General features: G+C 73.5%; 52 protein-coding genes and 2 pseudogenes (1 of these 54 only partly in view). 23 read left to right on the forward strand and 31 right to left on the reverse strand.

What is annotated here, in order from left to right; all coding sequences use genetic code 11:
- Positions 1-187: 187 nt before the first annotated feature.
- Together AB0F01_RS20895 and AB0F01_RS20900 are read right to left on the reverse strand one after the other, a co-directional pair.
- On the reverse strand, positions 188-1,729 hold the full coding sequence (locus AB0F01_RS20895; protein WP_362098189.1) for an MFS transporter: 1,542 nt from the start codon (positions 1,727-1,729) through the stop codon (positions 188-190).
- A 120-nt stretch (positions 1,730-1,849) separates the two neighbouring features.
- Positions 1,850-2,983: a glutathione-independent formaldehyde dehydrogenase gene (locus AB0F01_RS20900; RefSeq protein WP_362097698.1), complete on the reverse strand. Its 1,134-nt coding sequence runs from the start codon at positions 2,981-2,983 to the stop codon at positions 1,850-1,852.
- A 186-nt stretch (positions 2,984-3,169) separates the two neighbouring features.
- On the opposite strand from AB0F01_RS20900, the gene AB0F01_RS20905 reads away from it, so the two are divergent.
- On the forward strand, positions 3,170-3,361 hold the full coding sequence (locus AB0F01_RS20905) for a hypothetical protein (RefSeq protein WP_362097700.1): 192 nt from the start codon (positions 3,170-3,172) through the stop codon (positions 3,359-3,361).
- Between the two features lie 64 nt (positions 3,362-3,425).
- Here AB0F01_RS20905 and glpK read toward each other — a convergent pair whose 3' ends face one another.
- From glpK to AB0F01_RS20920, 3 genes and pseudogenes are all read right to left on the reverse strand, one after another.
- Positions 3,426-4,943 carry a glycerol kinase GlpK gene (glpK, locus tag AB0F01_RS20910; RefSeq protein WP_362097703.1) on the reverse strand — a complete coding sequence of 506 codons (1,518 nt, stop codon included), beginning with the start codon at positions 4,941-4,943 and terminating at the stop codon, positions 3,426-3,428.
- Between the two features lie 121 nt (positions 4,944-5,064).
- Positions 5,065-5,961, reverse strand: coding sequence for an MIP family channel protein (locus AB0F01_RS20915; RefSeq protein ID WP_362097705.1), 897 nt, complete (start codon positions 5,959-5,961; stop codon positions 5,065-5,067).
- 222 nt (positions 5,962-6,183) lie between these two features.
- Positions 6,184-6,903, reverse strand: a pseudogene (locus AB0F01_RS20920) (MerR family transcriptional regulator); the annotation flags it as partial.
- Between the two features lie 47 nt (positions 6,904-6,950).
- Between AB0F01_RS20920 and AB0F01_RS20925 the strand changes: the two are divergent.
- Positions 6,951-7,409 (forward strand): DUF6194 family protein, encoded by a 459-nt coding sequence (locus tag AB0F01_RS20925; protein ID WP_362098192.1) that lies wholly within the window; start codon positions 6,951-6,953, stop codon positions 7,407-7,409.
- A 293-nt stretch (positions 7,410-7,702) separates the two neighbouring features.
- On the opposite strand, the gene AB0F01_RS20930 is transcribed toward AB0F01_RS20925, so the two are convergent.
- Together AB0F01_RS20930 and AB0F01_RS20935 are read right to left on the reverse strand one after the other, a co-directional pair.
- Positions 7,703-8,431, reverse strand: coding sequence for an ABC transporter permease (locus AB0F01_RS20930; protein ID WP_362098195.1), 729 nt, complete (start codon positions 8,429-8,431; stop codon positions 7,703-7,705).
- An 88-nt stretch (positions 8,432-8,519) separates the two neighbouring features.
- Positions 8,520-9,545: an ATP-binding cassette domain-containing protein gene (locus AB0F01_RS20935; RefSeq protein WP_362097708.1), complete on the reverse strand. Its 1,026-nt coding sequence runs from the start codon at positions 9,543-9,545 to the stop codon at positions 8,520-8,522.
- A 139-nt stretch (positions 9,546-9,684) separates the two neighbouring features.
- Between AB0F01_RS20935 and AB0F01_RS20940 the strand changes: the two genes are divergently transcribed.
- Positions 9,685-10,476, forward strand: a complete 792-nt coding sequence (locus tag AB0F01_RS20940) for a TetR/AcrR family transcriptional regulator C-terminal domain-containing protein (protein ID WP_362097711.1) — start codon at positions 9,685-9,687, stop codon at positions 10,474-10,476.
- A gap of 28 nt (positions 10,477-10,504) precedes the next feature.
- Here the strand turns inward: AB0F01_RS20940 and AB0F01_RS20945 are convergent, their stop codons facing one another.
- The 6 genes from AB0F01_RS20945 to AB0F01_RS20970 all read right to left on the reverse strand — a co-directional run bounded on the left by AB0F01_RS20945 (position 10,505) and on the right by AB0F01_RS20970 (position 15,395).
- Complete coding sequence (locus tag AB0F01_RS20945) at positions 10,505-11,056, reverse strand: TetR family transcriptional regulator (RefSeq protein ID WP_362097714.1); 552 nt, start codon at positions 11,054-11,056, stop codon at positions 10,505-10,507.
- Positions 11,057-11,066: 10 nt separating this feature from the next.
- Positions 11,067-11,648 carry a sugar O-acetyltransferase gene (locus AB0F01_RS20950; RefSeq protein ID WP_362097717.1) on the reverse strand — a complete coding sequence of 194 codons (582 nt, stop codon included), beginning with the start codon at positions 11,646-11,648 and terminating at the stop codon, positions 11,067-11,069.
- A 107-nt stretch (positions 11,649-11,755) separates the two neighbouring features.
- Complete coding sequence (locus AB0F01_RS20955; protein ID WP_362097720.1) at positions 11,756-13,030, reverse strand: MFS transporter; 1,275 nt, start codon at positions 13,028-13,030, stop codon at positions 11,756-11,758.
- A gap of 83 nt (positions 13,031-13,113) precedes the next feature.
- A complete protein-coding gene (locus AB0F01_RS20960; protein WP_362097722.1) occupies positions 13,114-13,917 on the reverse strand; it encodes a VOC family protein in 804 nt (267 codons plus the stop codon).
- A gap of 140 nt (positions 13,918-14,057) precedes the next feature.
- Positions 14,058-14,954: a DMT family transporter gene (locus AB0F01_RS20965; RefSeq protein ID WP_362097724.1), complete on the reverse strand. Its 897-nt coding sequence runs from the start codon at positions 14,952-14,954 to the stop codon at positions 14,058-14,060.
- A 231-nt stretch (positions 14,955-15,185) separates the two neighbouring features.
- Positions 15,186-15,395 carry a DUF2191 domain-containing protein gene (locus tag AB0F01_RS20970; protein WP_362097727.1) on the reverse strand — a complete coding sequence of 70 codons (210 nt, stop codon included), beginning with the start codon at positions 15,393-15,395 and terminating at the stop codon, positions 15,186-15,188.
- A 172-nt stretch (positions 15,396-15,567) separates the two neighbouring features.
- Between AB0F01_RS20970 and AB0F01_RS20975 the strand changes: the two genes are divergently transcribed.
- The 3 genes from AB0F01_RS20975 (at position 15,568) to AB0F01_RS20985 (ending at position 20,150) form a co-directional block, all read left to right on the forward strand.
- Positions 15,568-17,046: a glutamate--cysteine ligase gene (locus AB0F01_RS20975; protein ID WP_362097730.1), complete on the forward strand. Its 1,479-nt coding sequence runs from the start codon at positions 15,568-15,570 to the stop codon at positions 17,044-17,046.
- An 80-nt stretch (positions 17,047-17,126) separates the two neighbouring features.
- Positions 17,127-18,266 (forward strand): amidinotransferase, encoded by a 1,140-nt coding sequence (locus AB0F01_RS20980; RefSeq protein ID WP_362097733.1) that lies wholly within the window; start codon positions 17,127-17,129, stop codon positions 18,264-18,266.
- Between the two features lie 777 nt (positions 18,267-19,043).
- Positions 19,044-20,150 carry an ABC transporter substrate-binding protein gene (locus AB0F01_RS20985; protein ID WP_362097736.1) on the forward strand — a complete coding sequence of 369 codons (1,107 nt, stop codon included), beginning with the start codon at positions 19,044-19,046 and terminating at the stop codon, positions 20,148-20,150.
- Positions 20,151-20,254: 104 nt separating this feature from the next.
- Here AB0F01_RS20985 and AB0F01_RS20990 read toward each other — a convergent pair whose 3' ends face one another.
- Positions 20,255-20,587 (reverse strand): cupin domain-containing protein, encoded by a 333-nt coding sequence (locus AB0F01_RS20990; protein ID WP_362097739.1) that lies wholly within the window; start codon positions 20,585-20,587, stop codon positions 20,255-20,257.
- Positions 20,588-20,682: 95 nt separating this feature from the next.
- On the opposite strand from AB0F01_RS20990, the gene AB0F01_RS20995 reads away from it, so the two are divergent.
- The 7 genes from AB0F01_RS20995 to AB0F01_RS21025 all read left to right on the forward strand — a co-directional run bounded on the left by AB0F01_RS20995 (position 20,683) and on the right by AB0F01_RS21025 (position 26,901).
- A complete protein-coding gene (locus tag AB0F01_RS20995; protein ID WP_362097741.1) occupies positions 20,683-21,438 on the forward strand; it encodes a DUF2071 domain-containing protein in 756 nt (251 codons plus the stop codon).
- A 248-nt stretch (positions 21,439-21,686) separates the two neighbouring features.
- Entirely contained in the window at positions 21,687-22,862 is a 1,176-nt protein-coding gene (locus tag AB0F01_RS21000; protein WP_362097744.1) for an ATP-binding protein, read from the forward strand.
- Positions 22,859-23,260, forward strand: coding sequence for a roadblock/LC7 domain-containing protein (locus AB0F01_RS21005; RefSeq protein ID WP_362097747.1), 402 nt, complete (start codon positions 22,859-22,861; stop codon positions 23,258-23,260). Before AB0F01_RS21000 ends, AB0F01_RS21005 begins: the two co-directional genes overlap by 4 nt.
- Positions 23,257-23,634, forward strand: coding sequence for a DUF742 domain-containing protein (locus AB0F01_RS21010; protein WP_362097749.1), 378 nt, complete (start codon positions 23,257-23,259; stop codon positions 23,632-23,634). Before AB0F01_RS21005 ends, AB0F01_RS21010 begins: the two co-directional genes overlap by 4 nt.
- Positions 23,609-24,229 (forward strand): ATP/GTP-binding protein, encoded by a 621-nt coding sequence (locus AB0F01_RS21015; RefSeq protein WP_362097752.1) that lies wholly within the window; start codon positions 23,609-23,611, stop codon positions 24,227-24,229. The genes AB0F01_RS21010 and AB0F01_RS21015 overlap by 26 nt, the downstream gene beginning before the upstream one ends.
- Positions 24,219-25,562, forward strand: a complete 1,344-nt coding sequence (locus AB0F01_RS21020) for a cytochrome P450 (RefSeq protein ID WP_362097755.1) — start codon at positions 24,219-24,221, stop codon at positions 25,560-25,562. The genes AB0F01_RS21015 and AB0F01_RS21020 overlap by 11 nt, the downstream gene beginning before the upstream one ends.
- A gap of 208 nt (positions 25,563-25,770) precedes the next feature.
- Entirely contained in the window at positions 25,771-26,901 is a 1,131-nt protein-coding gene (locus AB0F01_RS21025; protein ID WP_362097758.1) for a tryptophan dimethylallyltransferase family protein, read from the forward strand.
- Between the two features lie 93 nt (positions 26,902-26,994).
- On the opposite strand, the gene AB0F01_RS21030 is transcribed toward AB0F01_RS21025, so the two are convergent.
- The gene (locus AB0F01_RS21030) at positions 26,995-28,293 is read right to left on the reverse strand and encodes an NAD(P)-binding domain-containing protein (protein ID WP_362097760.1); all 1,299 of its coding nucleotides are present in this window, start codon (positions 28,291-28,293) and stop codon (positions 26,995-26,997) included.
- 641 nt (positions 28,294-28,934) lie between these two features.
- Here AB0F01_RS21030 and AB0F01_RS21035 point away from each other — a divergent pair.
- Positions 28,935-29,837: an aminoglycoside phosphotransferase family protein gene (locus AB0F01_RS21035; RefSeq protein WP_362097763.1), complete on the forward strand. Its 903-nt coding sequence runs from the start codon at positions 28,935-28,937 to the stop codon at positions 29,835-29,837.
- Positions 29,838-30,198: 361 nt separating this feature from the next.
- Here AB0F01_RS21035 and AB0F01_RS21040 read toward each other — a convergent pair whose 3' ends face one another.
- The 4 genes from AB0F01_RS21040 to AB0F01_RS21055 form a co-directional block, all read right to left on the reverse strand.
- Entirely contained in the window at positions 30,199-30,507 is a 309-nt protein-coding gene (locus tag AB0F01_RS21040; protein WP_362097765.1) for a hypothetical protein, read from the reverse strand.
- Between the two features lie 17 nt (positions 30,508-30,524).
- Positions 30,525-30,938, reverse strand: coding sequence for an SRPBCC family protein (locus AB0F01_RS21045; RefSeq protein WP_362097768.1), 414 nt, complete (start codon positions 30,936-30,938; stop codon positions 30,525-30,527).
- A gap of 93 nt (positions 30,939-31,031) precedes the next feature.
- Positions 31,032-31,889, reverse strand: a complete 858-nt coding sequence (locus AB0F01_RS21050) for an MBL fold metallo-hydrolase (RefSeq protein WP_362097771.1) — start codon at positions 31,887-31,889, stop codon at positions 31,032-31,034.
- Positions 31,890-32,351: 462 nt separating this feature from the next.
- On the reverse strand, positions 32,352-33,074 hold the full coding sequence (locus tag AB0F01_RS21055; protein WP_362097774.1) for an FAD binding domain-containing protein: 723 nt from the start codon (positions 33,072-33,074) through the stop codon (positions 32,352-32,354).
- A gap of 1,037 nt (positions 33,075-34,111) precedes the next feature.
- Here AB0F01_RS21055 and AB0F01_RS21060 point away from each other — a divergent pair.
- Complete coding sequence (locus AB0F01_RS21060) at positions 34,112-34,882, forward strand: beta-glucanase (protein ID WP_362097777.1); 771 nt, start codon at positions 34,112-34,114, stop codon at positions 34,880-34,882.
- Here AB0F01_RS21060 and AB0F01_RS21065 read toward each other — a convergent pair.
- Positions 34,859-35,449, reverse strand: coding sequence for a tellurite resistance TerB family protein (locus tag AB0F01_RS21065; RefSeq protein ID WP_362097780.1), 591 nt, complete (start codon positions 35,447-35,449; stop codon positions 34,859-34,861). The genes AB0F01_RS21060 and AB0F01_RS21065 overlap by 24 nt on opposite strands.
- Before the next feature lie 519 nt (positions 35,450-35,968).
- Here AB0F01_RS21065 and AB0F01_RS21070 point away from each other — a divergent pair.
- Positions 35,969-37,057, forward strand: a complete 1,089-nt coding sequence (locus AB0F01_RS21070; protein WP_362097783.1) for an acyltransferase family protein — start codon at positions 35,969-35,971, stop codon at positions 37,055-37,057.
- A 65-nt stretch (positions 37,058-37,122) separates the two neighbouring features.
- On the opposite strand, the pseudogene AB0F01_RS21075 reads toward AB0F01_RS21070, so the two are convergent.
- The 5 genes and pseudogenes from AB0F01_RS21075 to AB0F01_RS21095 form a co-directional block, all read right to left on the reverse strand.
- Positions 37,123-37,740, reverse strand: a pseudogene (locus AB0F01_RS21075) (DinB family protein).
- Complete coding sequence (locus AB0F01_RS21080) at positions 37,737-38,195, reverse strand: hypothetical protein (RefSeq protein ID WP_362097785.1); 459 nt, start codon at positions 38,193-38,195, stop codon at positions 37,737-37,739. The pseudogene AB0F01_RS21075 and the gene AB0F01_RS21080 overlap by 4 nt, the downstream one beginning before the upstream one ends.
- Positions 38,196-38,356: 161 nt before the next feature.
- Positions 38,357-38,713: a hypothetical protein gene (locus AB0F01_RS21085; RefSeq protein ID WP_362097788.1), complete on the reverse strand. Its 357-nt coding sequence runs from the start codon at positions 38,711-38,713 to the stop codon at positions 38,357-38,359.
- Positions 38,714-38,979: 266 nt separating this feature from the next.
- Entirely contained in the window at positions 38,980-39,429 is a 450-nt protein-coding gene (locus AB0F01_RS21090; RefSeq protein ID WP_362097791.1) for a hypothetical protein, read from the reverse strand.
- Between the two features lie 247 nt (positions 39,430-39,676).
- Positions 39,677-40,378 carry a helix-turn-helix domain-containing protein gene (locus AB0F01_RS21095; RefSeq protein WP_362098198.1) on the reverse strand — a complete coding sequence of 234 codons (702 nt, stop codon included), beginning with the start codon at positions 40,376-40,378 and terminating at the stop codon, positions 39,677-39,679.
- An 83-nt stretch (positions 40,379-40,461) separates the two neighbouring features.
- On the opposite strand from AB0F01_RS21095, the gene AB0F01_RS21100 reads away from it, so the two are divergent.
- Positions 40,462-40,893, forward strand: a complete 432-nt coding sequence (locus AB0F01_RS21100; protein ID WP_362097794.1) for a hypothetical protein — start codon at positions 40,462-40,464, stop codon at positions 40,891-40,893.
- A 149-nt stretch (positions 40,894-41,042) separates the two neighbouring features.
- Here the strand turns inward: AB0F01_RS21100 and AB0F01_RS21105 are convergent, their stop codons facing one another.
- Positions 41,043-41,924 carry a YegS/Rv2252/BmrU family lipid kinase gene (locus AB0F01_RS21105; RefSeq protein WP_362097797.1) on the reverse strand — a complete coding sequence of 294 codons (882 nt, stop codon included), beginning with the start codon at positions 41,922-41,924 and terminating at the stop codon, positions 41,043-41,045.
- Positions 41,925-41,985: 61 nt separating this feature from the next.
- Complete coding sequence (locus tag AB0F01_RS21110) at positions 41,986-43,581, reverse strand: FAD-binding oxidoreductase (protein ID WP_362097800.1); 1,596 nt, start codon at positions 43,579-43,581, stop codon at positions 41,986-41,988.
- Positions 43,582-43,665: 84 nt separating this feature from the next.
- Between AB0F01_RS21110 and AB0F01_RS21115 the strand changes: the two genes are divergently transcribed.
- On the forward strand, positions 43,666-44,265 hold the full coding sequence (locus AB0F01_RS21115) for a TetR/AcrR family transcriptional regulator (protein WP_362097803.1): 600 nt from the start codon (positions 43,666-43,668) through the stop codon (positions 44,263-44,265).
- Positions 44,262-45,839: a glycerol-3-phosphate dehydrogenase/oxidase gene (locus tag AB0F01_RS21120; RefSeq protein ID WP_362097806.1), complete on the forward strand. Its 1,578-nt coding sequence runs from the start codon at positions 44,262-44,264 to the stop codon at positions 45,837-45,839. Before AB0F01_RS21115 ends, AB0F01_RS21120 begins: the two co-directional genes overlap by 4 nt.
- 489 nt (positions 45,840-46,328) lie before the next feature.
- Here AB0F01_RS21120 and AB0F01_RS21125 read toward each other — a convergent pair whose 3' ends face one another.
- Together AB0F01_RS21125 and AB0F01_RS21130 are read right to left on the reverse strand one after the other, a co-directional pair.
- Positions 46,329-48,392 carry a discoidin domain-containing protein gene (locus AB0F01_RS21125; RefSeq protein ID WP_362097809.1) on the reverse strand — a complete coding sequence of 688 codons (2,064 nt, stop codon included), beginning with the start codon at positions 48,390-48,392 and terminating at the stop codon, positions 46,329-46,331.
- A gap of 273 nt (positions 48,393-48,665) precedes the next feature.
- On the reverse strand, positions 48,666-49,013 hold the full coding sequence (locus AB0F01_RS21130; protein ID WP_362097811.1) for a hypothetical protein: 348 nt from the start codon (positions 49,011-49,013) through the stop codon (positions 48,666-48,668).
- Between the two features lie 648 nt (positions 49,014-49,661).
- On the opposite strand from AB0F01_RS21130, the gene AB0F01_RS21135 reads away from it, so the two are divergent.
- The 3 genes from AB0F01_RS21135 to AB0F01_RS21145 all read left to right on the forward strand — a co-directional run bounded on the left by AB0F01_RS21135 (position 49,662) and on the right by AB0F01_RS21145 (position 52,875).
- Positions 49,662-50,501 carry a PP2C family protein-serine/threonine phosphatase gene (locus tag AB0F01_RS21135; RefSeq protein WP_362097814.1) on the forward strand — a complete coding sequence of 280 codons (840 nt, stop codon included), beginning with the start codon at positions 49,662-49,664 and terminating at the stop codon, positions 50,499-50,501.
- Positions 50,502-50,590: 89 nt separating this feature from the next.
- Positions 50,591-51,706, forward strand: a complete 1,116-nt coding sequence (locus tag AB0F01_RS21140) for an MASE1 domain-containing protein (protein WP_362097817.1) — start codon at positions 50,591-50,593, stop codon at positions 51,704-51,706.
- A gap of 92 nt (positions 51,707-51,798) precedes the next feature.
- Positions 51,799-52,875, forward strand: coding sequence for a hypothetical protein (locus AB0F01_RS21145; RefSeq protein ID WP_362097820.1), 1,077 nt, complete (start codon positions 51,799-51,801; stop codon positions 52,873-52,875).
- A 31-nt stretch (positions 52,876-52,906) separates the two neighbouring features.
- Here AB0F01_RS21145 and AB0F01_RS21150 read toward each other — a convergent pair whose 3' ends face one another.
- Both AB0F01_RS21150 and AB0F01_RS21155 read right to left on the reverse strand, forming a co-directional pair.
- Positions 52,907-53,605 (reverse strand): DUF1275 family protein, encoded by a 699-nt coding sequence (locus AB0F01_RS21150; protein ID WP_362097822.1) that lies wholly within the window; start codon positions 53,603-53,605, stop codon positions 52,907-52,909.
- A 322-nt stretch (positions 53,606-53,927) separates the two neighbouring features.
- Complete coding sequence (locus AB0F01_RS21155) at positions 53,928-54,794, reverse strand: L,D-transpeptidase family protein (RefSeq protein ID WP_362097825.1); 867 nt, start codon at positions 54,792-54,794, stop codon at positions 53,928-53,930.
- 207 nt (positions 54,795-55,001) lie between these two features.
- On the opposite strand from AB0F01_RS21155, the gene AB0F01_RS21160 reads away from it, so the two are divergent.
- Positions 55,002-55,734, forward strand: the 5' portion of a protein-coding gene (locus AB0F01_RS21160) for a hypothetical protein (protein WP_362097828.1). It continues 110 nt past the right edge of the window; the window shows 733 of its 843 coding nt (coding positions 1-733); its start codon is at positions 55,002-55,004; its stop codon lies off the right edge, out of view.

The following is a 55,734-nucleotide window of genomic DNA, read 5'->3' on the forward strand; positions in this document are numbered from 1 at the left end:
CCCGAGGACGTCGAACTCGCCGCATGACCCCCACAAGCCAAACCACCCCAAACCGAACCTGGGCGCCTTGACGGAAGACATAGAGGCACCCCCCCGTCACCCGGTCGTGCTCCGGTCCCCCACCCGGCACCCGCGTCCCCCGCCCACGCCCCCGCTCTCCTCCCCCGTCCCCGTCCCGGTGGGGGCGTCAGAACCTCGGCGTCGGGGCCTGCGACTCGACGATCTCCGCGGCCTCCTCCGGCGTCTGCACCGACGGCGGCGATCCCTCCAGCGGTTGCTGCGCCGTCTCCTTCATGCAGGCCACGGCGATGATGCCGACCAGCGCCGCCGCCATCGCGTAGTAGGCGGGCATCATGTCCGAGCCGGTCGCGCCGATCAGGGCGGTGATGACCAGGGGGGTGGTGCCGCCGAAGATCGAGGCGGACAGGTTGTAGCCGACGGACAGCGAGCCGTAGCGCACCGACGTCGGGAACATGGCCGGCAGCGCCGCCGACATGGTGCCGAGCAGGCAGACCAGGGACAGGCCGAGCATCAGCATGCCGGCCGAGACGGCGAGCAGACTGCCCTGCTTCACCAGCAGGAACGCCGGCACGGACAGGAAGAAGAAGCCCAGCATGCCGGTCATCAGCAGGGGCTTGCGGCCGTACCGGTCGGACAGCCGGCCCACCCGGTTGATGACCAGCATCAGCACCACCATGGTGGCGACCAGGATGAGCAGCCCGTGGCTCTCGCTGTAGTGCAGCTCGTCGGACAGGTACGTCGGCATGTACGACAGCAGCATGTAGTCGGTGATGTTGTAGGCGCCGACCAGGGCGATGCAGAGCACCAGCATGCGCCACTGCTCCCGGAAGACCCGGGCGAGTCCGCCCCGTGCCGTGGTCTCGACCCGGTCCGCGGCCTCGGAGACCCGGACGTTCTCCTGCTCCAGCTTCAGGTAGGCCGGGGTGTCGTCCAGCTTGAGCCGCAGGTAGATGCCGACGATGCCCAGCGGCCCGGCGATCAGGAACGGGATCCGCCAGCCCCAGGCGTCCATGGTCTCGCTGCCGAGCCACGCGGTCAGCGCCGTGACCAGGCCCGCCGCGCCGGTGTACCCCGCCAGCGTTCCGAGCTCCAGGAAGCTGCCGAAGTAGCCGCGCCGCTTGTCCGGGGCGTACTCGGCGATGAAGGTCGAGGCGCCGCCGTACTCACCGCCGGTGGAGAAGCCCTGGAGCAGGCGGAAGACGATCAGCAGCGCCGGGGACCAGAAGCCGACGGCCGCGTACGTGGGCAGCATGCCGATCGCGGCGGTGCCGATCGCCATGAAGATCATGGTCAGGGCCAGGACCTGCTTGCGGCCGATCTTGTCGCCCATGGGGCCGAAGACCATGCCGCCGAGCGGTCGCACCAGGAAGGCGACGGCGAACGTGGCGAACGACGACAGCAGCTGCACGGTCTCGTTGCCGGAGGGGAAGAAGACCCGGCCGATGGTGCCCGCCAGATAGGCGTAGATGCCGAAGTCGAACCACTCCATGGCGTTGCCGAGCGACGCGGCCTTCACCGCGCGCTTGACCGCCTGCTCGTCGGTGATCGTGATGTCGGACCGGCGCAGCCGCGGGTTCTGGCGGCGCTGGGCGGCACGGAAGAGCCTGGGGTGACGCCTGACCGCCGAGAAATCGGGCTCGGGCCCGTTGCCGTTGGGGGACGTGGCCGCGTTCCTTTCCGGGAGACGACGTTCCGTGACGGAACGTATCAGCGCTGGTCACCGGCTGTCCTGCCGACCGCGGGCGGCGGTTGCGGCAGTGGAGTGACGGCCGCCGGACACGCTCCGGCCCGCGGGTGTCACCCGCGGGCCGGACCGGAGTACCCCGGTTCAGGGATGCAACACGACCTTGGTGTAGCCGTCGACACGCTTGTCGAACTTGTCGTAGGCGGAGGCCGCCTCGTCGATGCCCAGTTCGTGCGAGACGACGAAGCTGGGCTTCGCCCGGCCCTCGATGATCATGTCGCGCAGCTGCCGGTTGTAGCGCTTGACGTTGCACTGCCCGGTGCCCACCCGCAGGCCCTTCTCGAAGAGCTTGCCGATCGCCACCAGGAGCATGCCCTGCTTGGCCTGCTCGTCGGGAGCACCCGGGTCGGCCGGGACGTAGAGCCCGGGCACGCCCAGCGCGCCGGTGGGCCGCACCGTGCCGACCAGCGAGTTCAGCACGATGGCGGGCTGCTCCTCGTCCGAGCCGCCGGTGGTCGCCTGGTAGCCGACGGCGTCCACGCCCTTGTCGGTGCCCACGCCGTCGGTCTGGTCCTTGATCTGTTCCACCGGGTCGCCCTGGGAGAAGTCGATCGGCGTCGCACCGATCTCCTCGGCCTTCCGCAGACGGTCCGCGACCCGGTCCACGACGAACACCTGCCTCGCGCCCCGCAGCAGGGCGGAGTAGGCGGCCATCAGGCCGACCGGGCCGGCTCCGTACACCGCGACGCTGTCGCCCGGGCGGACCTGGGCGAGTTCGCAGCCGTGGTAGCCGGTGGGGAAGATGTCGGCGAGCAGCACGAAGTCGGTCTCGTGCTCGGTGCCCTGAGGCAGTTTCAGGCAGTTGAAATCGGCGTACGGCACCCTCAGGTATTCCGCCTGGCCTCCCTGCCACGGCCCCATGGACACGTATCCGTAGGCGCCGCCCGCGAATCCGGGATTCACGGTCGTGCAGTATCCGGTGTATCCCTCGGCACAGTTCCGGCAGAAGCCGCAGGCGACGTTGAAGGGCATGACCACCCGGTCGCCCTCCTTGAGCGTGGTGACGCCCTCACCGACCTCCTCGACGATCCCCATGTTCTCGTGACCGAAGACGATGCCGGGTTCGGCCGCGGTGCGGCCTTCGTACATGTGCAGGTCGGAGCCGCATATCGCGGTGGAGGTGACCTTGACGAGCACATCGTTGGGGTGCTGGATCGCAGGTTTGTCGACCTCTTCGACCGAGACGCTGAAGGGGCCCTGGTACACGACGGCCTTCATGGCCGCTCCCTCCGCTCGAGAACGCATAGCGGTGTGCCACGCGCCCCCTTTCCACGCGGCCGCGGAAAGGCGCGTGACTCATATCTCAATGGTTCTCCGGGCCTCTTCGGGGGGCAAATCGGTAATGTCCCCGTGAACGCAACGTTCCGTGTGCCCGCGTGGGCACGGCATGAGGATGGCCCAGAAATGTCAGCTCAACGACTGGGGACCCTGCTGGTCCCGGTGCCGGGCCTGTCCGGCACCACCTACCCCCCGGGGACGACCGTGACCGTCCGTGGCCGGGGGGCGACGGTCGACGCCTTCGTGGGCGGCGACTGGCTCCCGCTGGCGTGGTGGGAGTTCTCCGACGGCCTGCGCGAGGACATCGCCGACCGGTGAGCCGGTCGCGCGTCGTCCGGGGCGGGCCGCCGGGGAACCCGTGCGGGTGGGCGGGGCCGTCCCGTCAGCTCACCTCGACCCAGTCCAGGGTGCGCTCGACGGCCTTCTTCCAGCCCGCGTAGCCCTCCTGGCGCTGTTCCTCGCTCAGCTGGGGCTCCCAGCGCTTGGACTCCTGCCAGTGCGAGCGCAGCTCGTCGGTGTCGCTCCAGAAGCCGGTGGCGAGCCCGGCCGCATAGGCGGCGCCCAGGGCGGTGGTCTCGGCCACCACGGGCCGGCTGACGGGGACGCCCAGGACGTCGGCCTGGATCTGCATGCACAGGTCGTTCGCGGTGACGCCGCCGTCGACCTTGAGGACGTCCAGGTGCACGCCGGAGTCCTGCTCCATGGCGTCGACCACGTCCCGGCTCTGGTAGCAGATCGCCTCCAAGGTCGCCCGGGCGATGTGCGCGCCCGTGTTGTAGCGGGCGAGCCCGACGATCGCGCCCCGGGCGTCGGAACGCCAGTAGGGGGCGAACAGACCGGAGAAGGCCGGCACGAAGTACATGCCGCCGTTGTCCTCGACCGACCGGGCCAGCTGCTCGCTGTCCGCGGCGGTCTGGATGATCTTCAGCTGGTCGCGCAGCCACTGCACGGCGGCCCCGGTGACGGCGATGGAGCCCTCCAGCGCGTAGACGGGCGGCGCGCCGTCGAACTGGTAGGCGACCGTGGTGAGCAGTCCGTTCTGTGAACGGACCAGCTCCGTACCGGTGTTGAGGACCAGGAAGTTGCCGGTGCCGTAGGTGTTCTTGGCCTCGCCGGGGGCGAAGCAGACCTGGCCGACGGTGGCGGCGTGCTGGTCGCCGAGGACACCGGTGATCGGCACGGCGGCGCCCAGCGGGCGGGACGTGCGCGCCTGCCCGAACGCCTCCGGGTGGGACGAGGGGTTGATCGTCGGCAGCATGGCGCGCGGTACGCCGAGGATCTCCAGGAGCTCGTCGTCCCAGTCGAGGGTCTCCAGGTTCATCAGCATGGTGCGGCTGGCGTTGGTCACGTCGGTGGCGTGGACGCCTCCGTTGGGGCCGCCGGTGAGGTTCCACAGCACCCAGGTGTCGGTGGTGCCGAACAGGGCGTGGCCCGCCTCTGCGGCTTCCCGGAGCCCCTCGACGTTCTCCAGCAGCCATTTGATCTTGCCGCCGGCGAAGTAGGTGGCCGGCGGCAGACCGGCCTTGTGGCGGATGGTGTCGCCGTGACCGTCGCGTTCCAGGGCCGCGGCGATGCGGTCGGTGCGGGTGTCCTGCCAGACGACGGCGTTGTAGTACGGGCGGCCCGTGCGCGGGTCCCAGATCACGGTGGTCTCGCGCTGGTTGGTGATGCCAATGGCCTGGAGGTCCGCCGCGGTGAGCCCGGCGGTGCGCAGGGCGTTCTGGATCACCGTGTTGGTGCGTTCCCAGATCTCCACCGGGTCGTGCTCGACCCAGCCGGACCGGGGCAGGATCTGGCGGTGCTCGAGCTGGTGCTTGCCCACCTCGTTCCCGGAGTGGTCGAAGATCATGAAGCGGGTGCTGGTGGTGCCCTGGTCCACCGCGCCGACGAAATCGGGCATGGTGTGCCACCTCTCCTCGTGGTGCGTTGTCTCGTGGTGGGTGCCCCGTTCCGGCGGCGTCGCCCCCCGCCCGGCGAACGGGACGCCGTTCGCCGCCGCGATGCCGGACGGGGGCGGGTGCCTACGGCTCGGGGGTGGCCGGGCCCTCCTCGCGCTCCTCGGCCTCGGCGGTGCGGGCCTTGACCAGCGGGCCGATGAGCCAGTCGTAGACCAGGACGCCGATGACGCCGCCGATGAGCGGTCCGAGGATCGGGATCCACCAGTAGCCGCTGAACCATTCGAAACTGCCCGGGAAGGCGATGTCCCCCCATCCCTCGAAGTAGGCCAGGAGGCGTGGGCCGAAGTCGCGGGCCGGGTTGATCGCGTAGCCGGCGTTCGTGCCGAAGGTCAGACCGATCGCGACGACGATGAGGCCGATGATGAAGGGCCCGAGGTTGGCCATCGGCGCCGTGTTGCGGGTGTCGATCACCGCGCAGATCAGCATCAGCAACATCGCGGTGCCGATGATCTGGTCGAGCAGTGGGCCCCACCAGGAATTGCCGAAGTACTCGGCGGGGAAGGTGGCGAAGATCGAATAGGTGGGGAGTGATTCGTCCCGTGCGAGCCCCGCCTCCGCGTTGGCGGCGTCGATGGCCCACCGGTAGCTCGCGTAGACGAGTGCCGCGGCGACGAAGGCTCCCGCGATCTGGGCCAGCCAGTAGGCCGGCACCTTGTTCCACGGGAAGTCCCGCCGTACGGCGAACCCGAGGGTCACCGCCGGATTGAGATGTGCGCCGCTGATGCCGCCGGCCACGTACACGCCGAAGACGACGGCCAGACCCCATCCCCAGGCGATGATGAGCCAGTTGGCGGGTCCGAAGTCCACCGCCTGCCGGCCGGAGCCGGGCAGACCGACCACGGCGACGGCGACGGATCCCAGACCGAACAGAAGCAGGACGAAGGTTCCGAGGAACTCAGCGATCATCTCGCCGCCGAGGCCCTCTTTGTAGCCCCGTCGACGTGCAGTGCGTTCCGCCATGGGTAGCTCCTTGGCTGGAAAGGGTCACAACTGACCCATCCGTACCCTGGACATGAAGGATGATAAGCACATTAAACGGGATCTTACGACTCTTCGCCCGGACGGCCCACCGTCGACGGGCACACCCTGCGGGGAGGGGCGGGCGACGGTAGTCTTCCGCGGCCCGTCCGGGGTCGGCAGCCGCCGGGGGCACGACCCCTGGACCGCGGCCCTCTCGGCCCTCAGCACCGCGGCCAGATCCGCGCCGGCCTCCAGCAGGGCCACGGTCCGCGCGGCGAGGTCGTCCAGGCGGTGCCGCAGGATGCGGTGCGCCTCCTCGGGGCCGCCGAACCCCTCCAGCGACCGCATGATCCCCCGCACGGCGGGGATGGAGTGGCCGCCGCCGCGCAGGGCCGCCACGATCCGGGCCTCCGCCACGGCGGCGGCGGTGTAGCGACGGGCGCGCTGGGACGTGACGCGTTCGGGAGCGAGGAGACCCTCCTGCTCCCAGAACCGCAGCGTCGAGGGCCGCACGCCGAGCGCCCCGGCGAGTTCGGTGATGGTCATGGAGTCGCCGTCCCCGCCGGCGCCCGTTCCCCGCGCCTCCTCCCGGATGAGCAGCAGCGCCCGCTGGGCCCGCATCACCTCCTCCCGCTCCCGGGCGAGACGTACGTGGACCGCGCCGACGGCGGCCGCCGCCTCGGGGAGCGGGGCCGCGCGGAGCCGGACCAGCAGGCCCCGGGCCTCCACCGGTCCGGCGGCCCGCGCGAGGCCGCGGTAGGCCCGCAGGGCCCGTACGTGCAGTGGCGTGTAACGGCGGTAGCCGTTGTCCGACCGGCCGGCCGCCGGGATCACGCCCAGCCGTTCGAGATCGCGCACCTGCTGCGGCGAGTACCCCGACTCCCGGGCGACGTCGGCCGTGCGGAGCACGCGGGCGCGGGCCGGGCCGGAGGGGCGGTCCATCGGCGAACCCCATAGAAGCACGTGAAGGTCATGGTTGAACCATGAGTATGGAGCAGATCATCACGGCCGTGCGCGGTTTCGAGGGGTCCCACGTGCTCGTCCCCGCACCGGGGGACGGCTCGCCGGAGGCGGCCTGGGGCGACGCCTTCTTCTTCTACGCCCCCGACGGCCGGCCGTCGCCCACCGCCCAGCCCTACGGCACGGTCGTCACCCGCGACCAGCCCGGCGACACCGCCTCCGGCCTCGACCGTCCGGGCCGCTGGCGGGTCAACTGCCGGGTGGCGAAGGCGGAGTTCCGCCGGCTGACCGGGGAGGAGCCGCGGTCCCTGGTCCTGCCCCGTGATTTCACGGCCCCCGACCTGGTGCTGCCGCACCCGGTGTACGGCGCACTGGGCTGGGTGGCCGTGGTCGATCCCGGTGAACGGACCCTGGACACCGTCCTGCGCCTGCTGCGCGACGCGCACCACGCCGCCCGCGCTCGGTACGAGCGGCGCCGCACGCGGTGACCGCCCCCGCCCTCGGTCGGCCGGGCGCCGGCCCTTCCGGGGCGTTCCGTTCCGACCGTGCCGATCGGGCGGGCCGGACGGGCGACCGGCCCGCCCGGCCGACGGGCCTCGGGCACGCGCGCGTGCGGTCGGGCGCGGCGGCCGTCGGCGAGGCCGTGGCACGGTACGGAACCGGCGCGTTCGCGGAGCCGGCCGGCCGGCCGCCGGACCGGCGGGGGCGTCGTCGCCCGGTGGGTGGAGGGGGCCGGCGGGTGAAGGGGTCGGCAGGGGGAGAGGGCCGGCATCCCTCCCGCTCACCCGCCGGTGCGTCGCCGGAAGAGGACGCCGGCCAGGGCGACCGACACGGCGGTGATGCCGGCGCACCAGGCCAGGGCCGTCCAGGGGGCGCTGCCCACCGGCTGGTCCAGGAGGAGGCCCCGCAGCGCCTCGATGACGGGGGTGGCGGGCTGGTGCTCGGCGAAACCGTGCAGCCAGGACGGCATCGTGTCGATCGGGACGAAGGCGCTGCTCGGGTAGGGCAGAAAGAGCACCAGGAAGGTGAAGCCGCTCGCCGCCTCCGGTGACGAGGCGAGCAGACCGACCGCGGCCGCCAGCCACGAGAAGGCCAGGACGAAGGCGAGCAGCACCCCGGCCGCGGCGAGGTGACCGGCGGGCCCGCCCTCCGGCCGGAAGCCGATCAGGAAGGCTGCCGCGAGGACCAGCACCGTGGACACGACGTTGCGCGCCACACTGGCCACCACGTGTCCGGTGAGGACGGCGGTGCCGCCGACGTCGAGCGAGCGGAAGCGGTCGACGATGCCGCCGGTCATGTCGGTGGAGACGCTGACGGCGGTCGCGGCGGACCCGTACCCGGCGCACAGCACCAGGACACCGGGGACGACATAGGTCACGTACCGGGTGCCGGTGTCGATGGCGCCGCCGAAGAGGTAGACGAAGACGAGCATCAGCAGGACGGGCAGCACCAGGGCGGTGATCAGCGCGTCGACGTTGCGGCTGCTCAGCCGCAACGCGCGGCCCGTCATGATGGCGGCGCCGCCGAGCGCGGGCCGCCCCCCGCGCGGTGGACGCGGGCCCGGATGCGTCCGGGATGCCGGGGTGGGCGCGAGGGTGTCAGACATCGCCGGTCTCCTTCCGCTCGTGCCCGGTCCCGGAGGCGTGGCCGCGGGCGGTCCAGTCACCGGTCAGGGCGAGGAACACGTCGTCGAGCGTGGCTCCGTGCACCGCGAACCGGTGCACGGCGACGCGCTCGGGGTCGACCTCGTCGAGCAGGGCCCGCACGTGCGAAGCACTGCCGTCGGTGGCGACGCCGATCTCCCGTCGGCCGGCGTTCCTGGTGACGGCGCGGGGGCCGAGCGCCCGCAGGACCGCGTCGTAGGCCCGCGCGTCGGCGAGGGTGAGGTCGAGCCGGTGGTCGGCCACCCGGCTCTTGAGTTCGGCGGCGGTGCCGTCGGCGACGATGCGGCCGCCGTCGATCACCGCGACGCGGTCGGCGAGCCGGTCGGCCTCCTCCAGGTACTGCGTGGTGAGCAGGACGGTGACGCCGGAGTCGGCCAGGGCGCCGACCACGTCCCACATCGCCTGCCGGCTGCGCGGGTCGAGACCGGTGGTGGGTTCGTCGAGGAAGACCACCGACGGGTCGCCGACCAGACCGGCGGCGATGTCGAGACGGCGGCGCATACCGCCGGAGTAGGTGGCCGCGCGGCGGTCGGCGGCGCCGGTGAGGTCGAACCGTTCCAGGAGGTCGCGGGCGCGGCTGCGGGCGGCGGCGCGGGAGAGCCCGCTGAGCCTGCCCATCATGCGGAGGTTCTCCTCGCCGGTCTGGGCCTCGTCCAGGGCCGCGTACTGGCCGGTGAGGCTGATGGCGCGGCGCACCGCGCGCCGCCCGGAGACGACGTCGTGCCCTGCGACGCGGGCCCGTCCGCCGTCCGGCGGGATCAGGGTCGCCAGGATGCGCACGGTCGTGGTCTTCCCGGCGCCGTTCGGTCCGAGCAGCGCGTACACGGTGCCCGGGGCGACCCGCAGGTCGACGCCGTCGAGCACCCTCGGTCCGCCGTAGGCCTTGACGAGTCCGCTCGCCTCGATGGCGGGCTCCCCGGTCCCGGAGCACTGCCGCGGGCCCGTCAGTCCGGTGGTCATGATCGGCGCCCCCTCTCTGCGTATGCCTTACACATCACTGCGTAGACCTTACACAGATGCGCGTAGGTCGTACACCCTTCTGTGTAGGGATTACGCAGACCTAGGATGAGGGTGATCGACGGCGGCGGAGGCGGAGACGATGACCGAACGGGACGAGCACGCCGGCACCGGCCTGCCCGCGAGCCTCGAAGCCGCCTGGGGCCTGCGGGAACGCCCCGGCAAGGGGCCCCGGCCCGGGCTGTCGCTGGAGCGGATCGTCGCCGCCGCCGTGGAGATCGCGGCGGCCGAAGGCATCGGGGCGGTGTCCATGGGTCGGGTCGCGAAGGCGCTCGGCTCCTCCCCCATGTCCCTCTACCGGTACGTCAGCGCCAAGAACGAGCTGCTGATCCTCATGGTGGACGCGGCCACCGGTCCGGCCCCCGCCGGACCGTCACCGGACGCCGGCTGGCGCCCGGCGCTCGCCCGCTGGGCCCGAGACCACCGGGCCGTGCTGCTGGCCCACCCCTGGATGCTGCGCGTACCGATCAGCGGCCCGCCGGTCACGCCCAACACCCTGTCCTGGATGGAGCGCGGTCTGGCGGCCCTGGGCGGCACCGCGCTGCCGCCCGGCGACCGGCTGTCGGTGCTGCTGCTGGTCACCGGCTTCGTCCGCAACGAGGCGACGCTCACCACGGACCTGCGGGAGCACGTCCGCGACGGCACCACGGGCCTGCCCGGCGGCGACCTGTCCGGCTACGGCACGCTGCTGCGCTCACTCGTCGACGCCCGCAGCCACCCGCATCTGCGCGAGGTGGTCGACGCGGGGGTCTTCGAGGACGACGACAACCCGGACTACGACTTCGAGTTCGGCCTGGAGCGGCTGCTCGACGGGGTCGAGACCCTGATCCGCGGCCGGCGGCACTCCTCGGCGGCGGCGCCGCCCTCCGGCTGACCGGCGCGCGCCACCGCGCGGGACGCCGTCAGGTCCGGCCGGTCTCGGTGATCCGGGTCACGGCCTCGCGGGTCAGGGCACGCCCGTGCGGTTCCCGGGCGAGGGCCCGGTGGAGGGTCAGCCCTTCGATGAGGGCGTCGAGCTGGCGGGCGGTGTCCGGGTCGAAGTGCTTCTCCAGGTGCACGCGGCTGCGGCGCATCCACTCGTGGGTCAGCTCCCGGTAGGCGGGCTGGCGGGCCGCGAGGGTGTAGAGCTCCTGGGTCAGGACCAGGTCCCGCTGACTGCCCTCGGACAGGGCGTGCACCAGGCCCACGACGGCCTCACGGGCCTCCTCCCGGTCGGCCGGGGCGGCGAGGTGGGTGTCGAAGACCGCGACGATGTGGTCCGTGAAGCGCCCGAACGCCTCCCGGAGCAGCTGGTCGATGCCGTCGAAGTGGTACGTCATCGACCCCAGCGGCACCCCCGCACGGCCGGCGATCCGCCGGTGGGACACCCGGGCGATGCCCTCTTCGGCGATCAGGTCCAGGGTGGCGTCGAGGATGCGTGCGCGACGCTGCGGATCGGTGTACCCGGTGGCCACGGCCCGGCCCTCAGAGACTGCGGACGGGCCGGGCGGGACTCCCCACCGCGACGACCCCTGCCGGCACGTCCCGGGTCACCACCGATCCGGCGCCGACGACCGAGTCGTCGCCGATGGTCACGCCCGGCAGCACGATGACCCCGCCGCCCAGCCACACGTTGTCGCCGATGGTGACGGGCCGGGCGGCCTCCAGCTTGTCGCGGCGGGGCTGCGGCTCCAACGGGTGGGTGGGGGTGAGCAGTTGGACGTTGGGCCCGATCTGGCAGTCCTCGCCGACGGTGATCGCCGCGACGTCCAGGGCGGTCAGGTTGTAGTTGACGAAGGTACGGGCGCCGATGGTGATGTTGCTGCCATAGTCCACGTACAGCGGCGGCCGCACCTCGGCCCCCTCGCCCAGCGCGCCGAGGAGTTCCTCCAGCAGGGGGCGCGCCGCCCCCGCGTCCTCGGCGAACGCCGCCTGGTAGCGGGTGGCCAGGCGCACGGCCCGCTGCTGGCGGCGGGCGATCTCCGGGTCGTCGGCGATGTAGGGGTCACCCGCCTGCATGCGTTCGAGGTTGGAGCGGGGGTCGTGCGCGAAGTGGTCCGTCGGCATGCCGTCGAGCGTACCGGTTGGAGCGTACGCGCGTACGCTCCAACGCGGGTGCCGCGGAAGGCCGTCCGGCGTTCCGCGCGGGGCCGCCGGTCACCGCCGCGTCGCCGTCACGGCGCCGTCGCCGTCGCTGTCACCGTCACGGCCCCGTCGCCGTCGTCCTCGCCGTCCCGGGCCTGCCCGCGCCGGGTCGCCAGCACTCCGGCGCACAGCAGCACGACGACCCCGGCGAGCGGCACCACCATCAGGCCGACGCGCAGACTGGTCGCGTCGGCGACCAGCCCGACGACCGGCGGGGAGAGCAGGAAGCCCAGACGCATCAGCCAGGAGACAATGGTCAGCCCCGAACCCGGCTTCAGGCCGGGCAGTTCGTCCGCCGTCTGCATGGCCGCGGGGACGAGGGTGGCGACTCCGAACCCGGCCGCGGCGAACCCCAGCACGGTGCCGCCCACCGTCGGCACGGCCAGCGCCAGGCCCATGCCGGCCGCGGCGACGAGCCCGCCGGCCCGGGCGACGGCGCGCTGGCCGAAGCGGTCCACCAGGCGGTCGCCGACGAGGCGGCCCACGAACTGGGCGCCCACCAGGGCGATGTAGCCGGAGGCGGCCAGTGCGGCGGACGCGCGCAGGGAGTCCGAGAGGTAGAGCGCGGCCCAGGAGTTGCCCGCGTCCTCCACCAGCGTGCCCGCGGTGGCGATCAGGACCAGCGCGGCCAGCACGTAGGCGGTGCGCCGACCGGCCGCCGGACGGCGCGCGGAGGTTCCCGCCCCTCCCCCGCCGGCGTCCGGCTCCGGTTCGGTGTCCGGGCCGGGCAGGCAGTACCGCAGGGCGACGAGCGCGACGGCCGCGAAGAGCGCCGCCGAGATCAGCAGGTGCACGCCGAGGGAGAGGTCGAGGGCGATCGCGGCGGCGGCCATGGAGCCGCCCGTGACGGCGCCGATGGACCAGATGGCGTGAAAGGAGTTGATGATGGAGCGGCCGTAACGGCGTTGCACCCGCAGGGCGTGGGCGTTCTGCCCGACGTCGGTGATCGCGTCCATCGCACCGGCCATGAACAGCGCGGCGGCGAACCACAGCACCGAACCGGCCGTCCCGGCCGCGAGGATGCCGATGCCGGTCAGCAGCGTACTGGCGACCGCCACCCGGGCCGAGCCCAGCCGGCGGATCAGCACCCCGGCCGTGAGGCCCGCCGCGATGGCCCCCGTCGGGAACGCGGCGACGGCCAGACCGTAGGCTGCGTTGCCGATGCCCAGGTCCGCCTTGATCTGCGGATACCTCGGCAGGAGGTTGGCGAAGAGGGCCCCGTTGGTGAAGAACAACGCGGCGACGGCCACCCGGGCCTGCCGTTCGGCCAGGGCAGGCCGACGACGCAGTACGTCAACAGTCATGCGGAGGACACTACAACCCGGAGCGTACGAACGTACACTCTACTCCGTCGCCGCGTCCGGCCATCGGCGGGGTCGTGGGAGAGTCACCCGGCGGCGGGCGCCAGGACGACGAAGTCGGCGTCCGACGGGTCGGCGCAGACCGCCAGCCGCCCCACGCCCTCGGCGTCCTCCGGGCCCGCCGACACGCTGCCGCCGTTGCCGGTGACCAGGGAGGCCGCCGCGTCGCAGTCGGTGACGGCGAAGACCGGGTGCCAGTAGGGCCGTCCGCCGGAGGACGTGAGGTCCTCGGCGGCCACCTGCATCAGGCCGCCGTGCATGCGTTCCTCGGGGAGACCGGCCGGGGTGATGAGCGTGTAGGTGCCTCCGGCGCCGCCCGGCATCGGCAGGTCGCCGAACCGCCACCCCAGGACCTCGCCGTAGAACTCCCGGGCGGCCGGGGCGTCCGTGGTGTACAGCTCGGTCCAGCACAGCGAGCCGGGCTCGTCGGCCAGCTCGAACCCGGCGTTCCGGTCCGGCTGCCACACGGCGAACTCGGCGCCCAGCGGGTCGGTGTACTGGGCCATCCTGCCCCAGTCGCCGAGGTCGGCCGGGGCCACCCGCACCGTGCCTCCCGCACTCTCGACGGCCCGCGTCGTGGCGTCCGCGTCGGCGACGGAGTAATAGATCATCCACGCCGAGCGGGCGCCCTCCTCCGTGAGTTCCCCCAGGCCGGCCACCACCTTGCCGTCCCTCAGGAACGTCCCCCCTCCCCCGTCCTCCGGGCCGCCGTCCATGGGCCGGTACTCCCAGTCGAACACCGAGCCGTAGAAGGCCGCGCCGGCCCGGACGTCGGGCGTTCCGAGGTCGAGCCAGCAGGGGGAGCCAGGGGTGCGGTCGTTGGTGATCACGGCAGATCCCTCCACGCGTTCCACGGTCCGTACCAGCGTGACACCCGGGGATGACCCGCGCGCGTCGGCGCTCCCCGCGCCGTGCGGGGCGAGGCGGGACCGGGAGGCGGGACCCTGCGCGCCGTCGGGCGGGGCCCGGATCAGGGCGGCTGCGCGCCGACGGGCCGGCCCTCGTCGCCGGCCAGGGCGCGGGCCTGGGGCAGTCTGGCGAGGGCGAAGACGCCGCCCGCGATCAGGACGACGCCCAGCACCTGGGGCACCAGCCACCAGCCGGCCCGCACGCCCTCGGCGTAGAGGGTGAGCCCGAGCAGCAGGCTCAGTCCGGCGTCGCCGAGCGTGATCGCGGGCTGCGAGGCGACCAGCGGACCCGACTGCAGGGCGTTCTCCAGGAAGAACAGCGCGCCCGCCCCGAAGAGCGCGAAGCCGTAGGTCTGCCAGGCGGTCAGGAACGCGGTGAGGCCCCCGTCGTCGAGCGTGTGCATGGCCTCCTTCATCAGGGCCGCCGTCACCGCGTAGGAGACGGCGGTGGCCAGTCCGAAGCAGGCGGCACGGGCGCGGCCCTCCGGGCGGCGGAGCGCGGCGACCAGCAGTCCGGCGATCGCGCCGGCGCACACCGCGAGCGCCGGGATCCACCGGTCCATCGGCACGTGCGTCCGGTTCCCCGAGGGGGACGCGGCGGCCAGGGCGACGACGAGTCCTCCCACGACCGCGAGCACGGCCGCCCAGCCGGCGCGGGACAGCCCGCCGCGCAGCACCACCGTGCCGATGACCAGGGCGAGCGGGAGTTCCAGCACCAGCAGCGGCTGGACCACCGTGAGCGGTCCGGTGGCGAGGGCGGCGGCCTGGCAGACGGCCGCGGCGATCACGGCGACGATGCCGGCGAGCCACACCGGGCGGCGCAGCAGGTCCAGCATCAGTCCGGCCCGCAGCGTGTCCGACCGGGGCACCGTGAGCGCCGCCTTGCGCTGCAGGACCGTGGCGAGGGCGTTGCTGAACGCGGCGGCCAGCGCGAACACGACGGGCACCAGGAAGCTCACGGCGGTCCTCCGACACACGGTTGCGACGCGGGGCTGAGGGGTTCGGCCCGCCCTCCGGTGCCATGGTCACCCGCCGTCCCCGCCGCCGCGAACGCGGCCGGGGGCAGGTGCCACCCGGCCGCCGGGCGCGCACCTGGGCGCGTATCCGGGCTCGTCCGGCCGCACGGCCGTCCGTCCTCGCGCCTCCGCGCGCCCCCGCGCGCCGGAGGGCCGTGCCCGCGCGCCCCCGCGTCAGCCCTGTGGTTCCTGGGGCCGGGCGTCGGCCTCCCGCAGGCCCTGGTCGACGAGGCCGGTGCGGGCCTCCGTGCGGTGGCCGCGGGCCACGTAGTCCCGCACCACCGCCTCGACGGCGTCCTGGGGGGAGCCGATCCCCGACAGGACCATGACCTCCACGACCAGTTCGGCGTCGAGCCGGACGCTGACCTCGGCCCTCTCGGCCATGGACATCCCCTTCCTCCCGCGGCGGCACCGGCCCGCCGGTCCTGCCGGATGTGACGTACGGACCGCGCCGACGGTTGCGCCCCCGCACGGAAGCCGTCGCGTGGTCGGAGCCGCCCGGTGGTGCCACTCTGGGGATGGACAACCCCAGGACGCGAGCCGGGAGGGAGAACCGATGGGACGGGACGTCCCGGCGATGGTGTTCACCCGTGAGGACCGCCGTCGGTACCGGGTCAAGATGCAGGAGTGCCTCGACACCTTCGCGCTGATGCTGCGCGAGGCACGCTTCGAGACCGAGCGCCCCCAGGTGGGCCTGGAGATCGAGCTGAACCTGGTCGACGAGCGGGCCGAGCCCGCGATGCGCAACAGCGACGCCCTGGAGGCGATCGCGGATCCCGCCTGGTCCACCGAACTCGGCCGGTTCAACCTGGAGATCAACATTCCGCCCCGCCGGCTCACGGCCGGCGGCCCCGACGCCTGGGAGAGCGAGATCCGGGCGGCCCTGAACCACGCGGAGCAGCGCGCCCGGTCGGTCGGGACGCACCTGATCATGTCCGGGATCCTGCCCACCCTGCGGCAGGAGGACGTCGGCGAGGGCGCCCTGTCGGAGAACCCGCGCTACCGGCTCCTCAACGACCAGATCTTCGCGGCCCGCGGCGAGGACCTGCGCATCGAGGTGGACGGCGTCGACCGGCTGCGCACCTACGCGGACACCATCACCCCGGAGGCGGCCTGCACCAGTACGCAGTTCCACCTCCAGGTGCACCCGGAGGAGTTCGCCGCGTACTGGAACGCGGCGCAGTCGATCGCCGGGGTGCAGGTCGCGCTGGCGGCCAACTCACCGTTCCTGTTCGGCAAGGAGCTGTGGCACGAGACCCGCATCCCCCTGTTCGAACAGGCCACCGACACCCGCCCGGAGGAGATCAAGGTGCAGGGGGTCCGCCCCCGGGTGTGGTTCGGGGAGCGGTGGATCACCAGCGTCTTCGACCTCTTCGAGGAGAACCTGCGCTACTTCCCGGCCCTGCTGCCGCTGTGCGACGACCAGGACCCCCGGGAGACCCTGGACCGCGGGGACGTGCCCGATCTGGCGGAACTCACGCTGCACAACGGGACCATCTACCGCTGGAACCGCCCGGTCTACGCCGTCGCCCACGACAAGCCGCACGTGCGGGTGGAGAACCGGGTGCTGCCCGCCGGGCCGACGGTGGCCGACACCCTCGCCAACGGCGCGTTCTACTACGGGCTCACCCGCGCCCTGGTGGAGGAGGAGCGGCCGGTGTGGTCCCGGATGTCGTTCTCCGCCGCCGAGGAGAACCTGCACACGGCGGCCCGGCAGGGCATCGAGGCCATGCTGTACTGGCCGGGCATGGGCGAGGTGCCGGTGCAGGAGCTGGTCCTGCGCCGCCTGCTGCCGATGGCGCACCGCGGTCTGGAGCTCTCCGGCATGGACGCGGCCTGGCGGGAGCCGCTGCTCGGCATCATCGAGCAGCGGTGCGTGACCGGCCGCAACGGCGCCGTGTGGCAGAAGGAGATGTTCCACCACATCGACGCCTCCGCGCGCTGCGGACGCCATGAGGCGCTGCGCCGGATGACGCAGCAGTACATCGACTACATGCACCTGAACGCGCCGGTGCACACCTGGCCCGTCGACTGACTCCCCGCGCACGGCCATGCGCGTTCCGTGACCCGGAACCTATACTGGACGACCGGTCGCCCACGGGAAGACGAGGCACGATGTCCGCACCCTCGACCACCGCCACCCGCACCGGCACGGAGCCGGCGTCACCGGTCTGCTCGCACAACGAGTGGGACCCTCTGGAGGAGATCATCGTGGGGCGCCTGGACGGCGCGACGATCCCGTCCGGGCACCCGGTGGTCACCTGCAACGTCCCGCCGTGGGCGGCGCGGCTGCAGGGCCTGGCCGCGGGCTACAAGTACCCGCGCCTGCTCATCGAGCGGGCCCAGCAGGAGCTGGACCACTTCGTCGCGCTGCTGGAGTCCCTCGGGGTGACGGTGCGGCGCCCGGATCCGGTCGACCACAAGCGGCGCTTCGGCACACCCGACTGGTCGTCGCGGGGCTTCTGCAACACCTGCCCGCGGGACAGCATGCTGGTCATCGGCGACGAGATCATCGAGACCCCGATGGCCTGGCCCTGCCGCTACTTCGAGACGCACTCCTACCGGCGCGTCCTGAAGGACTACTTCCGGCGCGGTGCGCGCTGGACCTCCGCCCCCAAGCCGGAACTCACCGACGCGTTGTTCGAACCGGACTTCCGCATCCCCGGGCCGGACGAGCCCATGCGCTACATCCTCACCGAGTTCGAGCCGGTGTTCGACGCGGCGGACTTCGTGCGTGCCGGGCGGGACCTGTTCGTGACCCGCAGCAACGTCACCAACCGCATGGGCATCGAGTGGCTGCGCCGCCACCTCGGCCCCGGCTACCGGATCCACGAGATCGAGAGCCGCTGCCGTACCCCCATGCACATCGACACCACGTTCGTGCTGCTGGCCCCCGGAAAGGTTCTCATCAATCCGGAGTACATCGACGTCGACCGGCTGCCCGACGTGCTGCGGTCGTGGGACGTGCTGACGGCGCCGGAGCCCGAGCCGATCCGCGACCCGCTGCTGCGGGTCACCTCGATGTGCGGCAAGTGGCTGAGCATGAACGTGCTGATGGTGGACGAGAAACGGGTCATCGCGGAACGGCACCACACCGGCATGCTGCGGGCACTGGAGAAGTGGGGCTTCGAGCCGATCCCCTGCGACCTGCTGCACTACGCCCCGTTCGGCGGCTCGTTCCACTGCGCCACCCTCGACGTGCGCCGTCGCGGCACGCTGGAGACCTACACCGACCCGCCCTCCGGGACGCGGTGACCGGCGCGCCGGCGCCGCCGTGACGGCCCGTCCGCGGCGCCCGGCCGCCGCGGGGGTCCCGGACGGTTCGCGGGCGGAGGGGCTGCCGCCCGAGTTCACGTCGGCACGTCGTTGTTGGCCGAAGCCCTGAAGCCCGGCCGCGCCCGCGAGCGCAGTCGCCGCCCGCCCGGGCCGCTCGTCGGGGCGCTCGCCCGGCCGTCCCCGTGGCCGCCGACCGCCTCGGTGTCAAGATGTGAGACGGCCTCATCCAGGATGTGAACACCCTCTTGGGGCAGGCGCCGTCTTCTGCCACGATTCCCGGCAACCGAACGAGACATCCGGGGACGACCGGAAGAGGGGGTGGCGGTCGTGAGCGCGTCGGATCGCACCCTCCGTTCGCCGTTCCCCCTCACCTCGCGGCGCCACATCGACTTCGGGCGCACCTCCAGCGCCATCTGTCGCACGGCCCTGAGCGCGTAGCCCGCCTCAGCGCCCGCCCGTCCGCCCCGCCTCCCCGGCTCACACGCGCCGTACCGCCGCCGTGTCGCCGTCGCGTCGCGGGGGCCGTCCCGGGAGGGTGCGCCCGCTGCGCGCTCCGTCCGCTCCGGCCGTCCGCCGGGCCCATGCCCTGACGCGGAACCCGCCGGACGCGGAGTCCGCCGGGACCGTCCGCCGCCCCGCTCCTCCGCCGCAGCCCGTCGCCCGCGCCGGTCGGCCCACGCTCGCGGAGGTGGCCGGTGGCGCGCGCGTCCTGCTCCCTTCGTACTGCCCCACTCACCTTCATGAGAGGACACCCCCGTGTCTGCCGCACGACCCCGTGCCCTGCTGCGCACCCTCGCCGCCACCGCGGCCCTCCCCCTGCTGCTCACCGCCTGCGGCTACGGCTCCGAATCCGCCGACGACGACGGGACGTCCCAGGTGGCGGCCGGAGCCGAGAAGCTCTCCGCCGACGAGGTGAGGATCGGCTACTTCCCCAACCTCACCCACGCCACCGCTCTGGTGGGCGTCCAGGAGGGACTGCTCCAGAAGGAACTCGGCGGCACCGTGATCAAGTCGTCCACGTTCAACGCCGGTCCGTCGGAGATCGAGGCGCTCAACTCCGGCTCCATCGACATCGGGTGGATCGGTCCGTCGCCCGCCATCAACGGCTACACCAAGTCGGGCGGCCGGAACCTGCGCATCATCGGCGGCTCGGCGTCCGGCGGGGTGAAGCTCGTGGTCAATCCGGACAAGGTCACGTCCGAGGACGACCTCAAGGGCAAGCGGATCGCGACACCCCAGCTCGGCAACACCCAGGACATCGCGTTCCTCAACTGGATCGCCGAGAAGGGGTGGAAGGTCGACCCGCAGAGCGGCGCGGGCGACGTCTCCGTGGTGCGCTCCGACAACAAGGTGACGCCGGACGCCTACAAGGCCGGCTCGATCGACGGCGCCTGGGTGCCGGAGCCGACCGCCTCCCGCCTGGTGGCCCAGGGCGCCGAAGTCCTGCTGGACGAGGCGGACCTGTGGCCCGACAAGAAGTTCGTGATCACGAACATCATCGTGTCGCAGAAGTTCCTGGAGAAGCACCCGGACGTCGTCGAGGCCGTGCTCCGCGGGTCGGTGCGCACCAACGAGTGGATCAACGCCCATCCGGAGCGGGCCAAGGCGTCGGCGAACGCCGCCCTGGAGAAGCTGTCCGGCAAGGCGCTGCCCACGGAGGTCATCGATCCCGCCTGGAAGTCGATCACCTTCCTGGACGACCCGCTGGCGTCCACCCTCGACACCCAGGCGGGCTACGCGGTGAAGGCCGGACTGCTCGAGCAGCCGGAGCTGGAGGGCATCTACGACCTCGGCCCGCTGAACAAGGTGCTGAAGGGCGAGGGCAGGGAGACGGTGGACGACGCCGGACTGGGTGTCGGATAGCCGGCCGCCCGCCCGTTCCCGCGACGCTCGCCGCGACCGCGGGGAGGGAGAGCCGGGAGACGGGGGCCGGCCGGTCTGCGGGAGGCCCCCGTCGTCCGGGCGGGTCAGCCGGTCTTGGCGACCGTCAGCAGGACGACGGCGTCCTCGACCGCGTCCAGACTGTGCCGGGCCGGGGGAATGGCCAGCAGGTCGCCCTCCCGGCCGTCCCAGGAGGTGTCGCCGCTGGCGAGGCGGACCCGTCCGCGCAGCACCAGCAGCGTCGCCTCACCGGGGTTCTCGTGTTCGGCGAGCGAGGTGCCCGCGGTCAGGGCGAGGACGGTCTGCCGCAGGACGTGTTCATGGCCGCCGTAGACGGTGGTCGCGCTGCGGCCGTTGGACCCGGTTCCGGCCCGTTCGAGGTGTTCCCGGGCGAGGGCGTCGAGGGAGAGTTTCTGCATGCCCCCAGTGTCACCGCTGGGGGCGGGCGGGGCCAACGGCGGCAGGGCCGACGGGCGCCGACGGGCGGGTCCGCGCCCTCTGTGACACTGACGCCGTGACGTTCACCCCGCAGCCCATCACGGCCGACGCCCCCGAGGCGATAGCGCACCCGCTGATGACCCAGTCCTGGCTCGACCTGACCTTCCTGCACTGGGCGGCGGACCCGGCCGACGTGGCCGGACTGCTGCCGCCGGGGACCGTGCCCGACACCCTGGACGGCGTGACGTACGTCGGCCTGGTCGCCTTCCGCATGCACCGGGTCGGCTGGCTCGGCCTGCCGGGCGTGCCGTACCTCGGCACGTTTCCGGAGACCAACGTCCGTCTGTACTCGGTGGACGAACAGGGGCGGCGCGGCGTGGTGTTCCTCTCCCTGGACGCCTCCCGGCTGCTGCCCGCCGCCCTGGGCCGGCTCGTCTTCCGGATGCCGTACATGTGGTCGCGGATGGGGATCGCCTCGAGCGGCGACACGGTCACGTACACCGGCCGGCGGCGCTGTCCCGGTCCTCGTGGCGCGGGCAACCGGATCACCGTGCGGATCGGTGAGCCGGTGCGCGAACCCAGCGCGCTGGAGCACTTCCTGACGGCCCGTTGGGGCATGCACGGTGTGTTCTTCGGGCGGTCGAGGTACCTGCCGAACGCCCACCCGCGGTGGCCGCTGCACCGGGCCGCGCTGCTGGCGTGCGAGCAGGACCTGTTCACGGCGGCCGGACTGCCGGAACCGGCGGGTGAGCCGGTGAGCGTGCTCTACTCCCCGGGCGTCCCGGCCCGCTTCGGACGGCCGACGCGGCCGGCCGGTGTCCCGACGCCGTGACGTGCCGACCCGGCCCGTCACCGGAACGGAAGCGGAGGGTCAAGGGCCCCTGCGAACAGGTTTGCTGACGTCAGTTCATGTGTTCGCCCGATGATACGATCACCGCGTTTGCGGAGCGGGCGGATGAGCCAAAACCGACATCTCCCCTGCTGGGACGGCCCGGGCGGCAACCCCGGCGGGCGGTCGGCGACCGCCCGCAGTGACGGGACCATCAGCAAGTCGGCCTTCAGTCGCCTGAAGAGAGTCTTATGACGGAATACATAGGGAACCCACTGCTCTGGGCTCTCCTCGTCGCCCTCGTCATCGCCATCGCCCTCATCGTCCGTCAGCGCAGGGCCTCCCGCGCTGTGCGGCAGGAGATCGACGGCCTGCGGGAGCACTACGCGGAGCTGGAGAGCGACTACGAGAAGTCCGTGCGGGCGGCGCAGGAGCAGGCCGAGGAGGAGACCAAGACCGTCCTGAAGTCCGCCATGCGGACCCTCCAGGGCCTCGCAGCCGAACAGCAGTTGGTCCTCTCCCGGCTGCAGAGCAAGTACGGCGACTCGGCGATGTTGCAGGACCTGCTGGAGATCGACCACACCAACTCCCAGTTCGGCCGCCGCGCACAGTCCATCGCCGTGCTCTGCGACGGCTGGCTGGGCGGGCGCCGCGACACCGCGTCGGTCTACGACGTGGTCCGCAGCGCGCAGGGCCGCATCCGGCACTTCCGCCGGGTGGAGATCCTCTCCCAGGTGGACTTCGGCATCACCAGCCGCGCCGTCGAGCCCGCCGCGCTGGCCCTGGCCGAACTGCTCGACAACGCGACCAGCTACTCGAGCCCGGACACCGTTGTCGAGATCAACATCCGGACCGTGCCCAAGGGCATCTGTGTCGTGGTCGACGACGCCGGTGTCGGCATGAGCGAGGAGGAGCGCGCCCGCGCCCAGAAGCTGCTCTCCAGCGAACGCGCCTCCAGCGTGGCGGGACTCGGCAATCCGCCGCAGTTCGGGTTCGCTGTCATCGGCGTGCTGTGCGAGCGCTTCGGCTTCGAGGTGTCGGTGGACTCCTCCTCACCGTACGGCGGGGTGCGCGCGGTCGTCCTGCTCCCCCACGAACTGCTCACCGCGATGCCGGAGAAGAAGGCCGCGGCTCCCGCGACCGCCCGGCCAGCCCCGAACGGTCCGGACGACGGACCGGAGCCCTCGCCCCCCGTCCCGGCGCCGACCGTCGACGGGCTGCCCCGGCGGCGCCGCAAGCGCCCGATGGCGATCGTGCCGGGCAACGCGTCGGCCCCGCGTTCCGCGGGCCGCTCCGACTCCGAACACGCGCAGGTCATGGGTGCCTTCCAGCGGGGCACGCAGTCCGGCCGGGTCGCGCAGCCGGAGGCGGGGGACCAGACGAGCAGCACCCCTGGTGCACGCAGTGAAGGACATGATCTCTCGTGAACGACGACCTGTCATGGATGCTCGACAGCGCCCTGGAGATTCCCGGGGCCCTGCACGCGGTCCTGATCTCCGCCGACGGGCTGCTGATGGCCCGCACGAAGGACTTCGACAAGGACGACGCGGACCGGGTCGCCGCCGCGATGAGCGGTGTGCAGTCGCTCAGCCGCACCCTCGGCTTCTTCTGCGAGGACCCCGACCACCGCTGGCGCCAGACGCTGGTCGAGTTCGACGGCGGCTGGGTGTTCCTGATCTCCGCCGGTGAGGGCGCCTACCTGGGGGTGTCCGCCTCGCCGGACGTCGACATGGCGGACATCACCTTCCGCATGCAGCAGCTCGTCGCCCAGCTGGGCAAGCGGCTGACGACGCCGCCGCGCGAGAACCTCGGCGTCCGCTCATGACGGGTCATGACGGGTGGGAGCCGGAGGCCGCCGAATTAGTGCGACCGTACGTCATCACCAAGGGCCGGGACCTGCCCGACGAACAGCAGCTGTCCCTGATCACCCTGGTGACGGCCTCACCGGAACACGCACAGCGGCCGACCCGGCTGTCCCCGGAGGAGCAGAGCCTGCTGGACATCTGCTCCGCCGGCTACCTCTCGGTCGCCGAGCTCGCCGGCCACACCGGCCTGCCGCTGGGTGTCGTCCGCATTCTGCTGGCCTCCCTGACCGAGGGCGGCTACCTCATCACCCGGCCACCGGTGGCGCGTGCCCGGCTGGCCGACCGGGAGATCCTGGAGGAGGTGCTCAATGGTCTCCGCGCCAAGTTTGGGTGAGCAGGCCTACGTCCGCGACGGGGCGAACCAGACCGCGGTGAAGATCCTGGTCGTCGGGCACTTCGCGGTGGGCAAGACGACGTTCATCGGCTCGATCTCCGAGATCGAGCCGCTGTCCACCGAGGAGACGATGACCCGGGCCGCCGAGGCGGTCGACGACCTCAAGGGCGTCCAGGGCAAGACCACCACCACGGTGGCCATGGACTTCGGCCGGCTCACCATCAGCGAACGGGTGGTGCTGTACCTGTTCGGCACCCCCGGACAGCAGCGGTTCGTGCAGATGTGGGAGGACATGGCGCGCGGCGCGCTGGGCGCGCTGGTGCTGGTCGACCCCGAGCGGCTGGCGGACTCCTTCGCGGTGATCGACCTCATCGAGCAGTACGGGCTCGACTACGCCATCGCCATCAACCACTTCGACGGCGCTCCGCCCCGCGACGAACGGGCGCTGCGCGAGGCACTGGACCTGCTCGACGACACCCCCGTCGTCACCTGTGACGCGCGCGACGAGAAGTCCTCGGCCGCCGCACTGACCACACTGGTCCGCTACTTGCTGGACCGCGCCCACCAGGAAGCTGGAAGCACACATGGACGCTGACGACACCACCCCGGTGCCCCCGCCCGGGTGCCCGGCCCACGGCTCCGGCGGCCGGGTGCCACTGTACGGACCGGAGTTCGCCGCCGACCCGCAGGCGTACTACGGCTTCCTGCGGCACTACGGCCCGGCCGCGCCGGTCGAGCTGGCACCGGGCGTGGAGGCGACCCTGGTCACGGACTACGCCACGGCGCTGCAACTGCTGCAGGACTCGGGCACCTTCCGCAAGGACGCGCGCCGGTGGCGGGCCTTCAACGAGGGCAAGGTGGGCCCGGACAGCCCGGTGGCCCCGCTGCTGGCCTACCGGCCCAACTGCATGTTCGCCGACGGCGCCGACCACCTCAGGCTCCGCCAGGCGGTCACCGACAGCATGGCCCGGGTCGACACCCGGCGGCTGAGCCGCTCGACGGAGCAGATCTCCGGATACCTCATCTCGCAGTTCGGTGCCCGGGGTTCGGCGGACCTGCTGGGCGACTACGCCAAGCAGCTGCCGCTGTTCGTGTTCAACGAACTCTTCGGCTGCCCGGCCGACATCGGCGACCGGGTGCTGTTCGGCATCTCCGGCATGTTCGACGGCGTCAACGCCGACAAGGCCACCGCCGTGCTGTTCCAGGCGGTGGGCGAGTTGGTCGCCCTCAAGCGCAGCCGGCCCGGCGACGACGTCACCTCGTGGCTGATGCAGCATCAGGCCGCGCTGACCGACGAGGAGATGGTGCACCAGCTGGCCCTGCTGCTGGGTGCGGGCGCCGAGCCGCTGCGCAACCTGATCGGCAACACGCTGCACCGCCTCCTCACCCACGACCGCTACGCCCGCGAGGGCGGCCTGATCGACGAGGCGCTCGACGACACCCTGTGGGAGAACCCTCCCATGTCGAACTACGCGCCGCACTACCCGGCCACCGACGTGGAGTTCGCCGGACAGCACCTCCAGGCCGGCGACCTGGTCCTGGTCAGCTTCGCGGCGGCCAACACCGGTCCCGCGCTGCAGGCCACGCGGCAGGCGGGCAGCAACCGGGCGCACCTGGCGTGGAGCGCGGGCCCGCACGCCTGCCCCTCCAAGGAGCCGGCCCGGCACATCACGGTCTCCGCGATCGAGAACCTGTTCAACCACCTGCCCGACCTGCGGCTCGCGGTGCCGGAGGACAGCCTGTCCTGGCGCCGTGGTCCGTTCCACCGGGCGCTGGCCGCGCTGCCGGCGCGGTTCACCCCGGTGCAGCCGGTCCGCGGGGCCGACCGGGCGGACAGCCCCGCCCCGGAGCGGACTCCGGGCGGGCCCGCCGCGCGGCCCGAACGCGTGGGCCGCTGGAGCCAGTTCCTCAACTGGCTCACCCGGTGATCTACGCAACAGCCGCCCAAGTGGCCTCTCCCGCATGAAGGTTCAACGGCAGGGGTAGTGAGCAACGCGGCATACCCGTTGTTTCACGAAGCAAAGGAGGTGTCATGGACCACATATCCTCAGACACCGCTTTCCCGCCGAGACCGCAGATACCCGCCCTACGGGGCGGGTATCTTCCTGTGCGCACCCTCCGGCGCGGGGAGGGCCGGTGAGCGCGCGCGGGTACCCGGACGACGGCGCCCCGGACGCCCGGACCCTGGGCGGCTTCACGACTCGTCAACTGCGGGGCATGTGTGCGGTCGCGGGCCTGTCCGGGGCCGACGCCGACACCTATGCGGGCGTGCTGGCCGAGTGCCTGGGGCCGGTCGCCGGCCGGTCCCTGGACCTGCCGCCGCCGAACCGGACCTTCCTGTCCGACGACCACACGCCGGTGGAGTTCTCGCTGTCGTTCCAGGCCGGTACGGCCCCGGCGCTGCGTCTGCTGACCGAGCCGGGCTGCGGCGCAGACAGCCTGGCGGGCAACGGTGCGGCGGGCCTCGCGGCGATCCGGACCATGGCGCGCCGGTGGAACTTCTCCACCGACGCGCTGGACGAGATCAGGGACCTGTTCCTGCCTCCCTCCCCCCAGGGCCCGCTGGCACTGTGGTGCGCCCTGGAGCTGCGGCCGGGCGGCGTACCGAAGGTCAAGGTGTACCTCAACCCGGCCGCGTCGGGCCCGGAGCGGGCCGCCGGCACCGTGCGGGAGGCGCTGCACCGGCTCGGCCACCGGCGGGCGTACGAAGCCCTCCCCGAGGCGGACGGTCACCCGTTCCTCGCCCTGGACCTGGGTGACTGGGAGGAGCCCCGGGTGAAGGTGTACCTCCGTCACGACGGCCTGACCGCCGCGCGGGCCGGACGCCTGTCCCGCATGCAGCGGGGGCCCGGCCCTGCGGCGATCGAGGAGTTCTTCCGCACCGCGGCGGGCAGGGGGCCGGGCACCACGCGGCTCAGTGGGCGCCCCGGGCTCACCTGCCACTCCTTCACCGACACCGGTGCCGACCGGCCGAGCGGGTTCACCCTGCACATCCCGGTGCGGGACTACGCCGCGCACGACGGGGAGGTGCTGGCCCGCGCGGAGCGGCTGCTGCGCCGGCACGGCGTGGACGCCGGTGCGCTGACGCGGTCACTGGGCGTCCTGACCGGCCGGCGGCCGGAGGACGGGGTGGGGCTGATCGCCTACCTCGCCCTGGCGCACCAGCACAGCCGGCCGCCCCGCGTGACGGCGTACCTCTCCTCGGAGGCGTATGCGGTCAGGCCGCCGGCGGGGACCGCCGCGCAGCGTCCGCAGACGGTCGGCTGAGCCGTCGGACGGCCGTGCGACGGCCTGGGGCCCCGGTGCCGTGCACCGGGGCCCCAGGGCCTTGCCGTGGGGGCCGCGGGAGCCCCGAGTCCGTCAGACGGTGAGCACCTGGCGCAGTTCGGCCAGGTAGGGGCGTACGTCGACCTGGATGGAGGCCCCCTGGGTCCGGCCGTAGCGCTGTTCGATGCCGTCGAGGTAGGCAGTGATCTCGCGGCGCATCTCCTGCGGGGAGGGCAGGGCGACCCCGCCCTCGATGATGCCGGTGATCCACTGGGCCTGGGCCTCGACCAGCCGGGTGATGGCGCCGACGGGCCGGACCAGGCCCACGAAGTACAGGCCCGCCTGTCCGGGTGCGACGACGCGTCGGTACAGCTCCACGGTGCCGTCGGGGGCCAGCGGGCCGCCGTCGGGCAGGAAGGGGAAGTCGAGCCGGAACCCGGTGCAGTACACGACGGCGTCCACCGGCTCGGACGAGCCGTCGGTGAAGACGGCCCGGTCGCCCTCGAAGGAGGCGATCGCGGGACGCGGGGTGACGGCGCCGTGGCGGATGCGGCTGAGGATCTCGTCGGAGATGGTCACGGCCGACGAGAAGATGCGGTGGTCCGGCTCGGGCAGCCCGTAGTCCGAGAGCCGGCCGCGGGCCACGAGGAGGGCCTGCTCGACGAAGCGGCGCTGCTCCTCCAGGGTCATGTCGTTCCACCAGGGCGCGTCGGCGATCTCGTCGAGCGAGAGGCCGAACAGCTGCTTGGGCACGATGTGCAGGCCGCGGCGGACGGACAGCACCGTGCGCGCGGCGTGCCGGGAGAGGTCCGCGGCGATGTCCACCGCGGAGGCGCCGAGGCCGACCACGACCACGCGCTGCCCGGTGAAATCGCTGCCGTGGCGGTAGTCCAGTGAGTGAAGAATCGTTCCGGCAAAGGTCTCGGAGCCGGGCGGGAGCGGATCGGGCAGCGCGGGCTGCGAGTGGTGGCCGGATGCGACGATCACGTGCTCGAACCGCCGCGAGGTCTCGGCCTGGCCTGCGGCCCGGGTGACGACCGTCCAGGTGCCCGACGCGTCCCGGCTCACGGACACCGCCTCGGTGCCCAGTTCGATCCGGTCCAGGACGCCGGCCCAGCGGGCGAAGCCGCGCAGATAGGCGGCGACGTCACTGTGCCGGGGATAGAGCGGGTAGTCGTCCGGCATCGGGAAGCCCTGGTAACCCGTCAGGTCCTTGGCGGTGTTGAGGTGCAGCGACACATAGCCCGGCCCTCGTTCGCCGGACTCCGGCTGACGCCAGATGCCGCCCACGTCCGGCGCCTTCTCCACGCAGACGAAGTCGATGCCCCGCTCCGCGAGAGTACGGGCCACCGCCAGTCCCGACAGACCGGCACCGATCACACACACGCGCACGCTGTTTCCCCCCAGCTCCGACACCACCCTTCCCCCGCGCAGCCATTGACTGCCCATCGGCACCTTGCCGCACACCCGCACCAATGTCGAACCATTGTGTTCATCCTCACGGTTTCGTCCGGCACGCCACCGTTTCCGCCGCTGGACGGGGTCCACAGGACCGCGTCCAGGATCCCGACCTCGCCCAGGGCCGCGCCCCGGCCCTCGCTCGGCTCACACCCCGACCCTCACCCCGGCCCTCGCTCCGGCTCACGCCCCGGCCGCCTCCGACGGACCTGTCCGGCTGCCGGCCGACCGCCTCCGACGGTCCGATCCGCCTACCGGCCGATCCGCCTACCGCCCGATCCGCCTGCCGGCCGACTGCCCCCGGCCGCCAGCTCTGTGTCGGCCGACAGTCCCCGTCCGTCAGATCCGTGTCGGCCGACAGCCCCCGGCACCGCGTCGGCTCACCCGCCGCTCGCGGGCGGAGGGCGGACGTTGGATCGGTGAGCGCCGATGATGCTGACGCTGTGCCAGGTGGTCGGACGTGATCGATCTTCACGCTCCGTGACAATGATCCGTGACAGTGACATGTGGTGGGGTGCGCACGGAACGTGCTCCTAGGATGCGCAGAACTGCATCGTCCACCGGCGGTATACGTGTTGAGAGAGTTGACCTGCGTCACGCCAGAGGTCCGGGAGCGGCTCGTCGTTCGGTTCGGCGCCGATGTGCTCGGTTGGTGTGACGAGTTGCCGGCCCTCGTTCATGAGCTGGCTGCCCGTTGGGATCTGGATCCTGTTGAGGCGAGCGGTGGAGGCACCTCGCGGCTGTTCCGCTGCGTGCAGCGTGACACGGGCGCCTCGGTGTGGCTGAAGCTCACGCCCGAGCCCTTGATCGCGCGTGAGGAGGCCGAAGCCCTGCGCGCCTGGGCAGATACGCCATCGGTCGTCACCCTGCTGGCAGCGGACCTCGCAGCCGGGGCTCTGCTGCTGGAGAACGTGGAGCCCGGAGTGCCCGTGCGGCAGCTCGTTCGGAGTCTGCCCGAGGTCGCGGCCCTGCTGCGAGATCTGCGGGTATCACCTCCCGGGCCGGGCGAGCACTCGGTACTGCGGCCTCTCTCGCATCGGATCGACTTCCTGTTCGACTTGGCTGAACGCAGGTTGGCGGCGGTCCGGGCGAAGGACCCGGCTGCTCGGGTCGTGCTCGGTCAGGCCCGGGGGGCGGTCCTGGAGCTTGCAGGCGGGGGGCCTGTCGGACTCGTGCATGGTGATCTCCATCCCGCCAACGTGTTGTCCGGCCCGGGCGCCCGGATGGTGGCGATCGATCCGAGGCCGACGTGGGGCGACCCGGACTTCGACGCGGTGGACTGGGTGCTTGAAGGCGTTGCGGATCCAGCCGTGCTGGAGGAGAGGATCGAGGAGCTGGCAGCGCTGGTTCCTGGTTCGTCCCCTCGTCGTGTGCTGGGTTGGTGCCGGGCCCTGGCTGCCCTCAATGCGGTTACCGGAATGTGTGCGGGGCGGGACGACGCGGAGACCGGGTTCCTCCTGGCCCTGGCCGGCGGCTGATGCGCACGGCGGCTGCGACCGGGTCCGCTCAGCCGTACTGTCGGTCAGCGCTCCGAGCCGGTGTGACGCTGTGCGTGGCGAGGTGTGCCGAGGCCGGTCGGTTCATCGTGTCCGGCGGATGTGGATGCATGACGTCGTCTCAGCTCAGTTCGTCGTGTCGGCGCAGAGCCGGTCGGGTGCGGCCCGGCTGGCTTCGGCAGCCCTCCGTCAGCAGACCACCGGCCTCGAACCTCGTCCGAGATCCGACGTCGACTTCGCCGGGCTCACCTGTGAGGACGGATTCCTCGTCGGCTTCCAGCGAGTCGACGACTGCCGGTCTCCCACGCCGGCCTATAGCCGGGGGCGCCGCCGGGCTGCCCGGTCAGGGACGCGGGTCGACGCGGCGCCACCGGGGCCGGGCGTCGGCGCCGCGCCGGCCGGCGACGGACGCGCAGCGGGGGCACTGCCGCCGGACCCGGTCGGCGGACCCGCCCGATTCCGGGAAGGTGTCCGGCCAGGCGACGTGGGGGAACCGGGTCAGCCGGGAGCGGCTCAGGGACAGCCCGCAGACGGTCTCGTTCCGGCCGGGCTGCCAGGCGTGGACCTCACCGGCGGGAAGCCGGCGGCGGCCGTCCTCCTCGTCGGTCCACTGCCCGGAGGCGGCGACGGCGTACGACACGGGGCGCGGCACGATGCGGATCTCCCCGGTCAGCCGGCCGCGTGCTCGACGCGCAGCCGGACCTGTTCCTCCAGCCGGCGCAGGCTGGCGTCGAGGGCGTCACCGACGGCCCGCTCGCCCGGGTCGTGCCGTTCGTCGAAGAACGACAGGTGCACCGTGACCTCGCTGGCGCCGCCGCCGATCCCGGCGACCTGGAGCCAGCCGCTGTAGGAGCCCTGTTCGCGGGTGCCCCACTCCAGCCTCATCTGTTCGCGGCGGCTGCGCAGCAGGGCGGAGGTGTCCTGGTCGGTGCGGTCCTCGTGCACGGTGACCGCGGGCGGTTCCCCGGCGTGCACGTGCAGCGCCTCGGGCAGCCAGGCGTCCATCTGTCCCACGTTCGCTGCCTGGTCGTAGACCTGCTCCGGCTGGGCGGGCATGGTGCGGGAACGTTCGTACTCGGTCATCGCGCTACCGTCCTCGGTTCGGTGTCTCGGGGCGGCGGGCCGGCCGGGTACCCGTGCCACGAGGGGTGGGTCGGCCGGCCCGGCGCCGGAGGTTCAGAACACGGCCGGCACCACGCCCCGGTCGGGCGTCAGACGGACGCTCTGGCCCCGCCCGCAGTGCACGATGCGGTCGCCCAGGCCGACTGCTTCGGCCTCCGCGAGGAACGCCGACAGCGGTGAGCGGAACACCGTGTAGTCGTGGTAGTGGACCGGCAGGATCCCGCGGGGGTCCAGCCGACGGGCCAGTTCGGCGCCCTGGGCGCCGTCCATGGTCACGACGAAACCGCCCGGCAGCCGTGTGCCGCCGAGGTGCAGGACCGCCAGGTCGGCGGCGGGGAAGCGCCGGGCGATCTCGTCGAGACCGTCGTGGACCAGCGTGTCACCCGACACGTACAGCCGCATCCGGACCGGACCGCCCACGGGGCCGAACTCCAGCATGCTCCCCATCACCGGTGGCAGGAGGGCGCGCAGCGTCCGCGGGCCGGCGTGCCGCCCGGGCAGGGCCGTCACCGTGACCTGCGCGTCGGCCCGACGCAGGGTGAGCCCTTCCCAGGTGCGCAGGCCGGCGGTGCGGCCGAAGCCGTGCAGGACCCGCAGGCGCCGGGCCGCGTGCCGGGTGGTGAGGACCGGCACGGTGTGGTCGAGGTGCCGGTTCGTGCGCCGGTCCCAGTGGTCCCCGTGGAGGTGGGAGAGCACGACCGCGTCGGGACGGGGCAGGTCCACGATGTCGACGGCCGGCTCCGTCAGCCGCCTGCTCACCAGGCCGTACCCCAGGTGGGCGTACTGCCCGCGGTGCAGGAAGTTCGGGTCGGTGAGCAGGGTCAGCTCGCCGTAACGCAGTACCAGGGTGGCGTTTCCGATGAACTGGATCCGGACGGCACCGTCCGTGAGGTCGCCCGCGATGTGTGACATGGCCATCCCCTTCGACGGGGTGCCGGGCCCCGTCCCGCCACCGGTCCGTACCGCCCCGACCGCTTCCTCCGGGGAACGGGGTACCCCCGCCGGCCGCGCTCACGCGCGCCGCGGTCGGACGGGCGCCGCGGCGGACGGGCGGGGGTCACGGCGGCGCGCGGCGGCCACGGCGGGCTCGCGGCGGCCACGGTGCGGCGGGGATGCGGAGGGCACGGCGCGGCGAGGACGCGGAGGGCTCGGCGTGGCGAGCACGCGGAGGGACCGCCGCCTCCCCTCGACCGGCGACCGGTGACCAGTGACCCGCGACCGGTGACCAGTGACCAGCGACCAGCGACCAGCGACCAGCGACCAGCGACCAGCGACCAGCGACCAGCCAACGACCGACGACCGACCGACGGACGACGGATGACGGACGGCCAACGGGGCGAACGGCCAACGGCCGACGGCGATCGGCGCTGCGGATCAGGGCAGGCGGCTCAGCAGGCCGGTCACTTCGCGCCGGAGCACCTCGCGGGCGGTGGGCGGCAGCGCGGCGAGGTCGGTGTCCTCCAGGCTTCGCAGCACCTGCCCGTCACCGGTTCCGGCCGGGAGCGCGGCGGATCCCGTGACCACCTCGTGGCCGTCCCGGACGGCGACGCGTACCCGGTGGCCCCCGCCCTCCTCCGCATGGGCGGCGGCGGCCACGACCAGGGGCGGCGGCCCGCCCGGGTCGGCGGGCGCCTTGTGGTACCCGCTCGCGACGGGTTCGCGCCAGCGGAGCGCGAGCAGCAGGTGGCGCTTGGCGACCACCTCGGGAAGATCCGTCTCGTAGGTCCCGTCCCGGTCCAGGACGGTCGCGCGCGCCTCCAGCACGAGGGCGGCGGGCAGCAGGCAGCGCAGGGTGCTGCCGACGATGTTGCCGCCGACCGTGGCGGTCCGGCGCACGGCTCCGGTGCCCACGCTGCCGGCGGCCCGGTGCAGCACCTCCGGCACCCGGTCGTCGACGCGGTGCAGCAGGACGGCACCGCCCAGCGCGTCACGTTCCAGCACGTTGGCCTCGGGGACGTGGCGCAGGGAGACGGCCAGCTCGGGGAAGCCGTCCCGTTGCCAGACGCCCCAGACGAGGGTGGCCCCTCCGACGGGGACCGCTCCCTCCGCGAGATGGGCGCGCGCTTCGGACACTGAGGTGGGCAGACGCAGCAGCACGACGGGGACCTGCTTTCCTGGACGTCAGCGGGAGGCGGGGCGACAGAGCGACGGGAACGGGCCGCGGGCGGGCACAGCGGCACCGCGTCGGACCGACCGGGCGGGGGCACTGCATTGTCGGTACGCGGACGGGGGCGCGTACAGGGCTCACGGCGCGGCCCTGTGCGCCTGTTCCCGGCGCGGTGGGACGGGGGGGCGCGCAGGCCGGGGCGTCGGGGGCCGGGCATCGGGGGCCGGGCGCCGGAGCACCCTCCGCCGCACCTGGAACGTCCCCCATGACACTCCGCCCCGCCGTCCGCACGCACCGTGCCACTGCCGCGCCCCACGGTGCCTTCCCTCCCCAACTCCCCTTCATGCGGACCGGATCCATCTCCCCGGCTGGACGATCCGTTCCCGGGACGCCGCCGCGCACCGAGCCGGGCCCTGCCGGGCCCGTTGCACAGGGCTTCTCGCCGGGTGGGCTCCGGTGTCTCTTCCGCCGGGTCGGGCCGAGCGTGACACGACAACACCGCCTGCTCGGGGCGATGGACCGGGACCGGGGGACCGGAAGCGCATCGGCCTCCGGGTGCCTCCGCCGGCCGACAGCAGGGCATGGCCTCCGTCCGGCTGCCCACCCCGGGCGGCCGCGTCTGTCGCCGTCACCCCTTGATCGACCGACGGAACCGGCGTGGGCGCGGAAAGGGTGACGGGCCGGAACCGGGTGGTCCTCGGCCGCATACGGCACGGACAGCGGCTGGTCCGCCTCCAGGTCGTCGAAGGCGCAGCTGGACGAAGCTCGACCAGGGAGCAGGCGCGCAGCACCGCCGTCGGCCTCACGGGCCGACGCCGTTGGCGGCCCCACGCGCCGCCCCCCGCCGTCGGGCCGACGCGAGGACGCCGTCGGCGGGAGCTGCTCCGGGCTCGGTTTGCGGGAGACGGCTCGGCCCGGTCCCGCCGCCTGCCCGCCGGGGGTGCGCTGTTCACTCGAAGGCGTTGTTTGCCCCGTATGCAGGCCCGTTGCCGGCATGCGCGGCTCCCGGACCGGAGAGAACCCGGTCATGCACGAACCGGCGCGGCACGATCCGCCTCCCCCGTCCGAGAACCCGCCGATACCCGATCCCGCTCACGCCACGTCCCGCGAGGCGTCCGGTTCCCAAGCCCCGGACGTCGTCTTCACCGCCGACTTCGCCTCCACCCGCCAATGGGTGGCGGGGCGTTCCTGGGCCTATCCCGGGGGCGGCCCGACCAATCCCGGCGACGACAAACTCGATCACCTGGTACCGGACGACGACTACTCCCGCAGCGGCACGTTCCGCGCGAGGCGCAGACCGGACGGCCGGTGGAACACCGGGCTCCTCACCACCGAGGGCAGTGAGGAGGGTTTCGTCGCCCGGACCGGTGACGTGCTCGAGGCCCGCGTGCGGCTGCCCCGGGCGCTCGGGGCGTGGCCGGCCATCTGGACCTGGCGCGACGGCGACCAGGAGATCGACGTCTTCGAGTACCACCCGGACAACCCCGACCTGCTGGAACTGACCAACCACGTCCGCGAGGCCGGCCACTACTACCGGCACCGTTCCGTGCGCCCGGGTGCCTGGGTCGACCTGCGGGTGGAGTTCGGCGCCCGCTCCGTCGTCTGGTGGGTGAACGGCGCGCGGGCCTTCGCCGACCGACGCGGGGTGGGCCGCCGCTGGCACGCCTACCTCATCGTCAACCTCTCGGTGTGCGCCGGGCGGTACCACCCACCTCCGGACCCGGACACCGACGCGATGGAGTACGAGGTGGCGAGCCTGGTGGTGAGACGGCCGTCAGACGCCGAACTCCGAGGGTGACAGACCGAGCACCGCGCACGCGTCGCGGATGACGTACTGCTCGGACGCCTCGAAGGAACCGTCGGCACCGGCGACGACGATGCCGGTCTGCACCACCGCGCGGGCCTCCACGGGCTTCTTCGCCGTCCTGGCGATGTCCTCCAGGGCCCGCGCCTTGCCGGACTCGAAGTGGCCCACGAGCCGGTCCACATGCTCGTTGAACCGCTTGCGCAGCTGTTCCGGCGGGAAGTTCTGCAGGACCTCGTTGGAGACGATCAGCTCCTCCACACGCTGCCGTTCCGAGGGGTCCACGTGGCCGTCGGCGGCCGCGACCAGTGCGCACATCGCCATCGCGGCGTCCCGGTAGGCGCCGCTCTTGAGCTCCGTCCTGGCGGATGCCAGTTGCGACTTCAGCAGGGAGACCAGCTGGGCCTTGGAGCCTCCGGAGGACGTGCCGCGTCCCTGACCTCCGGGAGTGGTACGGCCGAAGGGGCCGCCCTGGCCCTGGGCCTGGCCGCCTGCCGGCCGTGCGCCCTGGGACTGCTGGAGGGTCCTGGCCTGTTCCTTGAGCTTGTCCCACATCGCCACTGGTGCCACCTCGGGGTGAGTCGCCGTCGTCCGGTCCCCGGACCGTCGGACACGGCCCGGACCGGTGCGGGCAGCCCGGCCGGGCTGCCCGCGGTTCGCCTGGAAGAACGGTCCCGGCGGCACGCCGGTTCCCGCTGGAGGGAAGAAGTGCGGGGATCACCCGTTCGGTTGAGGCTGACCGCCGTGCCGCACCCTCCCCGCCCACCTGTGGGGGACAGCACAGGTTTGACCGGTGCGGGACGGGTGAGGCGGACGGGATGCGTCCGCTCCACCTCCCCGTCGTCCCCACCCCCACGAGACACGCCGGCGGCCCCCGGGCAGCGCACACCACCGGCCCCGGGAGGCCCGGTGAGTGACGTCGTGCGGTCCGCCGGAGGGGGCCCGGTCCCGGAGGGAGAGTCCGGAACGCACCGGCAGGAGGGCGACCGGACCGGCCCCGCCGCGGCCGGCACCACGACCGGTTCCACGGCCTGCACCACAACCGGTTCCACAACCGGTTCCACGACCGGTTCCACGACCGTGGCCACGGCGGACGACCGGCGCGGGGCGGACGGAGGCACCGAGCGCCCCGGGGCGGATGCCGCACCGCGGCGGCCGGGTCAGCGGGACGCGTTCTTCGACAACGCCAAGTACCTGGCGATCGTGCTGGTGGCGGTCGGTCACGCGTGGGAGCCGCTCCGGTCCGACAGTCGCACCGTCACGGCGCTGTACACGCTCGTCTACGCCTTCCACATGCCGGCGTTCATCGTCATCGCCGGGTACTACTCCCGTACCTTCGACGGCAGCCCCGGACGGATCCGGCGCCTGGTGACCGGCGTGGCGCTGCCGTACGTGATCTTCGAGACGGCGTACACCTTCTTCACCCGGTGGACGGACGGCGTCCCGGACCGGCCGATCACCCTCCTGGAACCCCTGTATCTGACGTGGTTCCTGGCGGCCCTGTTCGTGTGGCGCCTGACCACCCCGGTGTGGAAGCTGGTCCGGTGGCCGGTGCCCGTGGCGTTGGTCGTCGCCATGCTGGCCACGATGTCGCCGTCGCTCGGCGAGGACCTCGACATCCAGCGCATGCTGCAGTTCCTGCCGTTCTTCGTCCTGGGTCTGAGTCTGCGGCCGGAGCACTTCGGTGGGGTGCGCACCCGGCGAGCGCGGCTGCTGGCCGTACCCGTGTTCGCCGCGGCCCTGGCCGGGGCCTACTGGGCCGTTCCACGGGTGGACACCGGCTGGCTGTACCACCGGGACAGTGCGCAGGAGCTGGGATTCCCGGCCTGGTACGGCGCGGTCGCGACGCTCGTGGTCTTCGCCTGCTCCCTGTTGCTCGTCGCGTGCTTCCTGTCCTGGGTGCCCGGGCGGCGGACCTGGTTCACCTCGCTGGGCGCGGCCACGCTGTACGGCTACCTGCTGCACGGGTTCGTCGCCCAGGTGAGCAAGTACTGGGGCTGGTACGACCCGCAGTGGCTGTACGAACCGCTCGGCGCGGTGGTGGTCACGGTCGTCGCCGCGGTGGTGGTGACGGTGCTGTGCTCGGCACCCGTGCGGTGGGTGTTCCGGTGGGCGGTCGAACCGCGACCGGACCGGGCGTTCCGGAGTGCCTCGCGCACGGCCGGCTGAGTCCGAGCTGCCGGGGGCTGCCGGGGGCGGCACCCCTCCGGGGGTGTTCTTCCGCCCAACGGCGGTCAGCGGGCCCGCGCGCGGAACAGGTCGCGGATCAGGGCGATCTCGGCGCCGTGGTGCAGGACCTCCTGGTTGACCCACCACACGATGTCGATGAGCGGCTACTCCGCGTCGCTGCCGTGCGGGTACGTGCAGTACCCGACGGTGTCGAGGGCTGCGTCGTCGACGCTCAGCAGTGCCGCGCGCCAGGCGTCGGCACCGGTCTCGAAGGCGGCCAGGGCCGTCGCCGCGTCGCCGGGGACCTCGTAGTCGTCGCGGGTGAGACCGTGGCTGCCGGCGGTGTGGTCGGCGCGCAGCGTCAGCATGTCGCTCAGGTGGCTCAGCCGCCAGGCGATGGTGGTGAACGGCGGCGGCCAGGGGTGCGGGTACGCGGCGGCGTCCCGTCCGAAGTCGCCGGTGCCCGCGAGCAGGGTCGCGCGGGGACCCGGTCCGTGCGCGCGGGGGCGGACCGTCCAACAGTCCGGCACCGGCTCCCAGAGGTACTCCTCGTCCGTCATGGCGGACACCCGCGTGTCACATCCGTCGCCGCTGTCCATCAGCGGACCGGCCAGCCGGGTGGTGAGCCGTGCGCGAGCGAAGTCGAACTGGGCCAGCAGCGGGGTCAGTCGGGGCGGCGTCATCGGGTCTCCTGGCCGGGGGTGACGGCGGTCGTGGGGGCGCGGCCGGGCACGTGCCGGTCGGTGCGCCGTTCGTACAGCAGGGCGGCGCCGGTCGCGAGGGCCCCGAGTCCCTCCCAGAGCGCAACACCGAGGAACGCCTGCGGTGCCCTGCCGCCCATCACCGCCGTGGTGAAGACCACGCAGGTGAGGAGGCGGAACGGCACCGTCCACAGGAAGAAGGCACGCCAGTCCGCCAAGGCGGCCAGCACGTAGTACGCGCCCATGTTGAGGGCCGCCATCGACGACGCGGTGACGAAGGCGGTGGTGTGGTCGCCGCTCCCCCGCTCGCCGGGCACGGTCAGGCCCAGCAGGGACAGTTGCGCGGTCGGAGAGAGGAGGCCGACGGCTCCGAGCACGGCGGCGAGCAGCCCGAAGACGGCCATGGTCCAGCCCGAGGGCGAGCGGGGTATACGCATCCGGTGAGCGTAGCGATCGCCGCGCCCACCGCAATCAGTTGGCGCCTCGACCCACCGCCCGGCGACCCGAACCGAGCGTCGGGAGTGACGCGACGTCAATTGCCTTTCGTTGGGCGAGCGTTCATGGACGACGACGGGGCGGCCGGGTCGTGGACGGGACGTCAGGCCGAGCTGTCCCGTGAGGTGCGGTGCGCGCAGCCGGGGTCGTGGTCGGTGGCGCACGAGGTCCACCACCGCTCACAGCACGCGGCGTCCACCTCGGCCTGGGCGAGCACCGCTGCGGCCGTGTCGCGCCAGGCTCCGCGGCGCCCCTCGCGTTCCCGGAGGACGGCGACGGTCCGCCGCTCCTCGGCGATGACGTGTTCCCGGGCGATCCCGAGCAGGGGCGCCAGGCTCGCGGCGGCCATGGCGAGGCTGGTCCAGGTGGGGACGGTGCCCCAGGTCCGTACCGTGCAGTAGGCGAGCCAGAGGGCGACGGCGACATAGAGCGCGGAAAGGGTGCGGCTGCTTCTGCTCATGGCCGGTCCTCCTCGGTCCGTCGGGGGCGCGCCGGACCGGACGGGCGGCACTCCCGATCCGGACTCCGGTGACTGCGGATGGAGTTCGGATGCCCGCGATGGGCGGGACCATGACACCTCGTGCGGCGGAAGCTTCATCCGGCGCAGCTCCGGCGTGCGTGGACGGGCTCCCGGTGAAGGGGCCTACGGCGCACGGGGGTTGAGGACGGGGCGCGACCGCCGCAGTCCACCGGGCCCCGGCCGGCGCCGGGGCGGCCGACGGCGCGTCAGGCGACGCGGGCGCGCCGGCGCACCAGTATCTGCGGCGGTACGGCGGAGCGGTCCGCGGGGCGGGTGGCGGTGGCGGGCGTACGGACGGCGGCCCGGACCCGGTAGGTCGTCCGGTGCGGGTCGACCACGGGGTCGCCGAGCGTGATCCGGCCGGCGGCGTGCAGGGCGTCGCACTCCTCCGTGGGCAGCGCGACGTAGCAGCCGCCGAGCCCGGTGGTGGAGTCGATCGGGCGCCAGTAGCTGTAGCGGCGGCGGCCGTTGGCGTGCACGCTCACATAGGTGGGGGTGCGCGGGTCGGACACGATCCGCAGCACGTCGGATCCCGGCGCCCCGGCGGACCCGCGGGGCCGGGCGGAGCCGGTCCGTGCGGCGGCGGTGCGGGAGGACCGGGTACGGGGGGCCGGGAGGGCGACGACACGCGCGGCCTGATCCACGGTGGAGAGCATCAGCAGGGCCTTTCCGGAGCCGGGACTCGAGACCGTCTACCCAGCAGAACGCAGGTGTTGATCTCCTTTTCCGATCATTGTGCGGTTGCCCACTGACAACGGGCGCACACCCGAAGGGACATGAGCCCTCGTCACCGTCGGCCGGACGTCCCGGGGCCGCGGCCGGCGGACCTCGTCCGGACCCGCGCCCACGACGGGGAAGAGGCGGACGCGAGGACCGACGGCTCGTCGCGACCCCGCCACCGGATCAATCGTCGGACGAGACCGGGGCCGCCGGCTCCAGCCGGACGCAGCAGCGGCCGGTCTCCGGGGCCAGGCAGGCGGTGTAGCCGGTCTCCCGGAGCCCTTCCAGGATGCCGCCGAGCAGGTGCAGGTTCATCCCGCAGACCGTCTGCGTGTGCTCGCGGGCCAGGGCGTGGAAGGGGCAGTTGCCCAGGACGACGCAGCCGCCGTCCTCGCGCCGGGGCTCGAAGCCGTAGTGCTCCAGCACCCGCACCACGTCCTCCCCGGCGCCGTCCTCGCCGATGCGTGTTCCCAGCTCCCGTGCCTCGCGGTGCAGCACCTCGCGGACCGGTTCGCCGGTGGCGCCGGACTCCTCCACGGCACGGGCGAGGAGCCGTCCGGCGAGCTCGTAGCGCCGGTCGGGGAGGCTGACGGCTATCTGGCGCGCGGACCGCCGGTAGAGCTTGGCGGGCCGACCGGCTCCGGGGCCGGTACGACCGCTGCGGCGCTCGTAGACCACGTCGAGCAGCGATGCGTCGGCGAGCCGGTCGAGGTGGAACGCGGCGGTCGCCCGGGCCAGCCCGAGGTCGGCCGCGGCCTCGTCCCGGCCGACCGGGTCCGGGCTGCGCACCACGTAGTCGTAGAGCCTCCGGCGGGTGGGTTCGCCGAGCGCGGCGATGGCGGAGACGTCCGGGTCGCGTCCTTCGTCCGTGTCGTCCACGAACACCAGTGTAAAACCCACGGCTCTTGACTAAAGAACCGCCGGAGGTCTTCTATAAGAAATGAACCTTGTCGATAGAAGGAGGGGCCATGGCCTCCACGACCACCAGCAAGAACGCGGCCGGCGACCGGCGGGCGCAGCTCACCGACCCCGGCTACCAGGCCTACGTGATCCTGCGGACGGGGTTCACGGTGGCGCCGATCCTGTTCGGGCTGGACAAGTTCGCGAATCTGCTCGTCGACTGGCCCGGGTACCTCGCCCCGTGGATCGACGGCCTCGTGCCGGGCGACGCCCAGGCAGCCATGTACATGGTGGGAGTGATCGAGATCCTGGCCGGCGTCGTCGTGGCCGTGGCACCGCGCTTCGGCGGCTGGCTGGTCGCGGGATGGCTCGCCGGCATCATCGTCAACCTGCTGACCATCCCGGGCCACTACGACGTCGCGCTGCGCGACTTCGGGCTGCTGCTGGGTGCGGTCGCGCTCGCCCGGCTGGCGCAGCGGTACCACGGAACGGAGGCGTGAGGAGGCGGCGGAGCCCGCCGCGACGGGCGCGGGCGGGTGGTGCCCCGCACCACCCGCCCGTGTCCGCACGCGGAGGGCGGTGGGCGGCACACGGCCTGCACCCTCCCCGCGCCCCTTCCCTTCCCCTCCGCCTCTCCCCGGCCCTCCCCTCAGCCCAGCACGCGCAAAGCCCCGGGCAGCACCCGGGCGGTGACGGGGAGGACGGCTTCGACCTCGCCGTCGGTGCCGTAGGGGACCTCGCGGTCAGCCTCGATGCGGACCTCGCGCCCGCGCAGGACCGTCACCTGCGGGCGGTGGACGTGGGCCCCGGTCTCCAACTCCTTCATCAGGGCGAAGAACAGCCGCCGGGGCGCCTCCTCGATCATCACCACGTCCAGCAGCCCGTCGTCGACGCGGGCGTCCGGCGCGATCAGACGGCCGGATCCGTAGTACCCGGAGTTGGCGGCGACGACCGTGTAGCCGGTGTGCGCGTGCTCCACGCCGTCGACGGTGACGCGGTAGCGGGCCGCCCGCCAAGAGGCGACCGCGCGCAGTCCGCCGGCGTAGTACGAGGCCGCCCCCCGCAGCAGCCGGGAGCGGTTGGCGTGCCGGTTCGCCAGGGCGTCGACACCCGCGTAGACGCTGCCGAGGACCACGGTGCGGTCGTGGACGGCCGACGTCACCTCGACGGTGTCGACGTCCCGGGGCTCCCCCGTGAGGAGGACGCGGGCCAGCGCCCCGGGTTCGGTGGGCAGGCCGAGCGCCCGGGCGAAGTCGTTGCCCCGGCCGGCGGGCACCAGGCCGAGCGTGGCGCCCGTCCCGCTGAGGGCCCCGCCGACGCACCCGGCGATGCCGTCCCCGCCGACGGCCAGGACCACCCGGCCCTGCTCCCCCGCCGTCCGGGCCAGCTCGCCGGCGTGGACGAGGCTGCGGCTGTACTCGGTCCGCAGGTCGGCGCCCGCCTCCCGGAGCAGCCGCGCCAGGGCGATCAGCGCGGCGGCGCCGGTCGAGCCGCCCGCGGTGGGGTTGACGACGGCGGTGAACTGTCGCATGGGGCTGCCTCCGGCGGGCCGAGGGGAGAGGGAGGAGGGGGCGGGGTCCGGCGCGGACGGCTCAGTCACCGGCGGGCAGGAGCACGCCGGGGCTGAGCAGTCCGGCGGGGTCCAGGTGCCGCTTCACGGCGTCCAGGGCCCCGGTGCCGAGGGGGCCGATCTCGCGGAGGTACCAGTCCCGGTGGTCGGTGCCGACGCCGTGGTGGTGGCTGATGGTTCCTCCGGCGGCGAGGATCGCCTCGTTGGCGGCGTGCTTGGCGCGCGTCCAGTGCGCCACCGCGTCGTCGCCCTGGGCGGAGACGACCGTGAAGTAGAGCGAGGCGCCGTTCTCGTAGACGTGCGAGATGTGGCACATGACCAGGGGCGGGGTCCCGGCGGCGGTCAGGGTCCCGGTGAGCGCCTCCCGGACGGCGGCGTACAGCTCGGGGACGCGCGACCAGAAGGTGGCGGTCTCCAGCGTCTCGGCGAACGCCCCTGCGTCGAGGAGGGCGTCACGCAGGTACGGGGCCGAGTAGCGGCCGCCTTCCCAGCGCCGTCCGGGTTCCTCCCCCAGCGGCGTGCCGCCGTGGGCGCGCAGGACGGCCGCGGCGCCCTCCCGGCGGTGCGCGGTGTCCTCGGGGGTGCCCTCGTGGCCGACGACGGCGAGGCAGCCGGCCGACGACTCCTGGACGCCGGCGCCGATGGCGTCGGGCTGGGCCAGGCCGATCAGGGTCTCGGTCTCGTCGGACAGGCGCAGCACGGTCGGGCGGGGCCCGTCCTGGGCGAGGCGGCGCAGCGCGGCGGCGCCCTCGTCGAAGGAGGCGAAGCGCCAGCCCTCGTAGACGCGGGTCTCCGGCAGCGGCCGGATCCGCACGGTGACCGCGGTGATGACGCCGAAGGCGCCCTCGGAGCCGAGGACGAGCTGGCGCAGGTCGGGTCCGGCGGCCGAGCGGGGGGCGCGGCCGGTGTCGAGGGTCCCGCGGGGTGTGGCGAGCGTCAGGGACAGCACCATCTCGTCGAACCGGCCGTAGCCGGCGGACGCCTGGCCGCTGGACCGGGTGGCGGCGAAGCCGCCGATGGTGGCCCACTCGTAGGACTGCGGGAAGTGGCCGAGGGTGAAGCCCTCGGCGGCGAGCAGCGCCTCGGCCCGGGGGGCGCGCAGCCCGGGCTGGAGGGTCGCGGTGCGCGATACGGGGTCGAGGCCGGTGAGCCGGTCCATGCGCCGCAGGTCGAGGGCGACGAAGGGGCGGTGCGCGTCGGGGGCGAGGCCGCCGACGACGGAGGTGCCGCCGCCGAACGGGACCAGGGCCAGGCCGTGTTCGGCACAGGCGGTCATCACCGCGAGGACCTCGTCGTGTTCCGCCGGGAGCAGCACGGCGGCGGGGAGGTCGGTGAGGTCGCCCTCGCGGATGCGCAGCAGGTCGGGGGTCGACTTGCCGCGGGTGTGGCGGATCCGGCTCTCCGCGTCGGTGCGCACGTGCTCCTCGCCGACGGCGTCGGCCAGGGCGCGGCGTGCGGCCGGGTCCAGCGGGGAGTCGGGGACCGTCAGGTCCTCCAGCGCGAGGGGTTCGAGGGTGCGGGGCTTGACGCCGAGCAGGTCGCCCAGCAGCCCGGTCACCGAGTCCGGCAGCGGCGTCGCCCTGGCCGGGTCGCCCCAGCCACTCCACAACATGTCCATGACGGTCGTCCTCACCGGTCGGTTCGAGCTTCGTGAACAGCGGCGCCGTCGCCGACGGCCTCACGTGGCGTTACACTGTTACACATGACGCCTATTCGTCACAACCGTTCGGACAACGACGCCGTCCTCGACGCCGTGCGCGACTGCGTGATGGCCGTCGGCGTGCGGCGCACCACGATGACCGACGTGGCCCGCCGCGCCGGGGTCTCCCGCATGACGCTCTACCGGCGGTGGCCGGACGTGCGGTCGCTGGTCGGGGACCTGATGACCCGCGAGTGGGTCGACGTCGCCACCGGCGTGGCCCCCGAGCACCGTGCGGACGTGCCGACCCGGGCGAGGATGGTCGGCAGACTGGTGGCGGGGGTGCGCGCCTTCGGGGAGCACCCGCTGTTCCGCAAGATCGTGGACGTCGACCCCGAACTGCTCCTGCCGTATGTACTGGACCGCCGCGGTGCCAGCCAGGAAGCCCTGCTGGGACTTCTCGCCGAGGACCTGCGCGCGGGGCACGCCGACGGGTCGGTGCGCGCCGGGCACCCCGAACTGCAGGCCCGTGCGCTGCTGTTGGTCGTCCAGTCGTTCGCCCTGTCCCTGCGGACCATGACCGACGAGGACGACCCCGGCCTCGGCGCCGAAGCGCTCCTCGCTGAGCTGCGCGACATCCTGGAGAGGACCCTCACCCCATGAACGTCCCCAGCGGCCCGTCCCCCGGTTCCTCCCTCTCGGCCCGCCGCCGTGCCGACGAACTCGCCCGGACGGTGGGCGGCCCCACCGTCGACGTGCTGGTCGTCGGCCTGGGCGCCACCGGCGCCGGGGTCGCGCTGGACGCCGCCGCGCGCGGCCTGAGCGTGGCCGCCGTCGACGCCCACGACCTCGCCTTCGGCACCTCCCGCTTCAGCAGCAAGCTCATCCACGGCGGGCTGCGCTACCTGGCCTCCGGCCAGCTCGACGTGGCCCACGAGAGCGCGGTGGAACGCGGGGTGCTGATGGAGCGCACCGCGCCGCACCTGGTGCGTGCCCAGCCGTTCGTGCTGCCGCTCACCCCGCTGGTGCCGCACCGTCAGGCGGCCCTGGCACGGGCCGGGTTCCGGGCGGGCGACACCCTGCGGCTCGCCGCCCGCACCGCCCGCGCCACGCTCCCGCCGCCGCGCCGGCTCTCCGCGGTGGAGACCCGCCATCTGGCCCCCGCCCTGCGCGCCGACGGTCTGCGCGGCGGTCTGCTGTCCTGGGACGGCCGGCTCACCGACGACGCACGCCTGGTGACCGCCCTCGCCCGCACCGCCGCCGCACGGGGAGCCGTCGTCCTGACCCGCGTCCGGGCGCTGTCCCTGACCGGCTCGGGAGCCCGGGTGCGCGACGAACTCACCGGCGAGGAGGGAGAGATCCGCGCCCGCGCGGTGATCAACGCCTCCGGGGTCTGGGCGGACGGCCTGGTCGACGGGATCCGCATCCGGCCCTCGCGCGGCACGCACCTCGTCCTGCGCCCCGACTGCCTCGGCCCGCTCCCCGCGGGGCTGCACATCCCGATCCCCGGGGAGTCCAACCGCTTCGTCCTGGTCCTGCCCCAGGACGACGGCCGGGTCTACGTGGGCCTCACCGACGAACCGGTGGACGGGGCCGTCCCGGACGTCGCCGAGGCGCCCGAGTCGGACATCGGCTTCCTGCTCGACGTCCTGGGCTCCGTCGTGGACGTGCCGGTGCGCCGGGACGACGTCGTCGGCGCCTTCGCCGGTCTGCGGCCGCTGCTCGACACCACCGCCGGCGGCGGTGCGGAGGCCCGGACCTCCGACATCTCGCGCCGCCACGCCGTGCTCACCTCGTCCGAGGGCGTGGTCACCGTCGTGGGCGGCAAGCTGACCACCTACCGGCGGATGGCGCAGGACGCCGTCGACGCCGCCGTGCGCGTCCGCCGGCTGCCGGCCGGCCCCTCCGGCACGGCCGCGCTCCCGCTGGTGGGCGCCGCCCCGCCGCGCGCCCTGGCGACTCTGCCGGCGCCGCGCCGCCTGGTGCAGCGCTACGGCACGGAGGCGCCGGCGATCCACGCGCTGGGCGCGCGAAACCCCCGGCTCCGCGCCCGCGTGGTGGCCTCCCACCCGGCCACCGGCGCCGAACTGCTCTGGGCGCTGCGCCACGAGGGTGCCCTCGACGAGGCCGACCTGCTCGACCGCCGGACCCGCGTCGGACTGGTCCCCGAGGACCGTGCGGAGGCCCTGGACGCCGTGCGCGAGCTGCTGGACACGGAGCTGGCCCACCGGAGGTGACCCGCGGGACGGTCCAGGACTGCCTCCCGGGGTGGTCCGGCCGGCAGTCCGGGGCCGGTCCGTGACGACGGCCTCCTGGGACGGTCCGCCCGACCGTCCGGGGCCGGTCCGTGACGACGGCCTCAGGGGGCGGAGCGGCTGACTGTCCGGGGCCGGTCCGTGATGACGGCATCGGGGATGGTCCGGCTGGCTGTCCGGGGCCCGTCCGTCCTGACCGTCGGGAGGGTGCGTCCTGACCGTCGGGAGGGTCCGTCCCGGCCGTGGAGGGCCGGTCCGTCCGGGGCGCACGGGGCCGGTCCCGCGTGCCGGAAGTTCGCGGGGCCGGCGGGGCACACGCCCCGTCCGCCGCGACTCGTCCGGGCCGGAGCGTCCCCGGCTCCCTCCGAAGACGCTCCGAAGGCCTTCCGGGCCCCCGGGCCGCTCCGGGCCGCCCGTTCTTCCTTCACGGACGGCCCGGAGGCGGAGGCGGCGGTGCGGTGCGGTGCGGTGTCAGCCGCCGTGCACGCCGACCTCGTACAGGGAGTAGCCCCACTGGGTCCCCCGGGTCTGGCCGTGCACCCGCACGTACCGGGCCTGTCGGGCCTCGAACCGGGCCGTGTCCAGGCCGCCGTCCCCCGACGTGGTGGACCACACGGTGCGCCAGTTCGTGCCGTCCGTGGACAGCTCGATGCGATAGGCACGGGCGTAGGCGCGCTCCCAGTCGAGCGTGACGCGCCCGACCCGCCGGGCCTCGCCCAGGTCGATGCGCAGCCACTGGTCGTCGCTCCAGTCGCTGGCCCAGCGGGTGCCCCGGTCGCCGTCCACGGCTCGGCCCGCCGCGTAGCTGGTGAACGGGTTCCACTCGGACGAGGAGGCCGTGGCGGACGCGCCCTCGGCGAGGTTCACCCCCGGCCGGTGGGCCTCGGAGGCACCCCAGGTGGTGAGGTAGGACTCCGCGCCGCGGAACAGGTCGTCCACCACGTCCTGGCCGCCCACCCGCCGGATGTCCTCGATCCAGTCCGGCACGAGTCCGTAGTGCGCGGCGCCGTCGGTGTTCAGGTCCCAGGTCCGCTCGCCGGTGGTCTGCCGCTCCAGGACCGACCCGCCGTCGACGCTGCGGAAGGGGTACGTGACGGGATCGGGGGCGTCCGCGCCGCGGGGGGCCGGCCAGCCGCCGACGCCGTTCATGTCGGTGCCGTAGCCGTAGCCGACTCCGTGCTCGTCGCGCAGCGCCTCGGTCCGTCCGGCCTCGGCGACGAAGCCCTCCGAGCCGTGCATGTACTGGGCGATGAAGCCGCCGAGCCCGTAGACCCGGTCGGTCCAGTCGAGGTCCATCCAGCTGTGCGAGGAGAGCACGCCGGGGTAGGACTCGGCCTCCAGGATGTCGAGGACCCGGCCGGTGGCCTTCACGCTCATGTGGTCGATCTCGAGCATCATGTTGCGCTTCATCATGCCGCGCACCGCGTACTCACCGAGATCGGTGAGCCCGCGCACGTTGCACTGGGCGTCCTGCTCGTAGCGCGGCAGCTCCACGCCGTCCGGGAGCTTCTGCTCCGCCCCGGGCGCGGCGGTCAGGCCGATGGGATTGTCGTGCTGCGGGCCGGTGCACTTCTCGGTGCGCCAGAAGGTGCCGGTCGACAGGAACTGGCCGACGTTGATGGCGGTGCCGAGCGCGCCGGAGTCGAAGCGCACCCCGCACAGCGCGTTGTCGAACTTGTGGCACAGGAACATGCTGCGCACACCGAGGTCGTACAGCTCGTCGAGTCCGGCGTCGATGTCGGCCCGGTCGCACTGGGCGATGTCCAGGACCTGCTTGCAGCCGAAGGGTTCGGAGGTCTCCACCCCCAGCACCACGGCCAGCTTGCCCTGTTCCACGACCCGGCGGGCCTGCGCGCTGTCGGTGACGACGCGGAACCAGCCCTTGCCCGGGCCGCCGTACATCCGGTCGACGTAGTCCTGCATGTCGTAGGTCAGCTTCGCCTGCAGCCGGATGGAGGTCATCTCGTCGCAGCTGCGGTCCTTGAAGAAGTACACCGAGCAGATCACGCCGTTGGTGACCAGGTCGTTCACCATCACGCGCTGGCCGCCGCGCCAGGCGCGCTCGATCCACGCGTAGTAGTTCTGCTGGTGGGTCAGGGAGTCGTGGGCCGGCCAGTCCTTGAAGGTGGGCCAACCGTGGGGGTCGTGCCGACCGTCACCGCCGTTGGTGATGAAGTCGAAGACGGCGAGTGACCCGTCGGGGTAGTGCTCGGGACAGTCCTTGAGCGCGTCCGCGATGCCCCGGTCGGAGAAGGGCTTGCCGCAGATGAGCCGGCCGCCGAACGCCTCGTTGGACATGACGTGGTTGTGCGCGTCGACGAACCCGCGTACTTCCCCGGCGGAGTTCGTGCCCCGGAACGGCTCGCCGGTGACGCCGATCCCCGAGTCCGGGGACGGGCGCGCGGTCGGGTCCCACCAGTCGCCGTCGGCGGCGGAGCTCGGTGTGGGACCGAGGGCCGCCGCGAGGACGAGCAGGACCAGGGAGAGGAAGGCGAAGTGCCGGCGTCTGCCGGTGGAGCGTCGAACGATGGTCACGGCCACGTCCCTCCGTCGGCGATCGGCACGGCCGGTCGACCGGCGGGACACGCCCGGGGTTGTCATGACCGCGCTCAGTAAGGCCGAATATCGCTACCGGCGCGTAAGGAGTCAAGGGTCCGGGGCGGGCGGGATGCCCGGGCGCACCCCCGGACGCACCCGCAGCGGCCGTCCGGGGCTCCACCGACCGGCCGCGCCGACCGGGTCACGGCTCGCGGCGGGCCGGGGAGCAGCCCTCCCCACGGCACCGCAGCGGTGAGGTGGGGCGACGCCCTACTCCCCCGCCTCCGCCGCGTAGTGCAGGGAGATGGAGCGCAGCACGTCCGTGGCGGACACGTCGGTACGCCCCGCGTCGTGGATCTCGGCGAGCTGGACGAAGGCGAAGGCCAGGGCGGAGGTGATCTGCACGATGGCGGGCCCCAGCTTCGCGGTGACGATGTCCGCCACCTCTCGGGCGTCGGCGTCGGCCGGGAGCTCGATCTGCGGCAGCATCTCCTCCAACAGCCGGGAGACGGCACCGCTGTTGGTGACCGAGTCCGGGTCGGCCCGTAGCTGCCGCCGCATCTCCAGGGCCTCGGTGAGGATGCCGACGCCCCGCTGCATGAACTCCCGCTGCTCCATGCGGACAGCCTAGTGCCGCGGCAGGCGACGGTTGCCCGTCGAGGAGCGGCGTCCGGTGCGTGCTCCCGGTGTGCCGGACGGCAGCTCTCGTACCGGACGCACCCGGGCCCCCGGGCCTTCGGCCGGTGCGGCGAGCGTGCGTGCCGGGCGTCGCGACGGGGCGAACGGTCGCCTGGCGCGGCACTGGACAGCCGCACCGGTCCCCCCAGGGGGCCGCCGGTCCCGGGCGTTCCGTACGGCTCACCGGAGGCCGCACGCCGGGCGGTGACACCGGAGGTCGGGCACCGCGGGGTTCGGGCGGCACCCCGGCCGCGAGGGCCGACGGGAGGACGGCGGCGGGGCGGCACCACCTCGCCGACGGTTGCCGGGCTCCGGGCTCCGGGCTCCGGGCTCCGGGCTCCGGGGCACGATCGCCCGGCGCCAACGAACCCGGCACGCAGGATCAGCGGGACGCAGGAGGGCCTGCACGCTGGGGCACCGGGACGCAGGAGCAACGGGAGGCAGGAGCAACGGGACGCAAGGGCCCGACGCGGACCGGACTGGCTCGCTCCAGCGGGGTACGATTATGTTCCTTTTCACCCCTGATCCACGCTTTCGCCCGGAGGGCGATCACCGGTCTCACCGTCCTCGGCCCCGAGTGAGTGATCCATGTCCCGTACCGGTCCCGTGGACGACGGCGACGAGCTGCTGACCAGACTCGGGAAGCTCACGGCACAGGCCCGCGCGCACGCCGAGGAGCAGCGCTCTCGGGTGGAGCTGGCCGTCGCCCTCCAGCGCGGCATGCTGCCGCGGGACCTGCCGACCGCCCCCGGGGTGCGGCTGGCCGTGCGCTACGCACCCGCCTACCAGGGGCTGAACGTGGGCGGCGACTGGTACGACGCCTTCCCGATGGCCGACGGCCGCATCGCCCTGTCCATCGGGGACGTGCAGGGGCACAACGTCGAGGCGGCGGCCTTCATGGGTCAGGTCCGCGTCGGCCTGCGCGCCCTCGCCTCCGTCACCGGGGAACCCGGGGAACTGCTCGCCCGCACCAACGATCTGCTGCTGTCGCTGAACTCCCCGCTCTTCGCCACCTGCACGTTCATGCGCCTCGACCCCGCCGACGGGGTACTGGAGAGCGCGCGGGCCGGTCACCTGCCGAGTGTGTGGGCCACCGCGGACGGCCGGTCGGGCGTCACGGAGGACGAAGGGGGGCCTCCGCTGGGTGTCCAGCCGGGCGCGTCGTTCCCCGTCACCCGGTACCGGCTCACCACCGGCGGGGTGTTCGTGCTGCTCACCGACGGTGTGGTGGAGGGACCGTCCATGCCGCTGGACGAAGGACTGGAACAGGTCGTGCGGCTGGCGGGCATCGCGGCCGTCGCCGGCCTGGACGCGGACGCGCTGGCCGCCGCCGTGATCAGGGGCGCGGAACAGGTGGGCCACGACGACGACGCCGCGGTGCTGGTCCTCGGGCACGACCCGCCGACCGCCCGGACCGCCCGGCCGTAGGGCCAGAGGGCCGGAGGGCCGGAGAGCCGGAGAGCCCGAGAGCCGGAGCGTGCCGCCCCGCCTCGCAGTCGGGGCGGCGCCGGTGTCTCATGTCTGATGTGACGACCAGCCTGGATCCGCGGGCAGCCGCCGTCCACACGGTACGGACGCTGGCGATCGCCGCCTGCTACTACGCCGCGGGACGGCTGGGGCTGCTGCGCGAACTGGTCATCCAGGACTCGGTCGTCAGCCCGATCTGGCCACCCACGGGCGTGGCGACGGCCGCGCTCCTCGTGTACGGGCTGCGCGCCTGCCCGGGCATCGCGCTCGGCTCCCTCGGCATCATCCTCACGCTCACCACCTCCCCGCAGCTCTCCGCCCTCGGGCTGGTCGCGGGCAACACCGCGGCCCCGGTCTGCGGGTACCTGATGCTGCGCCGGGTGGGCTTCCGCACCGATCTCGCCCGCCTGCGGGACGGGTTGTCCCTGGTCTTCCTGGGCGCGTTCGGCGCCATGCTGATCAGCTCCGGCACCGGGGCCGGCCTGCTGGCCGCCACGGCCGGCATCGGGTGGCAGGACTTCTGGCCGCTGTGGCTGTCCTGGTGGGTGGGCGACGCGATGGGGGTGCTGATCGTCACCCCGGTCCTGCTGCTCCTGCACCGGCTGCACCGGCACCTGCGGCGGCCGTGGCCCCGGGCTCGGTGGAGGGAGGCGGTGGGCCTGGCGCTCGTGGCGGGCTGCCTGGTGCCGTTCGCCACGCACAGTCCGGCGAGTCTGCTGTTCCTGGTGTACCCGCTGGTGATCTGGGCGGCCCTGCGCTTCCAGCTGGCGGGCAGCATGCTGTGCGTGCTGCTGGCCTCCGTCATGGCCACCGTCGCCGCGACGGAGGGCACCGGCCCGTTCCGGGACATGGACCGGGTCGAGGTGATGCTCAACCTCCAGGCCTTCAACGGGGCGATCGCCCTCACCGCCCTCCTGCTGTCGGCGGTGATCGCCGAGCAGCACCACACCCGACGTTCGGTGGAACGCGCCTGCCAGGAGCTGATGGAGGTGCTGGAGCACCTCACCGCCGGGGACACCGCCCCCGCACGTCCCGGCGAGGGGACCACGACCCCTCCGCCCCCCGGCCGTCCGTCACGGGACCGTCCCCCCGGCCTTCCGCCAGTGGACCGCCCACCCGGCCCCCCGCCGTGGGACCGCCCGCCTCCTGACCGCGACACCGCCTGAGGTCCCGCCGGGAACACACCGTCACCGGTGGCGGCCCGCCGCGCCCTGATTAGGGTGAGGAGGGGGCAGAGCAGCCCGGGAGCGAGGTTCCCATGACCGGATCGCACACCCCCGACGTCGCGGAAGGCGCCATGGGGCACGGCTACGCCCGGCACTCCCGCGTGCAGCACAGCGCCGCCGACCACGGGATGCCCCTGCTCGACCGGGCGCTGGACGCGGTGGTCCTGCCGCGCGACGGCTCCCCGTTCCGCGTGGCCGACCTCGGGGCCGCGGCCGGGACCAACTCGCTGGGCCCCTTGCACGCCGTGGTCGAGCGCGTCCGCGCCCGCACCGCCGCCCGCACCCCCGTGACGGTGGTCCACACCGACATCCCGGCGAACGACTTCAACGCGCTGTTCGACACCCTCACCGGCTCCCCCGACTCCTACGTCCGCGACCCCGACGTGTACGCGTGCGCCCAGGCCCGCTCCTTCTACGAGCCCCTCTTCCCGACGGCGGAGCTCCACCTGGCGTGGAGCGCGATCGCGGTGCACTGGCTGTCCCGGGTGCCCGGTCCCGTCCTGGGCCACGTCTTCAGCTCCCGGGCCACCGGCGCGGCGCGGGAGGCCCTGCGCCAGCAGTCCCGTAAGGACTGGGAGGCGTTCCTGACCCACCGGGCGCGGGAGCTGCGGTCCGGCGGTCAGCTGGTGGTACTGGGTGGCGCGTCCGCCGACGACGGCACCAGTGGCGCCGAGGGCCTGATGGACGCGGCGGACGCCGTACTGGGCGACCTGGCGCGGGAGGGGCTGATCACGACCGCCGAGCACGCGCGCATGACGATCCCCACCTGGAACCGCACCGCGGAGGAGTTCCTCGCCCCGCTGGGCACGGAGCCGCTGGCCGAGGTCCTGCGGCTCGAGGAGCACGAGCTGGTGGCCCTGCCCGATCCGCACCTGGAGCGGTACGAGGAGACCGGGGACGCGTCGGCCTTCGCCGAGGGGGTCACGCAGTTCTTCCGGGCCGCCATCGAGCCGTCCCTGTTCAGCGCGCTCGACCCGGAACGCTCCGACGCGGAGGTGTCCGCCGCGGCCGGGGCGTTCGCCGAGGGCCTGCGCGCACGGGCCGCCGCGGATCCCGAGGCGCTCGAGACGCACTGGCACGTGCTGATGCTGCGCGTCACCCGCCGGTGACCGGACGGGCGCCGGGCCGCGGGCGGCCCGCTCAGGCTTCGGGCCGCCGCCGGGACGCCGGGTTCGCGACGTAGGCGCCCATGCCGGCCAGCACGCCGGCGGCGGCCACCAGCAGGGCCACCGTGAGACCGAGCCGGAGCAGCAGGGTGCCGATCGCCGCACCGACGACGACGGCCATCAGTCCGGCGGCCCGGTAGCGCTGCAGTTCGCCCCCGCCGCCCCCGCCCACGGGCGAGGTCCGGATCAGCGTGACCAGGGTGCCGGTGACGAGGGTGGTGTTCAGCACCGCTCCCAGCCGCCACATCGTGGCGCTGCGCAGGCCCATCGCGGTCGCGGTGAGGGCGATCACCACGAGGTGGCGCGGGACCGGCGCACGCTGTTCGACCAGGTCCAGGCCGAGTGCGGTCAGCGCCGCCGCGATCAGCAGCACGGCCGCGGTACTGGCCGAGGTGAACAGCCACAGGCGGTACCGGTCGGCCGCCATCGCGGCGCCCAGCCGGCTGCCGACGACGGCGCCGACGGCGAACGCGGCGACGGCCGTGCCGCTGCCGAGCGGTTCCAGGCCCTCGGCCCCGGCCGCGGCGAAGCCGAGGAAGAGCAGGTTGCCGGTCATGAACGCGGTGAAGATCTGTCCCAGGCCGAGGAAGGCGACGGCGTCGACGATCGCGGTGACCGCGGTCACCGCGACGAGCGACTTCGGCAGCGGGTCGGAGGGGGCGCGCGGGGGCATGGGCCCAAGATCTGCGACGCCGTGGCCCCGCCGGGCCGCACGGCGGCGCGCGGCGGCCGTGCCCCACCCGAACGGACCAGGGTCCGTCGTCCGGGTCACGTACCGGAGGTCGGACGTCGGAGGTCGGGGCCGGCCGGTGCCTGGCCGGCACGCGGGTGGGGGCCGTGAACGCGGCTGCGGGACGGAGGGACCGTCGGCGGAGGGCCTGGCAGCCGGCGGCGCCGCAGCCGCGCGTGCCGGGCCGCGTGGTCGCGGATGGACCGCCCGACGGGCCCACGGGCCCCGTGGGCCCGGCGGGCGGTCGCATGGGGGCCGCCGCACGTCACCGGCGCAGCGAGGCGGCGTCCCCCATGACGATGACCGGGTGCTGTTCCGGGTCGAGAACCCGCAGCAGTTCCCTCATGTGTGCCTCGTCCAGGCTCACGCACCCCTGCGTGGGGCCGTCGTGGTCGACGTGCAGCCAGACCCCGCCGCCCCGGTCGGCGCCGAGCGGGCGGGTGCGGTCCAGCGGGGAGGTGCCCGGCTCCCGGTTGTAGTCGATCGCGATGACGTGGTCGAACGACCCCTCCAACGGCTCCCCCTCGAACCCCGTGCCGCTGATGGCGAAGCGGGGCGACTCGTCGTACGGCAGCCGGGTGCCGGGGTCGGGCAGGCGTCCTCCGGCGTCGCTCAGGGTGAACACGCCGATGGGCGACCGGAGATCGCCCATCCGGTGGTCGTCGGTCCAGCCGCGCAGCGCGTTGTGGGCGGGCCAGGCCGGACCCGCCCGCCAGCCGGCGGCGGTCCGCCGGTGCAACACCACCTCGGAGCGCGAGGAGTCCTTGCCCCGGCCGGTCACCACGACCACCTGGCCGGAGTCCCCGGGGATCTGTGCGAGGGTCCGCGGTCCCAGACCGGGCAGCCGACCGGCCCCCGGGACGCCGGGGGCACCGGCCGCGGGGGCCACGGCGGGCGGGGCGGACGTCGCCGGGGCAGTGGTCACCGAACCCGCCGTCGGCGTGGGCCCCGGTGCCGGGCCACCGGTGAGGACACCGCATCCGGCCAGCACCGCTATCACGACGAGGGCGACGGCCGCCGACGGCAGGCGGCGGCGCGCGCGGGCGCGGCCCGGGGCGGCGGCCCACCCGGTCCGGGCCGGAGGCCGGGGCCTGTGGCGGTCGCGCGAAGGGCGCTCGATCGTTGAAGCCATGCGCTCAGCCTGACTTCGGCATGCCGCAAACCGTCGGTTCGGCGCGCGGGTCCCCGACCGGTGCCCCGACTGGAGCAGCACCCCCGCGGGCGGGGAACATCCGTTCCGCTCCCCCCGTACGGGGCGGTGACCTCCCGGACCGGCCCCGACCGCGGTCGCCCGGCCGTACCATGACTGGCCACCAGGACCCAAGGGAGGGACACCGCCATGTCCGAGAGCACCACCGCCACGGACCTCACGTCCCAGTACACCGCCCAGGTGGCGAGCGACCTGGAACGCAACATGAAGGAGCAGGAACGTATCAGCGCGGACATCGCCGCCCTGCGACAACAGTTGACGGCGCTTCAGCGCGACCACGCCGTGCTGCTCAGCGTGCAGCAGGCCCTGGGAGCGGCCCCCGCACCGGTGGCTCCCGCCGCTCCGGAGCAGGAGCGGGAGCGGGATCCGGAGCAGCAGCGGGAGCAGGAGGACGCGGCCGCGACCGTTCCGGCACCGCGGCGGAAGCGGGCGACGGCCCGGCAGACCGCCGAGCAGCCGAAGCGGGGCGGGAAGAGCACGTCCACGACGCGCCGCGCACCGGGGCGCAAGGGCTCCGGCAAGCAGGCGACGGGCACCGCGGCCGAGAAGGCTGGCGCCGTAGCCGGGAAGGCGGGCACCGCGGCCGGGAAGACGGGCGCCGTAGCCGGGAAGACGGGCGCCGCGGCCGGGAAGACGGGTGCCGCGGCCGGAAAGACGGGCGCCGCAGCCGGAAAGGCGGGCATCCGTCCGACGAAGGGCACGAAGGCGGCGGCCGACGGCCCCAAGCTGGTCGAACTCGTCCAGGAGCACCTGGCCGGGCAGCAGGAACCGCGGTCGGCGGCGGAGATCGCCGAGGCGCTCGCGGCGGCCCGTCCCGGACGCACCGTCAAGACCACGGTGGTCCGCAGCACGCTGGAGGGGC

This window comes from Streptomyces sp. NPDC029526, assembly GCF_040637405.1.
GTDB lineage: Bacteria > Actinomycetota > Actinomycetes > Streptomycetales > Streptomycetaceae > Streptomyces.

Excerpts from the sequence above, each read along its gene's own strand:
- AB0F01_RS20900 (WP_362097698.1), bottom strand. The coding sequence starts at position 2,983 with ATGAAGGCCGTCGTGTACCAGGGCCCCTTCAGCGTCTCGGTCGAAGAG.
- AB0F01_RS20905 (WP_362097700.1), top strand. The coding sequence starts at position 3,170 with ATGTCAGCTCAACGACTGGGGACCCTGCTGGTCCCGGTGCCGGGCCTG.
- glpK (WP_362097703.1), bottom strand. The coding sequence starts at position 4,943 with ATGCCCGATTTCGTCGGCGCGGTGGACCAGGGCACCACCAGCACCCGC.
- AB0F01_RS20915 (WP_362097705.1), bottom strand. The coding sequence starts at position 5,961 with ATGGCGGAACGCACTGCACGTCGACGGGGCTACAAAGAGGGCCTCGGC.
- AB0F01_RS20925 (WP_362098192.1), top strand. The coding sequence starts at position 6,951 with ATGGAGCAGATCATCACGGCCGTGCGCGGTTTCGAGGGGTCCCACGTG.
- AB0F01_RS20930 (WP_362098195.1), bottom strand. The coding sequence starts at position 8,431 with ATGACGGGCCGCGCGTTGCGGCTGAGCAGCCGCAACGTCGACGCGCTG.
- AB0F01_RS20935 (WP_362097708.1), bottom strand. The coding sequence starts at position 9,545 with ATGACCACCGGACTGACGGGCCCGCGGCAGTGCTCCGGGACCGGGGAG.
- AB0F01_RS20940 (WP_362097711.1), top strand. The coding sequence starts at position 9,685 with ATGACCGAACGGGACGAGCACGCCGGCACCGGCCTGCCCGCGAGCCTC.
- AB0F01_RS20950 (WP_362097717.1), bottom strand. The coding sequence starts at position 11,648 with ATGCCGACGGACCACTTCGCGCACGACCCCCGCTCCAACCTCGAACGC.
- AB0F01_RS20955 (WP_362097720.1), bottom strand. The coding sequence starts at position 13,030 with ATGACTGTTGACGTACTGCGTCGTCGGCCTGCCCTGGCCGAACGGCAG.
- AB0F01_RS20970 (WP_362097727.1), bottom strand. The coding sequence starts at position 15,395 with ATGGCCGAGAGGGCCGAGGTCAGCGTCCGGCTCGACGCCGAACTGGTC.
- AB0F01_RS20975 (WP_362097730.1), top strand. The coding sequence starts at position 15,568 with ATGGGACGGGACGTCCCGGCGATGGTGTTCACCCGTGAGGACCGCCGT.
- AB0F01_RS20980 (WP_362097733.1), top strand. The coding sequence starts at position 17,127 with ATGTCCGCACCCTCGACCACCGCCACCCGCACCGGCACGGAGCCGGCG.
- AB0F01_RS20990 (WP_362097739.1), bottom strand. The coding sequence starts at position 20,587 with ATGCAGAAACTCTCCCTCGACGCCCTCGCCCGGGAACACCTCGAACGG.
- AB0F01_RS21000 (WP_362097744.1), top strand. The coding sequence starts at position 21,687 with ATGACGGAATACATAGGGAACCCACTGCTCTGGGCTCTCCTCGTCGCC.
- AB0F01_RS21010 (WP_362097749.1), top strand. The coding sequence starts at position 23,257 with ATGACGGGTCATGACGGGTGGGAGCCGGAGGCCGCCGAATTAGTGCGA.
- AB0F01_RS21015 (WP_362097752.1), top strand. The coding sequence starts at position 23,609 with ATGGTCTCCGCGCCAAGTTTGGGTGAGCAGGCCTACGTCCGCGACGGG.
- AB0F01_RS21020 (WP_362097755.1), top strand. The coding sequence starts at position 24,219 with ATGGACGCTGACGACACCACCCCGGTGCCCCCGCCCGGGTGCCCGGCC.
- AB0F01_RS21045 (WP_362097768.1), bottom strand. The coding sequence starts at position 30,938 with ATGACCGAGTACGAACGTTCCCGCACCATGCCCGCCCAGCCGGAGCAG.
- AB0F01_RS21050 (WP_362097771.1), bottom strand. The coding sequence starts at position 31,889 with ATGTCACACATCGCGGGCGACCTCACGGACGGTGCCGTCCGGATCCAG.
- AB0F01_RS21060 (WP_362097777.1), top strand. The coding sequence starts at position 34,112 with ATGCACGAACCGGCGCGGCACGATCCGCCTCCCCCGTCCGAGAACCCG.
- AB0F01_RS21080 (WP_362097785.1), bottom strand. The coding sequence starts at position 38,195 with ATGCGTATACCCCGCTCGCCCTCGGGCTGGACCATGGCCGTCTTCGGG.
- AB0F01_RS21085 (WP_362097788.1), bottom strand. The coding sequence starts at position 38,713 with ATGAGCAGAAGCAGCCGCACCCTTTCCGCGCTCTATGTCGCCGTCGCC.
- AB0F01_RS21090 (WP_362097791.1), bottom strand. The coding sequence starts at position 39,429 with ATGCTCTCCACCGTGGATCAGGCCGCGCGTGTCGTCGCCCTCCCGGCC.
- AB0F01_RS21100 (WP_362097794.1), top strand. The coding sequence starts at position 40,462 with ATGGCCTCCACGACCACCAGCAAGAACGCGGCCGGCGACCGGCGGGCG.
- AB0F01_RS21105 (WP_362097797.1), bottom strand. The coding sequence starts at position 41,924 with ATGCGACAGTTCACCGCCGTCGTCAACCCCACCGCGGGCGGCTCGACC.
- AB0F01_RS21110 (WP_362097800.1), bottom strand. The coding sequence starts at position 43,581 with ATGGACATGTTGTGGAGTGGCTGGGGCGACCCGGCCAGGGCGACGCCG.
- AB0F01_RS21115 (WP_362097803.1), top strand. The coding sequence starts at position 43,666 with ATGACGCCTATTCGTCACAACCGTTCGGACAACGACGCCGTCCTCGAC.
- AB0F01_RS21120 (WP_362097806.1), top strand. The coding sequence starts at position 44,262 with ATGAACGTCCCCAGCGGCCCGTCCCCCGGTTCCTCCCTCTCGGCCCGC.
- AB0F01_RS21130 (WP_362097811.1), bottom strand. The coding sequence starts at position 49,013 with ATGGAGCAGCGGGAGTTCATGCAGCGGGGCGTCGGCATCCTCACCGAG.
- AB0F01_RS21135 (WP_362097814.1), top strand. The coding sequence starts at position 49,662 with ATGTCCCGTACCGGTCCCGTGGACGACGGCGACGAGCTGCTGACCAGA.
- AB0F01_RS21140 (WP_362097817.1), top strand. The coding sequence starts at position 50,591 with ATGTCTGATGTGACGACCAGCCTGGATCCGCGGGCAGCCGCCGTCCAC.
- AB0F01_RS21145 (WP_362097820.1), top strand. The coding sequence starts at position 51,799 with ATGACCGGATCGCACACCCCCGACGTCGCGGAAGGCGCCATGGGGCAC.
- AB0F01_RS21150 (WP_362097822.1), bottom strand. The coding sequence starts at position 53,605 with ATGCCCCCGCGCGCCCCCTCCGACCCGCTGCCGAAGTCGCTCGTCGCG.
- AB0F01_RS21155 (WP_362097825.1), bottom strand. The coding sequence starts at position 54,794 with ATGGCTTCAACGATCGAGCGCCCTTCGCGCGACCGCCACAGGCCCCGG.